Source organism: Bacillus safensis (assembly GCF_039619585.1).
Classification (GTDB): domain Bacteria; phylum Bacillota; class Bacilli; order Bacillales; family Bacillaceae; genus Bacillus; species Bacillus safensis.
In genome coordinates, this window is the sequence record NZ_CP154909.1 from 1206308 (window position 1) to 1261718 (window position 55411).

The 55411-nt window shown below is 41.4% G+C and carries 64 protein-coding genes, 6 riboswitches and 1 other annotated feature (2 of these 71 cut by a window edge); of the genes, 48 read left to right on the forward strand and 16 right to left on the reverse strand.

All coding sequences use genetic code 11. The features are described from left to right. The 5 genes from AAYR28_RS06100 to AAYR28_RS06120 all read left to right on the forward strand — a co-directional run. Positions 1 to 3, forward strand: partial view of a peptide ABC transporter substrate-binding protein gene (locus tag AAYR28_RS06100; protein ID WP_120207197.1) — the 3' end only. 1620 nt of this gene lie to the left of the window's left edge; only the last 3 of its 1623 coding nucleotides appear in the window; the start codon falls outside the window, past its left edge; it ends in the stop codon at positions 1 to 3. Between the two features lie 313 nt (positions 4 to 316). Then, positions 317 to 1258, forward strand: a complete 942-nt coding sequence (locus AAYR28_RS06105) for a S66 peptidase family protein (RefSeq protein WP_120207195.1) — start codon at positions 317 to 319, stop codon at positions 1256 to 1258. Then, entirely contained in the window at positions 1255 to 2334 is a 1080-nt protein-coding gene (locus AAYR28_RS06110; protein WP_120207193.1) for a mandelate racemase/muconate lactonizing enzyme family protein, read from the forward strand. Before AAYR28_RS06105 ends, AAYR28_RS06110 begins: the two co-directional genes overlap by 4 nt. Next, positions 2334 to 3251, forward strand: a complete 918-nt coding sequence (locus AAYR28_RS06115) for a C40 family peptidase (RefSeq protein WP_120207191.1) — start codon at positions 2334 to 2336, stop codon at positions 3249 to 3251. The genes AAYR28_RS06110 and AAYR28_RS06115 overlap by 1 nt, the downstream gene beginning before the upstream one ends. Then, the gene (locus tag AAYR28_RS06120) at positions 3241 to 4209 is read left to right on the forward strand and encodes an ABC transporter ATP-binding protein (RefSeq protein ID WP_041116397.1); all 969 of its coding nucleotides are present in this window, start codon (positions 3241 to 3243) and stop codon (positions 4207 to 4209) included. The genes AAYR28_RS06115 and AAYR28_RS06120 overlap by 11 nt, the downstream gene beginning before the upstream one ends. A 39-nt stretch (positions 4210 to 4248) precedes the next feature. Here AAYR28_RS06120 and AAYR28_RS06125 read toward each other — a convergent pair whose 3' ends face one another. Further along, on the reverse strand, positions 4249 to 5130 hold the full coding sequence (locus AAYR28_RS06125; RefSeq protein ID WP_061109735.1) for a dimethylarginine dimethylaminohydrolase family protein: 882 nt from the start codon (positions 5128 to 5130) through the stop codon (positions 4249 to 4251). A 179-nt stretch (positions 5131 to 5309) separates the two neighbouring features. Here AAYR28_RS06125 and AAYR28_RS06130 point away from each other — a divergent pair, with 179 nt between their 5' ends. The 5 genes from AAYR28_RS06130 to AAYR28_RS06150 all read left to right on the forward strand — a co-directional run bounded on the left by AAYR28_RS06130 (position 5310) and on the right by AAYR28_RS06150 (position 8192). Continuing rightward, the gene (locus tag AAYR28_RS06130; protein WP_008346212.1) at positions 5310 to 5831 is read left to right on the forward strand and encodes an acyl-CoA thioesterase; all 522 of its coding nucleotides are present in this window, start codon (positions 5310 to 5312) and stop codon (positions 5829 to 5831) included. Positions 5832 to 5945: 114 nt separating this feature from the next. Then, positions 5946 to 6272: a PadR family transcriptional regulator gene (locus AAYR28_RS06135; protein ID WP_061109736.1), complete on the forward strand. Its 327-nt coding sequence runs from the start codon at positions 5946 to 5948 to the stop codon at positions 6270 to 6272. Positions 6273 to 6276: 4 nt separating this feature from the next. Continuing rightward, complete coding sequence (locus AAYR28_RS06140) at positions 6277 to 7035, forward strand: HAAS domain-containing protein (RefSeq protein WP_061109737.1); 759 nt, start codon at positions 6277 to 6279, stop codon at positions 7033 to 7035. A 105-nt stretch (positions 7036 to 7140) separates the two neighbouring features. Further along, positions 7141 to 7629, forward strand: coding sequence for a small multi-drug export protein (locus tag AAYR28_RS06145; protein WP_025092307.1), 489 nt, complete (start codon positions 7141 to 7143; stop codon positions 7627 to 7629). Positions 7630 to 7646: 17 nt separating this feature from the next. Beyond that, a complete protein-coding gene (locus tag AAYR28_RS06150) occupies positions 7647 to 8192 on the forward strand; it encodes a GNAT family N-acetyltransferase (RefSeq protein WP_120207190.1) in 546 nt (181 codons plus the stop codon). A gap of 18 nt (positions 8193 to 8210) precedes the next feature. On the opposite strand, the gene AAYR28_RS06155 is transcribed toward AAYR28_RS06150, so the two are convergent. Together AAYR28_RS06155 and AAYR28_RS06160 are read right to left on the reverse strand one after the other, a co-directional pair. Then, complete coding sequence (locus tag AAYR28_RS06155; RefSeq protein WP_120207188.1) at positions 8211 to 9254, reverse strand: bifunctional transcriptional activator/DNA repair enzyme AdaA; 1044 nt, start codon at positions 9252 to 9254, stop codon at positions 8211 to 8213. Between the two features lie 219 nt (positions 9255 to 9473). Next, complete coding sequence (locus AAYR28_RS06160) at positions 9474 to 9608, reverse strand: YrzI family small protein (protein ID WP_080701185.1); 135 nt, start codon at positions 9606 to 9608, stop codon at positions 9474 to 9476. A gap of 222 nt (positions 9609 to 9830) precedes the next feature. After that, a riboswitch (guanidine-I (ykkC/yxkD leader) is annotated at positions 9831 to 9940 on the forward strand. A gap of 66 nt (positions 9941 to 10006) precedes the next feature. On the opposite strand from AAYR28_RS06160, the gene AAYR28_RS06165 reads away from it, so the two are divergent. Together AAYR28_RS06165 and AAYR28_RS06170 are read left to right on the forward strand one after the other, a co-directional pair. After that, a complete protein-coding gene (locus AAYR28_RS06165) occupies positions 10007 to 10336 on the forward strand; it encodes a DMT family transporter (RefSeq protein ID WP_041116412.1) in 330 nt (109 codons plus the stop codon). After that, positions 10333 to 10647 (forward strand): DMT family transporter, encoded by a 315-nt coding sequence (locus AAYR28_RS06170; RefSeq protein ID WP_024424636.1) that lies wholly within the window; start codon positions 10333 to 10335, stop codon positions 10645 to 10647. The genes AAYR28_RS06165 and AAYR28_RS06170 overlap by 4 nt, the downstream gene beginning before the upstream one ends. Positions 10648 to 10783: 136 nt before the next feature. On the opposite strand, the gene AAYR28_RS06175 is transcribed toward AAYR28_RS06170, so the two are convergent. Then, positions 10784 to 10969, reverse strand: a complete 186-nt coding sequence (locus AAYR28_RS06175; protein ID WP_024424637.1) for a hypothetical protein — start codon at positions 10967 to 10969, stop codon at positions 10784 to 10786. A 161-nt stretch (positions 10970 to 11130) separates the two neighbouring features. Here AAYR28_RS06175 and purU point away from each other — a divergent pair, with 161 nt between their 5' ends. The 6 genes from purU (at position 11131) to AAYR28_RS06205 (ending at position 16696) form a co-directional block, all read left to right on the forward strand. Further along, complete coding sequence (gene purU, locus AAYR28_RS06180) at positions 11131 to 12033, forward strand: formyltetrahydrofolate deformylase (protein WP_120207186.1); 903 nt, start codon at positions 11131 to 11133, stop codon at positions 12031 to 12033. Between the two features lie 43 nt (positions 12034 to 12076). Further along, positions 12077 to 12295: a binding site (T-box leader), on the forward strand. Positions 12296 to 12350: 55 nt separating this feature from the next. Then, complete coding sequence (gene proB, locus AAYR28_RS06185) at positions 12351 to 13448, forward strand: glutamate 5-kinase (protein ID WP_120207184.1); 1098 nt, start codon at positions 12351 to 12353, stop codon at positions 13446 to 13448. 12 nt (positions 13449 to 13460) lie between these two features. After that, the gene (locus AAYR28_RS06190; protein ID WP_034281506.1) at positions 13461 to 14708 is read left to right on the forward strand and encodes a glutamate-5-semialdehyde dehydrogenase; all 1248 of its coding nucleotides are present in this window, start codon (positions 13461 to 13463) and stop codon (positions 14706 to 14708) included. Positions 14709 to 14832: 124 nt separating this feature from the next. Further along, a complete protein-coding gene (locus AAYR28_RS06195; RefSeq protein ID WP_034281507.1) occupies positions 14833 to 15969 on the forward strand; it encodes a Rap family tetratricopeptide repeat protein in 1137 nt (378 codons plus the stop codon). Next, entirely contained in the window at positions 15959 to 16093 is a 135-nt protein-coding gene (locus AAYR28_RS06200) for a hypothetical protein (RefSeq protein ID WP_024424642.1), read from the forward strand. The genes AAYR28_RS06195 and AAYR28_RS06200 overlap by 11 nt, the downstream gene beginning before the upstream one ends. Positions 16094 to 16267: 174 nt before the next feature. Next, entirely contained in the window at positions 16268 to 16696 is a 429-nt protein-coding gene (locus AAYR28_RS06205) for an organic hydroperoxide resistance protein (protein ID WP_041116420.1), read from the forward strand. Positions 16697 to 16729: 33 nt separating this feature from the next. Here the strand turns inward: AAYR28_RS06205 and AAYR28_RS06210 are convergent, their stop codons facing one another. Continuing rightward, positions 16730 to 17176, reverse strand: a complete 447-nt coding sequence (locus AAYR28_RS06210; RefSeq protein WP_024424644.1) for a MarR family winged helix-turn-helix transcriptional regulator — start codon at positions 17174 to 17176, stop codon at positions 16730 to 16732. Between the two features lie 161 nt (positions 17177 to 17337). Here AAYR28_RS06210 and AAYR28_RS06215 point away from each other — a divergent pair, with 161 nt between their 5' ends. Then, positions 17338 to 17754, forward strand: coding sequence for an organic hydroperoxide resistance protein (locus AAYR28_RS06215; RefSeq protein WP_046310733.1), 417 nt, complete (start codon positions 17338 to 17340; stop codon positions 17752 to 17754). A 58-nt stretch (positions 17755 to 17812) separates the two neighbouring features. Here AAYR28_RS06215 and AAYR28_RS06220 read toward each other — a convergent pair whose 3' ends face one another. The 3 genes from AAYR28_RS06220 to AAYR28_RS06230 form a co-directional block, all read right to left on the reverse strand. After that, positions 17813 to 18283 carry a nucleoside deaminase gene (locus AAYR28_RS06220; protein ID WP_034281510.1) on the reverse strand — a complete coding sequence of 157 codons (471 nt, stop codon included), beginning with the start codon at positions 18281 to 18283 and terminating at the stop codon, positions 17813 to 17815. 139 nt (positions 18284 to 18422) lie between these two features. Continuing rightward, on the reverse strand, positions 18423 to 20711 hold the full coding sequence (gene metE, locus AAYR28_RS06225; RefSeq protein ID WP_120207181.1) for a 5-methyltetrahydropteroyltriglutamate--homocysteine S-methyltransferase: 2289 nt from the start codon (positions 20709 to 20711) through the stop codon (positions 18423 to 18425). 150 nt (positions 20712 to 20861) lie between these two features. After that, a riboswitch (cobalamin riboswitch) is annotated at positions 20862 to 21053 on the reverse strand. 112 nt (positions 21054 to 21165) lie between these two features. Next, positions 21166 to 22125, reverse strand: coding sequence for a S8 family peptidase (locus AAYR28_RS06230; RefSeq protein ID WP_120207179.1), 960 nt, complete (start codon positions 22123 to 22125; stop codon positions 21166 to 21168). Between the two features lie 752 nt (positions 22126 to 22877). On the opposite strand from AAYR28_RS06230, the gene AAYR28_RS06235 reads away from it, so the two are divergent. The 8 genes from AAYR28_RS06235 to AAYR28_RS06270 all read left to right on the forward strand — a co-directional run bounded on the left by AAYR28_RS06235 (position 22878) and on the right by AAYR28_RS06270 (position 29693). Then, positions 22878 to 23081, forward strand: a complete 204-nt coding sequence (locus AAYR28_RS06235; RefSeq protein WP_039178022.1) for a helix-turn-helix transcriptional regulator — start codon at positions 22878 to 22880, stop codon at positions 23079 to 23081. A 212-nt stretch (positions 23082 to 23293) separates the two neighbouring features. Then, positions 23294 to 23980, forward strand: a complete 687-nt coding sequence (locus AAYR28_RS06240; RefSeq protein WP_034281512.1) for a response regulator transcription factor — start codon at positions 23294 to 23296, stop codon at positions 23978 to 23980. A 3-nt stretch (positions 23981 to 23983) separates the two neighbouring features. Further along, on the forward strand, positions 23984 to 25333 hold the full coding sequence (locus AAYR28_RS06245; protein ID WP_345808950.1) for an ATP-binding protein: 1350 nt from the start codon (positions 23984 to 23986) through the stop codon (positions 25331 to 25333). A gap of 66 nt (positions 25334 to 25399) precedes the next feature. After that, entirely contained in the window at positions 25400 to 26089 is a 690-nt protein-coding gene (locus tag AAYR28_RS06250; protein WP_034281514.1) for a PepSY domain-containing protein, read from the forward strand. A gap of 93 nt (positions 26090 to 26182) precedes the next feature. Then, positions 26183 to 26701, forward strand: coding sequence for a PepSY domain-containing protein (locus AAYR28_RS06255; RefSeq protein ID WP_061109744.1), 519 nt, complete (start codon positions 26183 to 26185; stop codon positions 26699 to 26701). A gap of 281 nt (positions 26702 to 26982) precedes the next feature. Next, positions 26983 to 27123: a hypothetical protein gene (locus tag AAYR28_RS06260; RefSeq protein WP_003212346.1), complete on the forward strand. Its 141-nt coding sequence runs from the start codon at positions 26983 to 26985 to the stop codon at positions 27121 to 27123. Positions 27124 to 27255: 132 nt separating this feature from the next. Next, positions 27256 to 27420, forward strand: a riboswitch (M-box (ykoK) riboswitch). Between the two features lie 207 nt (positions 27421 to 27627). Then, positions 27628 to 28986, forward strand: a complete 1359-nt coding sequence (gene mgtE, locus AAYR28_RS06265) for a magnesium transporter (RefSeq protein WP_024424654.1) — start codon at positions 27628 to 27630, stop codon at positions 28984 to 28986. Between the two features lie 308 nt (positions 28987 to 29294). Beyond that, a complete protein-coding gene (locus AAYR28_RS06270; protein WP_345808951.1) occupies positions 29295 to 29693 on the forward strand; it encodes a hypothetical protein in 399 nt (132 codons plus the stop codon). A gap of 34 nt (positions 29694 to 29727) precedes the next feature. Here AAYR28_RS06270 and AAYR28_RS06275 read toward each other — a convergent pair whose 3' ends face one another. Next, positions 29728 to 30057 carry a MerR family transcriptional regulator gene (locus AAYR28_RS06275; protein ID WP_024424656.1) on the reverse strand — a complete coding sequence of 110 codons (330 nt, stop codon included), beginning with the start codon at positions 30055 to 30057 and terminating at the stop codon, positions 29728 to 29730. A gap of 192 nt (positions 30058 to 30249) precedes the next feature. Between AAYR28_RS06275 and AAYR28_RS06280 the strand changes: the two genes are divergently transcribed. From AAYR28_RS06280 to AAYR28_RS06290, 3 genes are all read left to right on the forward strand, one after another. Next, positions 30250 to 30405 carry a hypothetical protein gene (locus tag AAYR28_RS06280; RefSeq protein ID WP_345808984.1) on the forward strand — a complete coding sequence of 52 codons (156 nt, stop codon included), beginning with the start codon at positions 30250 to 30252 and terminating at the stop codon, positions 30403 to 30405. 37 nt (positions 30406 to 30442) lie between these two features. Continuing rightward, a complete protein-coding gene (locus AAYR28_RS06285; RefSeq protein WP_034281517.1) occupies positions 30443 to 30607 on the forward strand; it encodes a stress protein in 165 nt (54 codons plus the stop codon). 357 nt (positions 30608 to 30964) lie between these two features. Then, positions 30965 to 31429: a MarR family winged helix-turn-helix transcriptional regulator gene (locus AAYR28_RS06290; protein WP_087975546.1), complete on the forward strand. Its 465-nt coding sequence runs from the start codon at positions 30965 to 30967 to the stop codon at positions 31427 to 31429. A gap of 234 nt (positions 31430 to 31663) precedes the next feature. Here the strand turns inward: AAYR28_RS06290 and AAYR28_RS06295 are convergent, their stop codons facing one another. Beyond that, positions 31664 to 34084 carry a bifunctional diguanylate cyclase/phosphodiesterase gene (locus AAYR28_RS06295; RefSeq protein WP_345808952.1) on the reverse strand — a complete coding sequence of 807 codons (2421 nt, stop codon included), beginning with the start codon at positions 34082 to 34084 and terminating at the stop codon, positions 31664 to 31666. Positions 34085 to 34330: 246 nt separating this feature from the next. Here AAYR28_RS06295 and AAYR28_RS06300 point away from each other — a divergent pair, with 246 nt between their 5' ends. The 4 genes from AAYR28_RS06300 (at position 34331) to AAYR28_RS06315 (ending at position 38162) form a co-directional block, all read left to right on the forward strand. Beyond that, positions 34331 to 34945, forward strand: coding sequence for a DedA family protein (locus tag AAYR28_RS06300; RefSeq protein ID WP_034281519.1), 615 nt, complete (start codon positions 34331 to 34333; stop codon positions 34943 to 34945). Between the two features lie 77 nt (positions 34946 to 35022). Continuing rightward, positions 35023 to 35193, forward strand: a riboswitch (yybP-ykoY riboswitch). A gap of 31 nt (positions 35194 to 35224) precedes the next feature. Further along, positions 35225 to 36016: a TerC family protein gene (locus tag AAYR28_RS06305; protein ID WP_041116428.1), complete on the forward strand. Its 792-nt coding sequence runs from the start codon at positions 35225 to 35227 to the stop codon at positions 36014 to 36016. A gap of 215 nt (positions 36017 to 36231) precedes the next feature. After that, positions 36232 to 36987 (forward strand): RNA polymerase sigma factor SigI, encoded by a 756-nt coding sequence (gene sigI / locus AAYR28_RS06310; RefSeq protein WP_345808953.1) that lies wholly within the window; start codon positions 36232 to 36234, stop codon positions 36985 to 36987. Then, positions 36984 to 38162 (forward strand): anti-sigma factor domain-containing protein, encoded by a 1179-nt coding sequence (locus AAYR28_RS06315; protein ID WP_046310746.1) that lies wholly within the window; start codon positions 36984 to 36986, stop codon positions 38160 to 38162. The genes sigI and AAYR28_RS06315 overlap by 4 nt, the downstream gene beginning before the upstream one ends. A 36-nt stretch (positions 38163 to 38198) precedes the next feature. Here AAYR28_RS06315 and AAYR28_RS06320 read toward each other — a convergent pair whose 3' ends face one another. Further along, entirely contained in the window at positions 38199 to 38396 is a 198-nt protein-coding gene (locus AAYR28_RS06320; RefSeq protein ID WP_034281522.1) for an alpha/beta-type small acid-soluble spore protein, read from the reverse strand. 123 nt (positions 38397 to 38519) lie between these two features. Continuing rightward, positions 38520 to 39236, reverse strand: a complete 717-nt coding sequence (locus AAYR28_RS06325; protein WP_345808954.1) for a DUF1836 domain-containing protein — start codon at positions 39234 to 39236, stop codon at positions 38520 to 38522. Between the two features lie 278 nt (positions 39237 to 39514). Between AAYR28_RS06325 and htpX the strand changes: the two genes are divergently transcribed. From htpX to AAYR28_RS06350, 5 genes are all read left to right on the forward strand, one after another. Then, positions 39515 to 40414 (forward strand): protease HtpX, encoded by a 900-nt coding sequence (gene htpX, locus AAYR28_RS06330; RefSeq protein ID WP_034281524.1) that lies wholly within the window; start codon positions 39515 to 39517, stop codon positions 40412 to 40414. A 144-nt stretch (positions 40415 to 40558) separates the two neighbouring features. Beyond that, positions 40559 to 41905 (forward strand): TrkH family potassium uptake protein, encoded by a 1347-nt coding sequence (locus AAYR28_RS06335; protein WP_080701186.1) that lies wholly within the window; start codon positions 40559 to 40561, stop codon positions 41903 to 41905. Between the two features lie 294 nt (positions 41906 to 42199). Further along, positions 42200 to 42718 carry a DUF421 domain-containing protein gene (locus AAYR28_RS06340; RefSeq protein ID WP_034281527.1) on the forward strand — a complete coding sequence of 173 codons (519 nt, stop codon included), beginning with the start codon at positions 42200 to 42202 and terminating at the stop codon, positions 42716 to 42718. Positions 42719 to 42724: 6 nt separating this feature from the next. Then, on the forward strand, positions 42725 to 42889 hold the full coding sequence (locus AAYR28_RS06345; protein WP_087975542.1) for a hypothetical protein: 165 nt from the start codon (positions 42725 to 42727) through the stop codon (positions 42887 to 42889). After that, the gene (locus AAYR28_RS06350; protein ID WP_170825835.1) at positions 42882 to 43055 is read left to right on the forward strand and encodes a hypothetical protein; all 174 of its coding nucleotides are present in this window, start codon (positions 42882 to 42884) and stop codon (positions 43053 to 43055) included. The genes AAYR28_RS06345 and AAYR28_RS06350 overlap by 8 nt, the downstream gene beginning before the upstream one ends. Before the next feature lie 28 nt (positions 43056 to 43083). Here AAYR28_RS06350 and AAYR28_RS06355 read toward each other — a convergent pair whose 3' ends face one another. Further along, the gene (locus AAYR28_RS06355; protein ID WP_041116436.1) at positions 43084 to 44103 is read right to left on the reverse strand and encodes an acyltransferase family protein; all 1020 of its coding nucleotides are present in this window, start codon (positions 44101 to 44103) and stop codon (positions 43084 to 43086) included. A gap of 293 nt (positions 44104 to 44396) precedes the next feature. Here AAYR28_RS06355 and AAYR28_RS06360 point away from each other — a divergent pair, with 293 nt between their 5' ends. From AAYR28_RS06360 to AAYR28_RS06370, 3 genes are all read left to right on the forward strand, one after another. Beyond that, entirely contained in the window at positions 44397 to 46607 is a 2211-nt protein-coding gene (locus AAYR28_RS06360; protein WP_034623371.1) for a PAS domain-containing sensor histidine kinase, read from the forward strand. Between the two features lies 1 nt (position 46608). Beyond that, positions 46609 to 47100, forward strand: coding sequence for a methylated-DNA--[protein]-cysteine S-methyltransferase (locus tag AAYR28_RS06365; protein ID WP_024426828.1), 492 nt, complete (start codon positions 46609 to 46611; stop codon positions 47098 to 47100). 89 nt (positions 47101 to 47189) lie between these two features. Next, on the forward strand, positions 47190 to 47327 hold the full coding sequence (locus AAYR28_RS06370; RefSeq protein ID WP_162860203.1) for a hypothetical protein: 138 nt from the start codon (positions 47190 to 47192) through the stop codon (positions 47325 to 47327). Between the two features lie 24 nt (positions 47328 to 47351). Here the strand turns inward: AAYR28_RS06370 and mtnA are convergent, their stop codons facing one another. Then, the gene (gene mtnA / locus AAYR28_RS06375) at positions 47352 to 48413 is read right to left on the reverse strand and encodes an S-methyl-5-thioribose-1-phosphate isomerase (protein WP_098677351.1); all 1062 of its coding nucleotides are present in this window, start codon (positions 48411 to 48413) and stop codon (positions 47352 to 47354) included. A gap of 6 nt (positions 48414 to 48419) precedes the next feature. After that, a complete protein-coding gene (gene mtnK, locus AAYR28_RS06380; RefSeq protein ID WP_098677367.1) occupies positions 48420 to 49613 on the reverse strand; it encodes an S-methyl-5-thioribose kinase in 1194 nt (397 codons plus the stop codon). Between the two features lie 80 nt (positions 49614 to 49693). Beyond that, positions 49694 to 49851: riboswitch (SAM riboswitch) on the reverse strand. Positions 49852 to 50015: 164 nt separating this feature from the next. Here mtnK and AAYR28_RS06385 point away from each other — a divergent pair. The 6 genes from AAYR28_RS06385 to AAYR28_RS06410 all read left to right on the forward strand — a co-directional run bounded on the left by AAYR28_RS06385 (position 50016) and on the right by AAYR28_RS06410 (position 55065). Beyond that, the gene (locus AAYR28_RS06385; RefSeq protein WP_345808955.1) at positions 50016 to 51206 is read left to right on the forward strand and encodes a pyridoxal phosphate-dependent aminotransferase; all 1191 of its coding nucleotides are present in this window, start codon (positions 50016 to 50018) and stop codon (positions 51204 to 51206) included. 44 nt (positions 51207 to 51250) lie between these two features. Then, positions 51251 to 51352, forward strand: a riboswitch (SAM riboswitch). 105 nt (positions 51353 to 51457) lie between these two features. Further along, positions 51458 to 52678 carry a 2,3-diketo-5-methylthiopentyl-1-phosphate enolase gene (gene mtnW, locus AAYR28_RS06390; RefSeq protein ID WP_034281533.1) on the forward strand — a complete coding sequence of 407 codons (1221 nt, stop codon included), beginning with the start codon at positions 51458 to 51460 and terminating at the stop codon, positions 52676 to 52678. Then, the gene (locus AAYR28_RS06395; protein ID WP_034281534.1) at positions 52678 to 53373 is read left to right on the forward strand and encodes a 2-hydroxy-3-keto-5-methylthiopentenyl-1-phosphate phosphatase; all 696 of its coding nucleotides are present in this window, start codon (positions 52678 to 52680) and stop codon (positions 53371 to 53373) included. The genes mtnW and AAYR28_RS06395 overlap by 1 nt, the downstream gene beginning before the upstream one ends. Then, positions 53337 to 53975, forward strand: a complete 639-nt coding sequence (locus tag AAYR28_RS06400) for a methylthioribulose 1-phosphate dehydratase (protein ID WP_034281536.1) — start codon at positions 53337 to 53339, stop codon at positions 53973 to 53975. The genes AAYR28_RS06395 and AAYR28_RS06400 overlap by 37 nt, the downstream gene beginning before the upstream one ends. A 16-nt stretch (positions 53976 to 53991) precedes the next feature. Continuing rightward, positions 53992 to 54522 carry a 1,2-dihydroxy-3-keto-5-methylthiopentene dioxygenase gene (locus tag AAYR28_RS06405; RefSeq protein ID WP_034281537.1) on the forward strand — a complete coding sequence of 177 codons (531 nt, stop codon included), beginning with the start codon at positions 53992 to 53994 and terminating at the stop codon, positions 54520 to 54522. 300 nt (positions 54523 to 54822) lie between these two features. Next, entirely contained in the window at positions 54823 to 55065 is a 243-nt protein-coding gene (locus AAYR28_RS06410; protein ID WP_024424676.1) for an aspartyl-phosphate phosphatase Spo0E family protein, read from the forward strand. Positions 55066 to 55111: 46 nt separating this feature from the next. Here AAYR28_RS06410 and AAYR28_RS06415 read toward each other — a convergent pair whose 3' ends face one another. Next, positions 55112 to 55411 carry the final stretch of an ATP-binding protein gene (locus tag AAYR28_RS06415; RefSeq protein WP_034281538.1) on the reverse strand. It continues 1206 nt past the right edge of the window, so only the last 300 of its 1506 coding nucleotides appear in the window; its start codon lies beyond the right edge, outside the window; its stop codon occupies positions 55112 to 55114.

Sequence of the window (55411 nt, forward strand, 5' to 3'; positions counted from 1 at the left end):
TAATTGAAGGGAATGAGGAACACGGACGCTTTGAACAAAAGCGTCTCAGCGCGGACAAACCCTCGCATTCTTTGTCAGTCCTGCGCTTCGGTGCTCACGAATGTCAAATTCGCTCCGCTCCGATGCTCGTCCTTCCTAGGGCTGCAAAGGTTTTCAGGTCACGCTGAATAGAAGACAAAGGGCTAAAATCAAGATCATTTTAGCCCTTTGTCAACAATATGGGACGCTTTGAACAAAGCGTCTGTTCCTTTATTTGTTCATGTTATGGAGAAAATGCCCATAGATTGTAAGAAATAAAGAGAAAGAGGGGATTGGCATGAACCAGCTGCCAGCGGCGCTTCAAACAGGGGATACGGTGGGGATTATCGCACCAGCAAGCCCGCCTGATGAATTGAAATTAGTAAAAGGGATTGCCTTTTTAGAGAGCCTTGGGCTGAAGGTGAAAAAAGGGAAGTATCTCTATTCCCGGTACGGGTATTTAGCAGGGCGTGATCATGAAAGAGTGGAAGATCTTCATGGCATGTTTCAAGATCCAGAAGTCAAAGCAGTTATTTGTGCCTGCGGAGGGTACGGAACCGGAAGACTTGCGGAAGCCATTGATTATGACCTCATTCGCCGGAATCCAAAAATCTTTTGGGGTTATAGTGACATTACGTTTTTACATACGGCCATCCAGCAGCAGACTGGTCTTGTGACCTTTCATGGTCCAATGCTTTCCTCTGATGTGGGACTTGAAGAGGTCCATCCGTATACGAAGGATACCTTTTTGCAGCTGTTCACGCCGAAGGCCTTTACGTATACGCATCACTTGTCACCTCTTCATACTTTCTACCCCGGCACCGCTTCAGGTGACATCATAGGAGGGAATCTTGCTCTCATCGTGACAACACTTGGTACACCTTTTGAAATTGATACGAAGGGAAAGCTGTTGTTCATTGAAGATATTGACGAAGAGCCCTATAAAATCGATCGCATGATGCAGCACCTCACCTCTGCTGGAAAATTGAATGATGCGGCTGGATTCATCATTGGCGATTTTCATCAATGTGAACCAAAAAAGAAAGACCAGTCCTTAACCTTGGAACAGCTGTGGGAAACCTATATTGTGCCGCAAAAGAAACCCGCACTCGGCGGCTTTCGGATCGGTCATTCATCACCGAACTTTGCCTTTCCGATGGGCGTGCAGGCTGCACTAGATGCCGCAGGGAAAAAACTGCACATTTCTCCAGGCGTTGCAGCGAAAGAGGCGATCAAATGAAAATTGTCGATGTTCGTACATGCAGAACAAGTGTACCGCTAAAAAAGCCTTTCAAAACTGCTTTAAGAACGGTGTATGACGCAGCATCTCTGATCGTTATCATCACATATGATCAAGGTGATGTCAGCTACGGAGAGGCAGTTCCCACATCGGTGATTACAGGAGAAACGCTGGAAAGCATCGACTATGCCATCTGTGAAGTGATCAAACCCATTTTGCTCGGGGCTTCCTTGGCAGAGTATGAACAAATCTTTTCTGCTATGAACCGCGTGCTCGCAAGCAACACAAGCGCAAAGGCTGCAATCGATATGGCCATTTATGATGGCTTAGCAAAGCAGGCAGGACTTCCGCTTTATCAATACCTTGGCGGATATCGTCATCAGCTCGAAACCGACTATACGGTCAGTGTAAACCGGCCGCTTGAGATGGCAGAAGATGCGAAGCAATACGCAGCTGAAGGTTTTCAGACGTTAAAGATCAAAGTAGGAAAAGATGATATACACACTGATATACAGCGGATCAAGCGGATTCGAGAAAAAGTCGGGCCAGACATTCAGATCAGGCTCGACGCCAATCAGGGCTGGACATGGAAGGAAGCGATCACAGCTATTCGAAAAATGGAAGCGCTGAATATTGAATTAGTAGAACAGCCAGTGCCGAAAGAAGATATCGAAGGCCTGCGTCGTGTGACGGAAGCAACTGAAACATTGATTATGGCAGACGAAAGCATTTTCAGTTTTCATGATGCGATCAAGGTGCTTGAAATGAGAAGCTGTGATCTGATCAATTTAAAATTAATGAAAACAGGCGGCATAAAAGAAGCATTAAAAATCAATGCCCTTGCCGAAGCATACGGTGTTCAGTGCATGGTTGGCAGCATGATTGAGTCAAAGCTTGGCATTACAGCAGCGGCACATTTCGCCGCAAGCCAGCCGAATATCACCCGCTGCGATTTTGATGCCCCGCTTATGCTGAAAGAGGACATGATAGACGGAGGAATCGTGTACAAAGGAAAAGATATATTTTTACCGCTGCATCATGGGTTAGGCATTCAAGGGGTGAAAGGAGTCTCATGATGATATACGAATCAAAGGTTCCAGTCGCTAACGTATGGACAGCGCCGCAGTCTCCCCGAGAAATCGATCGAAAGGTACTTCAGGACTCCATCAACATCAAAGAATGGATTGACCAGCAAACATATGAAGAAAAGCTGGCTTTATGTGAAGAAAATTTGATTCAATCTCAAGTACTGCTAGGCGGACGAGTGATTGGATTAGAAGAGACAGGTGGCTGGATGAAAGTCGTCATACCACAGCAGGCCAGCCGGAAACATCCGCAAGGCTATCCAGGCTATATGCCTGCTGAACAATTAAAACAAGTAACAGAGGGAAGTGCGTCAGCTGCATCTCTTATCGTTTGTCAGAAAAAAGCCACACTCTATCAAAACGGGGAACCTGATATGGAGATTAGCTTTTTAACAGAGCTGGCAGCCGCCAAAGAAACAGATGATCAATTTCATGTTGTCACCCCATTAGGAATAAGAGAAATCAACAAAGCGGATGTACGCCCAGTATCGCAAGCTTTCTCTAGGACCGGCAAAGATGTCGTAGACGCAGGAAAACAATTTATTGGCCTTTCTTATTTATGGGGAGGCATGAGCAGCTTTGGCTATGATTGTTCAGGCTTTGCTTACAGCATGTACAAAGCGTGCGGATATCTTTTGCCGAGAGACGCAAGTGACCAAGCAGTTCAAGGAACGCCGGTTACATCAAGCCATTTAGAACAAGGCGACTTGCTGTTTTTTGCAAATGAAAACGGAAAGGGAGCGGTTCGTCATGTAGGGATCTACGCTGGGGATGGGATGATGCTTCATTCGCCTAAAACCGGCAGACAAATTGAGCTTCTTTCCCTTTCTGGCACTTCATATGAAAAGGAATGGGCAGGTGCAAGGCGGTATTTACCAAGTGAGAGGAGGAGCGAACATGACAGTTGAACCACTTTTACAAGTAAACAACCTCAAAAAACATTTTCATCTATCGAAAGGGAGAACCTTAAAAGCGCTGGATGGTGTCTCTTTTCAGCTGAAACAAGGTGAAACCTTTGGTCTCGTTGGTGAGTCTGGCTGCGGCAAATCCACACTTGGAAAAGTGCTCATGCGTCTTTATGAACCAACAGATGGTGAAGCCTTATATGAAGGGAAAAGTCTTCACCACCTTTCTAAAAAAGAATCATTTGATTTCAACCGGCAAATGCAAATGGTCTTTCAAGATCCGTATTCCTCGTTAAATCCAAGACTGTCAGTAAAAGATATTATGCTGGAGCCAATGGAGATTCATCAGCTTTATGGCAGTCAAAAGAAAAGGATTGCCCGCGTGAAAGAACTGCTTGAAGCGGTAGGATTAAGCTATGATTTTGCTACCCGCTATCCGCACGAATTTAGCGGGGGACAGAGGCAGAGAATCGGCATTGCAAGAGCACTTGCCTTAGCGCCAAAATTTATTGTGGCAGATGAGCCGATTTCTGCACTAGACGTCTCTGTCCAAGCGCAGGTCGTGAACCTGCTGAAAAAACTGCAAAAAGAGGAAGGATTAACTTTTCTTTTTATTGCACATGACTTGTCCATGGTGAAATATATTAGTGACCGGATCGGTGTCATGTATTTAGGTCATCTCGTCGAATTGACGACGAGTGATGCATTATATCAAACACCGCTTCACCCATATACACAAGCCTTGCTGTCTGCCATCCCGATTCCAGATCCTGACGTAGAGGACAAGCGCAAAAGGTTTATTTTAAAAGGAGAAATTCCAAGTCCAGTGAACCCGCCAAGCGGCTGTGTATTTCGAACACGATGTCCTGCCGCGATGGATGTGTGTGCTGAAAAAAAGCCGACATTACAAGCGGTGGAAGAAGGACATGAAGTCGCCTGTCATTTATACAATAGAAAATAGGACAAGCCCGATAAAAAGCCAGCAAGTAGACAAACTGTTCTACATGCTGGCTTTTTTAGTGGATGAACGCCGAATAGGCAATGTACAGCATCTGAAAGAGCCGCCAGATTTAATAATTTCCGAAAAGTCCACTTTAATAACGGTGTACCCGTGAGCGGTTAATAAAGCATTTGTTTCTTGGTTGCTGGGCAAGCTGATCACTTTTTTCTGCCCAATGGATAAAACATTTGGTCCAAGTGTGAATTGCTCTTGTTCGCTGATTTCAATCAAATCATAATACGTTTTGAGCAGCTGGAGATCCTTTTGCTTGAACGCTTCAGGATAAATGATTATCTCGTCATGAGACAGAGTATTCATCACACAATCAAGATGCAAAATGTGAGGAGGAAGGTGAATCGGAATGATGTCATGATCCGGCAGTTCCTTTTTTAGCTGGTAGATAGCGGCTGAACTAGTTCTTTTGCTCGTGCCAACAAACACACGCTTCTGATCCACAAGCACATCGCCGCCTTCAATCGTTCCGTCTGTCAAAGTGACAGCTGACCACCCTTTTGCGTGTGCCCATTCTTTTAGGTATTGTTCTTCCCCTTGCCGAACCGGAGCGGCCATACTTGAAACAAACAGTGTCTGTCCAATCGTAAACCCAATATCCCGAGTGAAGACTTGCTCAGGGAAGCGTTCATTCGCCGGGAGCAGGATAGGCCGTACTTGATGATCTTTAAGGGTTTGGATCAATTGCTTATGCTGAGCGACTGCTTTCATTTGAGAAATATTTTCTTTCGCAAAATGTTTCTGGGTTTCGTTAATAATTTGTTTGATTTCCATATAAATAGGACTGCATAAAAGAACTTCTTCTAAATCGTCGTATTCACTCATGCATTGCGGCATTTTGTATAATTGCTCTGCTCTCATAGAATCCATCAAATGGCCTCCTTGTTCATTCATAGTTCTATTATTCCTTCTTCTAGCCATGGTTGAAACATTTCCGAAAGAAAATCTCTCACATAAGACTAAAGCAAAAAGTTTAGACAAACCTAAAAGAATAGTGTTTAATAAAAGTCGTTCCGCATCCACGAAAACAGCAAGAAGGAGCTATGATGATGAGTGAAGAAAATTTCAAATACTGCAAGGAATCGAAAGTTGTTAAAACCAGCAGGGTATTCCCTCTCGATACGAATAACCACCAAACGTTATTTGGCGGGAAATTAATGAGTTATATAGATGACATTGCCTCCATCTCGGCAGCAAGACACAGCCGCAGTGAAACGGTCACAGCTTCAATGGATTCTGTTGACTTTTTAGAGCCGATTGGACAAAAGGAGTCAGTATGCTTGGAATCCTATGTCACATGGGTGGGCACGTCTTCTATGGAAGTGTTCGTCAAAGTCATTAAAGAAAACTTGATGTCTGGAGAGCGCAGACTCGCAGCGACTTCATTTCTGACATTTGTCTCATTAGATGAAAACGGAAAGCCTAAACGAGTCCCGCAGGTGATGCCGGAAACAGAGGAAGAAATCATGCTTCATCAAACAGCGAAGCAGCGGGCAGAGGAAAGAAAAAGCCGCCGAAAGCATAGTAAGGCGCTTGCTGACGCACTTGGGACAGATAAGCCTTGGGCGTAAAAATCACCCTTTAAGCGGTGATTTTTTTCTGTGCCAGTATCTTGCATGGCAAGATAGTGTATGATAAGATAAAGCTATCTTGTGATGCAAGGTACTGGAATCGGAGGAACAATCATGACAACATCCACACAAATGCTAAAAGGAATTTTAGAAGGCTGTCTGCTGTCGATTATTTCTGAGGGCGAAATTTATGGGTATGAAATGACGAAGAAGCTCGCGCATTATGGGTTTGATCAAATTAGTGAAGGCAGTATCTATCCGATTTTGCTGCGTATGCAAAAGGAACAGCTGGTGACCACCGTCACAAAAGCGTCAGCGAGCGGTCCGAAAAGGAAATACTATACGCTCACACAAGCGGGAGAACAAGCGCTCACAGAGTTTATTGAGCGCTGGAATGAGCTTTCAAAAAATGTAAACCGCTTATTACAAAAAGGGAAGTGAGATTATGGTATCAAAAGAAACAAGACACATTCTACTAGAGCTGCAACTTTATCTCATATCAAAGGGAAAAAATCAGGATGAAATCGATGAGCTGATGGATGAACTGACAGCACATGCGGTTGAGGCTGAAAAAGACGGCAAAACAGGTGAGGATGTGTTCGGCGGAGATCCGCGGAGCTATGCTGATGAATTGGCAAAAGAGCTGTCAGGAAACCATAAAGACTGGGTGCCATTCGTCAGTGCTTTCTTAATTGGATCGCTTTTTTATATGATCTTATCAGATGCAATCAGCCAAAACTTATCCTATTCTTGGTTTGCTTTAATTGGATATCCGCTCGTATTAGTGGCCAATGTCATCATGATCATTGTGATGTTTAGAGCGTCTGCCTTTCAAACAAGCAGCCGGGTATTTCTTTACTTTTGGATGTTAGGAATCTTTCAGCTGACAGCGATGGTGACAATCAAACTATTGGATCAAAAGATCGGCACACCACTACTTGTCCTTACTTCTGGCCAGAGGTGGGGCGTCATTCTGCTCATGCTGCTATGCATCGTAGTATTCAATGCAATCTTAAAGGCGAATGTCGTTTCATTGATTCCGATTATCTTTTTCGGACCGCAGCTCATCTTCGAATGGATTGGCTGGACGTCACCAAGTGTGATTTTGCTGCAAAGTCTGCTATCTATTGTGATTTTAATAGGGCTTATGCTCATTGTCCTGCGCCGGGCAAATAAGAAAAATGAAAATACGAATGTAAACTGAGCACATCTCATACGATGTGTTTTTCTTTTTCTAAAAAAATGTAGAAATGGAATTGTATTTTTCATTACAATGGGGAGAGGACAAAAATGAAAAGGGGTTCTGTTTTTGGATATCGTATGGGGATATGTACTCGTCTTTGTATTGGCTGCTTTGCCTTTTTTTGAAGTGATTGGTGTCGTTCCATTCGCAATCTTAAGTGGGCTGCACCCTGTGACAACGGCTGTAATTGGATTCATCGGCAACTTTCTCACAGTTTTGCTTCTCATTGTGTTTGTGGACCGGTTTAAAGCATGGTGGTTAAAGAGAAAAGAAGAGAAAGGTGATGAGAAAGGAGAGAAAAAGCAGCTGCGGGCAAGAAAAATTTGGGAACGATACGGTCTGCCTGGATTAGCGCTCATTGGTCCTTTTATCATCGGCAGTCATTTAGCGGCCTTGATGTGCATGAGCTTTGGAACGAAAAGAAAGCAAGTCGCGGTGTGGATGACCGTCAGTTTAATGATGTGGACAGCGCTGGCTGCAAGTTTAACCGGTGCGGGCTTCCATTACTTTGCCCCAGATTCAAATGGATTGTTCGGAGATATTTTTAGCAAGTAAAAAAGGGGGGATCATCAATGACAGTTCAATCAAGAACAGTACTAGAAACAGAGCGCCTGAAACTGAGAACGATGAATGAACATGATGCGTCATTTTTATATGACGAGCTGTTCCAAGATGAAGAAGTGATGAAGTATTATCCTTCTTTGAAGGATGAACAGCAGACAAAAGAGTGGATTGCATGGAATCAAAAAAATGACCGCATGTACCACACCTCGCTATGGATCATTGAAGATAAAGAAACAAATGAACGTCTTGGACAAAGCGGAATTGTTCTGCAAAATATCGAAGGACAAACGGAGCTTGAGATCGGATATATGCTAAAGAAAGCGGCGTGGGGGAATGGCTATGCTGCTGAGGCTGCAAAAGGCTGCCTTACCTATGGATTTGAAGAAATGAAGGTCAGACGGATGGTCAGCCTAATTCGTCCTGAGAATGAAGCTTCGGTGAAGGTCGCTTTAAAAATGGGCATGAAAAAAGAAAAAACCATTTCAAAATGGGACCAAATCATTGATGTATACAGCATCACCCGTAACGGAGATAACGGCTCGCTTACCGAATAAGCAGAGCCGTTTTTTCTTTTATCCACGCTGTTCTAACTGAAGCAAATATTTCTTCCGTTCAATTCCCCCGCCGTAGCCTCCAAGCTCACCACTTGTTTGAATCACGCGGTGGCAGGGAATGATAATCGCCAATTGATTCGCACCATTTGCATTACCAACGGCACGAACCAAATGCGGATCGCCCAGTTTCGCGGCTAGATCACGATAGGATCTCGTTTCGCCTGCTGGAATGAGTGAAAGCTGCTCCCACACCTTCATTTGAAAAGGGGTGCCATGTAAGGAAAGCGGTACAGTAAACTTGGTCAGCTTTTTCTCAAAATATAAGGCCAATTCCTTTGCTAATTGCTGATGGACGTTTGTTTCTCCAACTAAAATGCGGGCATGATGCTTCTTTCTTAATGTTTCAATTTCTTTTTCGAGTCCCCGCCTGTCCATAAACTCCAGTAAATACACATGTGTGGCATCTGTCACACTCATCATCCGCCCGATCGGTGTGGAAATAAAATTAGCATAAAGAATGTGAATCTGCGCTTTTTTAGGGGGATTTCCCATGATTTTCGTAAATGCATCATTGAAGGCGCTTGAAGATTCATAGCCGAAAGTGACCTGCTGATCGATTACTTTTTTTCCGTTCAAAATTTCTTTAAAGGCAAGTCCCATTCGGCGTGATCTTGCATATTGAACAAAGGTCATGCCGTAAATATCTTTAAATTTTCTTCGAGCTGTGGCAGAGTGAATCCCTAATTGGCGGAAGTCCTCTTCCTTCCAGCGTTTCTCAGGATTTTTTTCTACTGCTGAAACGAGTGTTTTGACTTCTTCAGGAATGCTGTTCGGGTATGTTAATGGTGTGCAGCGCTTGCAAGGGCGATACCCTGCCAGCAGTGCTTCCTCCGCTGTAAAGAAAAACTCACAGTTTTCAAATTTTGGTTTTCTGGCCGTACATGTGGCATGACAGAAGATGCCGGTTGTCTTAATACAGGCAAAGAATGTGCCGTCATATTGCGGATTCTTGTCAACAAGTGCTTGATAAAATTCATGTTTTTGTTCATCGGTCATCATCATATGAATCCACCTCTTGATTTTTTATAAAATGTTTTTCAGCATTATTTGGAGTACAACGGATGATCTGTAAATGCATCATCCTAAAGTTGAACGTTCATCACATCAATCTGATTTTATTATATCAGCGGTGTGATCGTTGCTGTACCCGGAATAGATCCTTCTCCCTCGTATAACAATCAAGCATCATTCTCCTTCTTTTCTCATTTTTCACTTCCTGTTTTAGTTCATATATTTTAGCTGCTTCTGTTTCATTTCTTCATAAAATGCTTCAACTTCTTGTTCGTAAAGTACGGTCTCCATGTCCTTGTATTTACGCTTGATCGTCAATGTCATAAAAAATAAATGAATTATCATATACGCTCGTTTCCCTTCAGTTCGCAGCATGTGAAACAGCCCGCAGATCTTCTTTATCAGTTGACCTGTTTCTAACCCTTAGTATACGGCGGTCCCATAAAATTTCTTTCGAAAAATGAACAAGTATATTTGCGTGTGGCAAGCAAAGCGGTAGACCGGTATTTCGGGGTGTGATACAATTTTGACACACAGAATCTGCTTTAAGTCAGATCTGCTTATTAAGAATTGGTTTTCTAGGGTTCCGTGCGGGTGGCGCAGTCTGGACCGAGAGAAAACACATAAGGTCTACACAATAGACCGTATGTACACGGAGGGATAAAAGCCCGGGAGATTTGATCAAACGATCGATTTCCGGGCTTTTTTTGTTGGTTGGAATCGTTCAGAAAGGAAGGGATTAGATGAAATGGGGAAATGTCTTTATTGCGGCGATCTTTGAAGTCGGCTGGGTGATGGGGTTGAAATATGCTGACTCTTTATTGGAGTGGGCCGCAACCATCGTTTGTATTGTCGTCAGCTTTTATTTACTCCTGAAAGCCACGACTGTACTGCCAGTTGGCACACTTTACGCCGTTTTCACCGGACTTGGGACAGCAGGTACTGTCATAGTAGGTATGGTAATGGGTGAGCCGGTACAGCTAGTGAAATTACTTTTAATCATGGTGCTTTTAAGCGGTGTATTAGGACTTAAACTAACCACAGGTGAAAAGAAAGGGGAGACTGAATCATGAGCTGGCTTTTACTCATTGGTGCAGGCATTTTAGAAATGCTTTGTGTCACCATGATGAATCAATTCCAGAAAGACCGGCATGTCAAATGGATTTTATTCATTGCAGCTGGATTTTCGCTGTCCTTTCTCATGCTCTCTCTTGCGATGAATACAATTCCGATGGGAACGGCATACGCCATTTGGACTGGCATTGGAGCTGCTGGAGGAGCCATTGTCGGCATGCTGTTTTACGGTGAGTCTAAGGACGCAAAACGTATTTTCTTTATCGCACTGATTTTATCTGCGGCGGTCGGGTTAAAAATCATTGAATAAGAAAAGGCTGGCATCTGTCTGCCAGCCTCTCGATGTAGACAAACCCTCGCATTCTTTGTCAGGGCTGCAAAGGTTTTCTATCACGCGTTAAAAGTAGAAAAAGGGCTCAAATAAAAATCATTTGAGCCCTTTTTTGTTACATCGAATGATGATTGGAATCGTTTTCATTTTTGCGGTAAAGCTGACTCACTAGAAGAAAACAGACACCAAATGTGAGTAAAGGAATGAGTCTCTCACCGGCCATAAAAAGATAAATACCTGTGATCAGACATACGATGCCGAGCCAAAAGCTCACTTTACCAAACAAAGTCATGCTTTTCATCTCCATCACTCCTTTTGTGATAAAAGGTCTACTCATATTATATCACGCTAGGTGCGAAATTGAATGAATATTCAATAAAAAATAGACTCTTCATTGCTTTTTCTCTTTCCAGTCCAGTATAATATTTCATTAGAATGAAAACGTAAATGAGGTCATGATACATGAGAACATTGATTACAGAGAAACTTGAATTACACAGACAAAAGCACGAGCAAAAAGGCAGATTACTTGTCAGCTGCCCGGATCAGCCTGGTATTGTATCAGCTGTTTCTTCCTTTTTATTTGAGCACGGAGCGAACATCATTGAATCCAGCCAATACACAACCGATCATGAAAGCGGCCGGTTCTTTTTAAGAATTGAATTTGATTGGAAAGACATCTCGGCGAATATGGATCAATTGAAAAATAGCTTTGAGCCAATCGCAGCATCATTTCAAATGACGTGGAGCATGTCGCGTGCAAGTGAGCTGAAAAAGCTGGCAATCTTTGTCTCAAAAGAGCTTCATTGTCTGCATGAGCTTCTATGGGAATGGCAAAGCGGAAATTTAATGGCTGAAATCGCAGTTGTGATCAGCAATCATGAAACGGCAAAAGATACAGTAGAATCGCTTGGAATTCCATTCCATTTTGTAAAGGCGAATAAAGATATCCGCAAAGAAGCTGAAAAAGAGCAGCTCGCCTTATTAGAAAAGTACGACATTGATGCGGTTGTGCTTGCCAGATACATGCAAATTTTAACGCCTGGATTCATTGAAGAGCATCCGAACAAAATCATTAATATTCATCATTCCTTCCTGCCAGCATTTATTGGTGCAAACCCCTACAAGCGGGCATATGAGCGGGGAGTCAAATTAATTGGTGCGACTTCTCATTATGTCACCAATGATTTAGATGAAGGACCGATCATTGAACAGGATATTGAGCGTGTAGATCACCGGGATGATGCGGAAGCCCTGAAAAATATTGGCCGGACAATTGAGCGCAGTGTGCTTGCACGTGCTGTCAAATGGCACCTTGAAGATCGCATTATTGTTCATGAGAATAAAACGATTGTCTTTAATTGACCGCTTGACTTTTCTTTAGCAATTGGTGATAATATAAAAAAATTAACGAGCGTTGAAAAGGAATAGTAAGCAGGAACTGGTGCGTAAAGAGAGCAAATGATGTGCTGAAACATTTGCCGCAGACAGCTGCTGAACCTGCCCTTTGAGCCTTAGAGGAAAAATCTAAGCGCGTGCCTGGCGTTACAGGAGTTGAGTGGAATAAGCAGATCGCATGCTTATTCAATGAAGGTGGTACCACGGAAAATCCCTTTTCGTCCTTTACATAAGGAGAAAAAGGGATTTTTTTGTGCCTAAAGGTATAGCGGAGGGAATCAAGGATGAAAAAGCAAAGGATCGTCATAAAAATTGGCAGCAGTTCATTAACAGAGCAAAAAGGAGCCATTGATGAACAAAAGATGCGGGATCATGTAAGAGCCATCGCAAAGCTCAAAGAAGCAGGTCATGAAATCATTTTAATTTCGTCAGGAGCCGTTGCAGCAGGATTTGGCAGCTTAGGCTATCCATCAAGACCTGTGACCTTAAAGGGGAAACAGGCAGCTGCCGCCGTTGGTCAGGGCTTGTTAATGCAGAAATATACAGAGCTTTTTTCACAGTTTCACATGACACCTGCTCAAATGCTTTTAACACGTAATGACTTTTCAGATCGAACAAGATATCGAAATGCTTACGCAACGATGATGGAGCTGCTGGAAAGAAAGATTTTGCCGATCATAAATGAAAATGATTCAGTCTCCATCGAGGAGCTTACCTTTGGGGATAATGACATGCTGTCAGCTCTTGTCAGTGGATTAATCCATGCAGACCAATTGATTATATTAACAGACATCAATGGCATTTATGATGCAAATCCAAATGAGCATCCTGAGGCGAAGCGGTTTGATGTCCTGACCCACATTTCAGAAGAATTGTTTTCATATGCAAAGAGCACCGGTTCAAAGGTTGGAACAGGCGGAATGAAATCGAAGCTGTCTGCTGCACAAACGGCACTTTCACTTGGCGTGAAAGTCTTCATTGGCACAGGCACTGGGGAAGACAAACTGCTTCGCATTCTTGCGGGGCAAGGCGATGGAACGTATATCGGTGAACAGGATTTATCAGCCGTGAACAACCGTCGTCAATGGATTCAATTCCACTCACCGGTCTCTGGAAAGATCGTGATTGATGCAGGAGCAGAAGCGGCGATTTTGCATAATGGCAGAAGCCTTCTTCTGGCAGGAGTCATTGATGTCGCTGGTGACTTTTCTAAAGGAGAAGTCGTAGAAGTCGTCGGTCCAAACGGATTAGTTGGTAAGGGACAAACCTTGTACGCCTCCGATGAGCTTCTCGGCATTAAAGGAATGCGAAGTGACGAGCTTTCAAAAGAGAAGCCTGAGGTCATACACCGAGATCACTGGGTACAGCATGTACAAAACTGAGGAGGGAATACGATGAATGAAGTTCTTGAAAAAGCAAAAAAAGCAAGTGCAGCCAAAGATCAGCTGCTTCTAAAAACGACGGAACAAAAAAATGCTGCCCTGCACGCCATCGCGAGTGCACTAAAAGCATCTTCAGCTTATTTAATAGAGGAGAACCTAAAGGATGTTCAGGCTGCTGAGGAAAAGCAGTTCACGCCATCTGTCATTGACCGGATCACACTCACGGAAGAGAGAATTGAAGCCATTGCAGACGCGACCCTTCAACTCATTCAGCTAAAAGACCCAATTGGTGAAACGTTAGAAACCATTCAAAAAGAAAACGGCCTGCTCATCGAAAAGGTCCGTGTACCGCTTGGAACGGTTGGAATGATTTATGAAGCAAGACCAAACGTGACAGTCGATGCTGCGACCCTTTGCTTGAAAACTGGAAATGCTGTGATTCTGCGCGGAAGCTCATCTGCTATTCATAGTAATAAGGCAATTGTAAAGGTGATTCATGAAGCGCTTCATACGACGGATATTCCAGTAGACAGTGTGCAATTGATTGAAGATACTGGCCGTGAAACGGCGAAAACGCTGTTCACCTTAAATGAATACCTGGATGTCCTCATTCCGCGCGGCGGGAAGAATTTAATTGATCTTGTCGTGAGAGAGTCAACTGTGCCGGTGCTTGAGACAGGTGCAGGAAATTGTCATATCTATATTGATGAAACAGCAAAAAACGAAATGGCTGAGCGGATTGTGCTGAATGCCAAAACCCAGAGACCATCTGTTTGTAATGCGATCGAGAGCATTGTCATTCATGAAACATGGGCAAAAACATACGGTGCTTCGTTATTTGAAGCCCTTCAATCAAATGGGGTAGAAATACGCGGTGATGAAGCCGTTTGCGCGCTTGCTCCTAGTGCTGCATTAGCGACAGCAGAGGACTATGCAACGGAGTTTTTAGCACCGATCGTCAGTATTAAAATTGTAGAAAACATAGAACAAGCGATTCAGCATATTCAAACATATAGCTCTAAGCACTCTGAAGCGATCATTACGGAAAGCGATGAGCATGCAGCCCTTTTCTTAACAGCTGTCGATGCTGCCGCTGTTTATCATAATGCCTCTACTCGTTTCACAGATGGCTTTGAGTTTGGCTATGGAGCGGAAATAGGAATTAGTACACAAAAACTTCATGCAAGAGGGCCAATGGGTCTGCCAGCCTTAACGTCTGAAAAATTTGTCATTCGTGGTCAAGGACAAATAAGAGAATAACGAATTTAAAAGAGAGTCTTGTGACAACAGGCTCTCTTTTTCCTTTCATTTTTGTATTTCTCCGGTCAAGTATGATAAAATATGGTAATGTTTTATATTTTGAGAAGATTGGAGAAGGCAACGTATGGCGAAAATCATTCCCTCTTCGGATATTGGAGTGAAAATCAACAAGTGGTATGAATTAATCCGCAGATTTGATTCAGAACAAGCAGAACAGTTAAAACAGGAAATTCGCACCTCTCTTGATTCAATGGAAGAAGATCAGAATTTGCTTCTCTATTTTTCTTTAATGGAATTTAGGCATGAGGTCATGCTCGATTATTTAAAGCCATTAAAGGAAGGAAAGCTTCGCGCCAACTTTTCCGAGCTTTCGAAAGAAATAGATGAGCATCAAACGCATGTTACAGGCATGCTTGAATACTACTATCATTTTTTTAGAGGCATGTATGAATTCGGGCGGAGGGAGTATATTGCTGCCATATCGTCTTATCAAAAGGCAGAGCACAAGCTTTCTTTTGTATCAGATGATATTGAACGTGCGGAATTTCATTTTAAAATGTCAGAAATATATTATCACATGAAACAAACACATATCTCGATGCACCATGCTAAACTAGCGCTGGATGTTTATGTTCAGCATGAACTGTATGCGCTTCGCACAATTCAGTGTGAATTTATTGTGGCAGGTAACTACGATGATATGAGAAGGCATGAAAAAGCATTACCACATCTCGAAAGAGCACTTGCGAGATCAAGAGAGTTTCAGAATGTGCGTTTTATTGCCTCCTCTTTGTTTAATATGGGCAACAGTTATTACCGAATGGGAGACTTGACCCGCGCACTCGAATTAATGAAAGAATCCATCTCGTTATTTGATCAAAATCAATCCGATCATCTTCGTCGATCTATAGACCCTCTTTATACAGCCGCTCAGATATTATACAAACAAGGAAAACACGAAGAAGCATTACACTACAGAGAAGAATGTATGAAGCGAGCAGAAGCTCTTCAAGATGACATTCATCTTCAGAAAACCATATTTCTAGAAGCATTGTATTTAAGACAAGATGCTGAGCATATCAAACGAATTTTCCATTTTTTAGAGTCTGTCTATGCATATCCAGATATAGAGGAGCTGGCATTAGATACCGCAAAGTATTATAATGAAATGGGGGATTATGAAAAATCTTCCATGTTCTATGGGGAAGCGGAACATGCTCGAATCTATATTCAGAGAGGGGATTGTTTATATGAATTTTAAAAAATGGGCAGTCGTCTGTACAAGCATCACCATTATGGCATTGTGGCTGGCAGCAGCAAATGCCGACCCAGATAACAGAAACCATACGCTGGAACAACCGAATCCGCAGCATGACACGATCTAAAGCCCTTGTTAAAGGGCTTTTTTTACTGCCTAAACACCATTCTGCGGGACATGCTCATAAAAAGGAAACGAGGAGGAAAACTTAAAAAAGAGTATTTATTGATTGACTCTACAATTTAAATTGTGTACAATTCAATTGTAGGAAATATTATTGGAGAGAAAGAGGGTTATATTCATGTCAGACGTTTTATTTACAGCAACGGTATCAGCTGTCGGAGGAAGAGAAGGTAAGGTTGTTTCAACAGATGGTGTACTTGAGCATGATGTAGCAATGCCTGGAACACCAAGAGCAAAAAAAATTGAAAAAGCAACAAATCCAGAGCAATTATTCGCAGCAGGCTACTCTGCATGTTTTGATTCAGCCCTTCAAATGGTAGCAAGACAAGAGCGTATCCGTTTTGAAAGTGAAGTAACAGCACATGTCAGCTTATTAAAAGACAGTTCAGATGGCGGCTTCAAACTAGGTGTTCAATTAGAAGTAAAGGGAACTGGAATTGAGCAGTCAGCATTAGAAGAACTTGTTCATAAAGCGCACGGCGTATGCCCATATTCAAAAGCAACTCAAGGAAACATCGAAGTAGAACTAGTAGCTGTCGCACAATAATAGATATCAATAAAAGGCTGAGGGAACATTCCCTCAGCCTTTTGATTGTGTTAAATTTTGCAAAAGCTCATGTAAAGAGGCACGCAGTGTTTTTAGCTCTTCTTCCGATCTTCCTGTCCCAGTCAGCATGTGAGACGGAATCGCAGTGGCCTTTTCTTTTAGCTGCTCTCCATATTCCGTTAAACGAATTTGCACAGACCGCTCATCCTCTTTCGAACGTTCTCGGATAATGAGTCCGTTTTGCTCCATTCGTTTCAGCATGGGCGTGAGTGTACCGGAGTCTAAATAGAGAAGCTCTCCCATCGTTTTCACATTTAATGTTCCATGCTCCCACAATAAAAGCAGTGCTAAATATTGCGGATACGTAATGTTTAATTCTTCTAATAACGGTTTATACTGCTTCGTCATCTCTCGTGAACTTGCATATAACAAGAAACAAAGCTGATTTTCCAGCTTCATATGTTCAAATTCATTTGTCATGTCAGTCACCAACTATTTTTTGTCATACTTATCATTGTATAAGATTTTCTTCCTTTTTAAAATAAATACAGACGAAAAATGAAAAATTCTTCAATGTGCCATCAATGTTTGAGAATTGAATAGAACGTGAAAAGGATGAATAGATGAAGGAGGAGATGAAGATGAAACCATTATTCACAGCAAAAGTAAAGGCGCAGCATGGAAGAGCTGGACATGTTCGTTCAGAGGATGGTGTGCTCGATCATAACATTGTCATGCCTAACGCTAAGAAAGATGGAGAGACTGGTACAAACCCAGAGCAATTATTTGCAGCAGGCTATGCAGCTTGTTTCGGAGGAGCACTTGAGCAGGTAGCCAAGAAGCAAGGGATAGAAATAGAATCGGAAGTAGAAGGACATGTCAGTCTTTTAAAAGATGAAAGTGACGGCGGCTTTAAGCTTGGCGTAAAGCTAATTGTATCTGCGAAAGGTCATGATCATGACAAAGTGAAAGAGCTTGTCCATGCTGCACATGAATTCTGTCCATATTCAAAAGCAACAAGAGGGAACATTGAAGTAGAGCTTGAAGTGACTGAATAAAAAAGTTTTCTATCACGCTGAAAAGAGAAACACCTGCTGATGAGCAGGTGTTTCTTTTTTAATATTCTTTCTTTTGTTCATATGCTTCCCATGCTTCAAATGGCGCAAGGGTTTTTTGAGGTGTCAGCTTGTAAAATGGTATATTTCTTGATTCGTATTCTTTGTTGATTTCTTCATAAATAAATGAGTCATCAAAACCAGAATCCGCTGCATCCTGATGCCCAGCGGCAAAATACACAGCTTTTGGTCTAGCCCAGTAAATAGCGCCAAGGCACATCGGACAAGGCTCGCAGCTTGTGTATAGAGTGCAGTCTTCTAATTGGTATGTATTCAGCGTCTGGCACGCCTTTCGAATGGCTGTGACTTCAGCATGTGCGGTTGGATCATTTGCTGTTGTCACGTTGTTGCTGCCCTCTGCAATAATCTGACCATCCTTGACAATGACTGCTCCAAAAGGGCCGCCAGTACCACTATTGACTCCTTCTACTGCAAGATCAATTGCTCGTTGTAAAAAATCTTCGTGATTCATTGTCTTCCTCCCTTTGTTCGACTGACTTCTCTAGTATAAACGAATCATGCTAGAAAAGAAATCATCATAGCAGGAGATCGAACAGGCCAATTTGCGCATAAAAAACCCCTGCCGCGTTCAGCAGGGGAGAGACATTCAATTATGCATGCTGCGCCAGCTTTTTGCGAGCGACTTCAGCAGCTGTGACCATGTTTTTCAAAGCAGCAATGGTTTCAGGCTCTTGTCTAGTTTTTAGACCACAATCCGGATTCACCCAGAAGCGATCTGTCGGACAAACGTTCAGCGCATCATCAATGATTTCGCTCATTTCTTCAACAGATGGAACGCGGGGGCTATGGATGTCATAAACGCCTAGTCCAAGTCCTTTCAAATACGGGTGTTTTTCTAAGTAATCGAGGAATCCGCCATGACTGCGTGAATGTTCAATTGTAATCACGTCAGCATCCAAGTCTTCGATTGTATCGACAATATCCTCGAAGTTACTGTAGCACATATGTGTATGAATTTGTGTTTCATTTTGAACGGATGATGTAGATAAACGGAATGACTCTGCTGCCCAGTTTAAATATTCTGCCCAATCACTTTCTTTGAGCGGAAGTCCTTCTCTTAGCGCAGGCTCATCCACTTGGATCACTTGAATACCAGCTGCTTCTAAAGCTTCTACCTCTTTACGCAAAGCGAAAGCAATTTGGAAAGCAATGTCTTTGCGAGAGATATCCGTTCTTGGGAAAGACCAGTTTAAGATGGTAACAGGTCCTGTCAGCATGCCCTTGACTTTTTTCTCTGTTAAACTTTGTGCGTATACCGTCTCTTTCACTGTCATTGGCTCTGTAAACTCTACATCTCCATAAATGATTGGCGGCTTCACGCAGCGTGATCCATAGGATTGTACCCAAGCAAATTTTGTAAAGGCAAATCCGGCTAGCTTCTCACCGAAGTATTCAACCATGTCTGTACGTTCAAATTCCCCATGTACGAGCACATCCAGACCAATTTCTTCTTGAATATCAATCCATCGTTTTGTTTCTTTCTTAATAAACTCATCATATTCTGCATCTGTCCACTCATTTTTGCGCCACTTTTGACGAGCACTGCGCACTTCGGCAGACTGCGGGAAACTGCCAATTGTTGTTGTTGGAAGAAGCGGAAGCTCAAGTGATTCGTTTTGGATACGTAGGCGTTCTTCAAAGGCAGCTGGACGTTTAAAATCTTTCGATGAAAGATTGTTGCGTTCCGCTGTTAGATCCGCATTTGTTCCTTTTGCGAACTCTTTTAAGGTAAGAAGTGCTTGTGCTGCTTCGTTAATATCAGCATCAATGGCAGCTGCTCCTTTTGTTAAACCTTCTTTTAGTAATGTCAATTCAGCCAGCTTTTCAGTGGCATAAGACAGTCCGTTTAATAGTTTTTCTTCAAGCTGTTCGCTTGGGTGTTTGGCAACTGGCACATGCAGCAAGCTGCTTGATGGCTGCAGCCACACTTCTTTCGGCTGAACGTCAGCAATGACTTCAGAAATAAAGGATAATCTTTCGCCAAGGTCTGATCTCCAAATATTTCTTCCATCAATGACGCCTGCTGCTAAAATTTTATCATTCGGGAAGCCGTGCTTTTTCACTTGATCAAGGTTGCGCCCTTGATCATGGACAAAATCAAGACCAATTGCTTCAACAGGATATGTGACAAGCTCTTCATACGCATCTACTGAATCAAAGTATGTTTGAAGAAGAATGTTCAAGCCAGGTACGGCTTCTTTGATCGTTTGATAAATTTCTTTTACGGATTTTACGTCTTCACTGGAAGCTGTGACAAGTGCAGGTTCATCAATTTGAACCCATTTGACGCCTGCTTCTTTAAGTTCTTTTAAAAGCTGAGTATAAAGCGGCACTAGACGCTGCTGGATTTCTTTCACTTCATTTGCTTCATAACCTTTAGAAAGTGAGACAAATGTATATAGACCAAGTACAACCGGTTTTGTTTCAACACCAAACGCCTTTTTCACCTTTTCGTAAGCTTCAAGCGGTTTGTTGTGTGTGAGTTTAAATTCTGTGCTTTTTTCGTATTCTGGAACGATGTAGTGATAGTTTGTATTAAACCATTTTGTCATTTCACTTGAGACGGCATCTTTTGTTCCTCTTGCCATCGCGAAGTATGTATCTAGCGGGTCTTTTAAGCTGCGGAAGCGCTCTGGAATCCAATTGAACATAACAGCGGTATCCAGCACGTGATCATAGAAGGTAAAGTCTCCAGAAGGAACAACATCAATTTGTTGATCGATTTGTGTTTTAATGGCAGTTAAAAATTGTTCATCCAGTGTGCTTAAGAGGGTTTCGCGGTCTGTTTGACCTTTCCAGTAAGACTCAAGTGCTTTTTTCCATTCTCTGTTTAAACCAATGCGCGGAAAGCCTAGATTACTTGTTTTAACAATTGTCAATTCCAATTCCTCCTCTAAATATAAAAAGACATTTACGCTCATGATCATGATTGATGAGGTAAATGTCTGGTTTAAAAGACAAAATGTGTGTGCGAAATAAGGCGTGAGTATCACTGACGCTTTTCCGACATCTCCTATCAACCGTAGGGGGTTTGATGTGATAGAGCGGCTGGTATCCTGGCTGGTGAATCTGCAAGCTTTTCATCCTTCCCATCCTAATGACAGTGGATTCCTGAGAAAAGCTCTCCTCACTCACAGTGGCGGGACCGCGCCGGATTTTCACCGGTCTTCCCAATTAAAATTCGACGTGTAATCGAATTACCGACTCTCAAACTATGAATTTATTGTGTTCGATTATATAACGTTCACTTCATTTCGTCAAAGTAAATTTTGAATAATTTTAATTAAAAAAATCCTGAGAAAATTCTATCTTTTCTCAGGACCTCTATTTAAGCTATAGAGATAAAAGATCTGCTTCTAATGTTTTTTCTAAAAGGACATCAGGCGCAGTTAAATATAAAAATCCATTCCCTACAAGGGCTTTCGACTGTTTTAATGGAAGGGTTCTTCTGACAAGCTGAGCATAAACCTCAGGCTCTGTCAGCTTGCGCTGGAACGCTTCTTCTTCGGCGTTTTTAATAATGGCTAGTGCACCGCTTACGTGAGGGGCAGCCATTGAAGTCCCTGTGAGCCTGCCATATTTATGGTTAGGGAGAGTGGATAAAATGTCTTCTCCTGGAGCGACGAGGTCAATTTCTTTATTGGCGTTAGAAAATTCAGAGGATTCTCTAGCAAGGGAAACAGAACCGACGGCAATGACTTCATTGTATGCTGCTGGGTAGGAGAACTCTTCCGTACGCTCGTCCCCGTCCCCTTCATTTCCTGCTGCGCACACAACAAGCACACCGCTTTTTACCGCATTTTGAATGGCTTCCTGCAGGGCAGGCTCATTGCTTGGACCACCGAGAGACATAGAGATAATATCCACCTTCTGCTCTGTGGCATAGTTGATGCCATCAATGATCCACTCATATTTTCCGCTGCCATTTTCACCGCCAAGAACTTTTACGATGAGCAGCTTGGCTTCAGGGGCAACCCCTAAAATTCCGCCATTTTGATCGGTTGCGGCAATCGTTCCAGCTACATGGGTACCATGTCCATTGTAGTCGTTTACATTTTCAGCATCTCCATCGTCATCATCGGTAAAGTTCTTCCTTCCGATAATCTGATCTTTTAAGTCGGGATGCTCTGTGTCACAGCCTGTATCAAGGACAGCAATGGTTATGCCTTTTCCTTTGAAGCCACTTGACCAAAGTTCGGGTGCTTTAATCTCCTGAATACTTTCCGGCGTCTCTTTCGCTTCCATCACATTGGCTTTTACTTCATACGGAATTAAGCGAATTTCACCTTTCATAAGAAAGCCCTCCTTATTTTGTTTTCAAAGTAGATTCAGGCTGCATAATGTTATTGTATAAAAGAAACTTTTGATCGGAAAGGGTCAATTGTAATAATTTTTCAAATAATCAATCTATTATCAAAAGTGCAGTTCTCCTCACATATTGACGAAAGAGCTCACCTTTTGAAGAAAACTCTTGATATCATATGAAAAAGAAGGAAATGCTGCATAGTGAGGTTGCACCTGTACAGATGAAAATGGGTGAATAGAACTAAAATAGGCAGATTGAAAAAGAATCAATAGATGAAAGAAGAGAAGAAAATAGATAAACCATGAGAGCAGATTATTGCTTTTCAATGATAATTTTATAAAGAATAAGAAATGTAAAAAGTATTTGACATTTAGGAGACTAATGCTATGATTATAAATGTAAAGAGTATTTGACATTTTATTTGGAAGGGGACTAAAGATTGGATTACGTAAAGGTTGTCTATTCAGTTATAATATTATTGATCGGATTGTTCATTTTGATTACTTCGATGATTCAAAAGGGTGATGAACGAAAGAGATTTATTTACTCGAAAGCTCAATCTTATGCGTTTATTGTGGTTTTCGGTATGCTTTTATTAGAAGTCGCACAGAATATCTTTCTAACGATTCAAGGGAACTCAAATCAGGGCATTGGGATTTCACCTATCGCGTTCCTGTCTGTGGTTTCAATAATATATGTATTCACATTCCTCATTTACAGAAAAAAATATGGTGATTAAATGCAGAATCATATTAGAGAGCTAAGAAAATCTAATAAATTGTCTCAAGAAGAATTAGCTAAACTTTGTAAGGTGTCGAGACAAACCATTAACGCGATCGAAAATGATAAATATGACCCCACTTTGCAGTTAGCTTTTGACATAGCTTTTGTTTTAGGAACTTCAGTAGATCAGCTCTTTGTCAGCAGACCTATAAAAAAGTAATCAACAGGCCTCAAGATGAGGTCTTTTTTGAGTGGTTAGCCGTTTTATGTTCCTTTCAATTGATGTGCGGTTACTGTGTTAAAAAACATCTTCATTCAATATATTTCTTCTTTTATGAAAAAATAGATGTGAAGATTGTGACTGTTCCAAATGAGAAAGGCAACATATAATAATGGAAAGACAAGCTTGCCTTTCAGATAGGAGAGATAGAGATGAACAAAGGGAAGATACTCGTAGTCGAAGATGAAAAGAAAATCGCTAGGGTGCTGTCACTTGAACTTGAATATGAAGGATATGAGGTGACAGTCAAAGAGACAGGAATGGACGGCCTTCAGGCTCTTGAAGAAGACAGCTTCGATTTGGTGCTGCTTGACGTCATGCTTCCAGAGTTAAGCGGTCTTGAAGTGCTGAGAAGGGTTCGAAAGACAAATACAGCGACACCTATTATTTTGATTACAGCAAGGGGGAGTGTCCCTGATAAGGTAAGCGGGCTCGATCTTGGGGCGAATGATTATATAACAAAACCTTTTGACATAGAAGAATTATTAGCACGAATTCGCGCGCAGCTAAGACTGAATATACATGCACAAGAAGAAAAGGAGACAGAGCTGAGCATAGCAGATTTAACGGTCAACGAGAAAACAAGAGAAATACAAAGGGCTGGGCAAATGCTTGAACTCACACCGAGAGAATATGACCTGCTTGTCCACTTACTGAACCATCAGCAGCAAGTGCTCACAAGAGATCAGCTTTTAACAGCGGTTTGGGGTTTTGATTATTTTGGTGATACAAATGTGGTAGATGTCTATATCCGTTATTTAAGGAAAAAAATCGATTACCCATTCGAAAAACAGCTGATTCACACAGTGAGAGGTGTGGGTTATGTGATGAAAGGATAAAGAATGAGATTAAAAAATAAGATTCAGCTTTATACGTCGTTGTCTTTGTTTTTAATGGTGCTCTTGTTTCATACAGCCATTTATTTTATTTTTTCGATGACCTTGACGCAAAAAGATATGTCCCGCTTGTCTGAGGTGGCTGAAAATATTGCCATTGCTTTAAAAAAATCAGAGGAAGAGGGTCTTCCGTCCTCGGAGCTGCTGAAGGCGTACCTGCCTCAAAATGGTATGATCCGAGTCGTGACAGAAACGGGAGAGTCAAAACTGACTGTCACAAAGGAATCAACGTTTAGCTCACTGCCTTTTACATACGAATCTGGCCAGACAGCAGAAATCAAAGAATACAATAAGCATATGATTGCGTTCGCTGCTATTCCGGTCATTTGGACAAATGGTGAGATTATGTCGCTTCAAGTATATGAAGAAATCGAAAATACGGAAGAGAACTTAGCGTTATTAAAAATGATTTTAATCGCTACCGGCGTTTTGTTTATTGTGCTTTCCTATTTTGCAGGCCACGTGTTAACAAAGCAAATTGTCCGGCCGATTAGCAGAATGACGAATACCATGAAGGCAAGTATGAAAGAGAAGGCGTTTAAACGAATTGAATTAACAGGCGATTCAAAGGATGAACTATATCAAATGGGACAAACCTTTAATGAAATGTCCGAGATTCTCGAGAAGCATTATGAAAAAGAACAGCAATTTTTGCATGATGCCTCCCATGAATTGAAGACACCGATTACCGTCATTATGAGCTACAGCAATTTACTCAAACGCTGGGGGCAAACACGTCCAGAGGTTGTAGAAGAATCCTCCCAAGCGATTCATGATGAAGCGAAAAAAATGAAAAGACTGACAGATCAATTATTGACATTGGCGAAAAACGGCCAGCCGTTATACTTGGATATGAAGCCGGTTGATCTTGGTCATTTGTGCAAGCAGCTTTGTCATACACTTGAAGTGGCTACCAATCGAACGATTCAATCTCATGTGCAGACAGATCAGCCGCTGATCGCAGAAGGAGACGAAGAGAAAATCAAACAGCTTTTGACCATCTTAATTGATAATGCGGTCAAATATAGCAGAGAGCCAGTTGATGTGACCTGCGGATGGGCAGAAGACAAGCCATTTATTTCAGTGATTGATCAAGGAATTGGCATAAAAGAAGAGGATCTGCCGAAAATCTTTGACCGCTTTTTCCGTGTGGATGAAGCGAGAAACAGTGAGACGGGCGGAACCGGAATCGGTCTTTCAATTGCGAAGCAAATTGCAGAAGAACATGAGGCCGAGCTGAAGGTAGACAGCCGTATCGGCGAAGGGACAGCCATGACCATTCTTTTTCAGAAATAAATGGGTCTTTTCTCATCAATTTCTCATTTCCTCCTTATAAAATAGGAAATAGGAAGGAGGCGCTGCATGTCTAGAAAAACGAAAATGGTGCTTGCGCTCGCAGGATGTCTTGTGATTCTTGCGGCCTTTGCAATGCTCATGATCCAAACCATTGATCAAAAAATATTAAGTGAAGCAGAAATGAAAAAAATGATCGCAAAAGACTACAATGGAAACATTACACATATTGATTTAATCAATCATAAACAGGACTATACAATGACGCTGGAAAATGCAAACGGCATCTATCAAATCATTGCATCTTCTGCAAGCGGTCAAATGAAAGAAATTAGACAGTTAAAAAGCTATCAAAAGCCAAATGAAAAAAATGCTGAGCTCCAGGCAGAAGAGGCGGCTGTTAAAAAGGTGAGCGGAACTGTCATTCAAAAAAAAGAGACGTCAGATCGTTTCATTTTTACCATCCAATCAAAAAAAGAATTATATCAAGTCGAGGTCGACAAACAGTCATTTAAGGTGCTTGAAGCAGAAAAGAAAAAACCAACCTCTAAAGAAAAGAAGCTTACGAAAATCACTGTCGAGGAAGCCATCCAAATTGCCGTCAAAGAAGTTGGCGGAACAGTGGATGATGCTGATCTTGAAACATTCAGCGGTATGCTCGTATTTGAGGTGGAGCTGGATTTGCCTGACGGCAGAGAGGCGGAGGTGCTTGTGAACGCCTATACAGGGGATATTGAGGGCATTACGTACGAAAACTAATCCTTTTCTCATGATATTCTCATGTTTCTTTCCTTCCTTTATCATCTTGTTTTCTTAAGATAGAGAAGAAATCAAATAGAGGAGGAAATGAACATGATGAAAAAAGTACTAGTAGCTACAGCATTAACGGGAACTCTTGTCGCAGGTGGTTTCACACTTCAAGCGCAAAATACAAATCAAACAGCAAACGCCGAGCAAGTCGTGCAAAAGAAATCGTCATTTGTTTCAAAGAAACAAGCTGAAAAAGCAGCCTTAAAAGTGGTGAAAGGCTATGTGGATGATGTGGATCTTGAGCGTAAAAAAGGAAAATGGGTGTATGAAGTCGAGATCAAAAAAGGCGGCTTTGAATATAAAGTATATGTCGATGCCAAAACTGGAAAAGCGCTGAATGATCCAGTCAAAGAAAAGAAACAGAACGTGAAGATCACGAAAAAACAGGCTGAAAAAATGGCTCTTGCAAAAGTAAAAGGCACAATCACTGATTCTGATCTAGATAAAGAAAATGGTGTGTACATTTACGAAATTGAAATCACAACACCAAGCGGCGAGGAAGTTGATTTTGAGATTTCCGCTAAAACAGGCAAAATCCTGAAGCAAGAATGGGATGATTAAGCTATGACCAAACCTTACACTTTCATGTGTAAGGTTTTCATCGTGTAGACAAACCCTCGCATTCGGTGTCAGGTCTGCGCTCCGGTGCTCACGAATGTCGAATTCCCTCCGCTCCGGTGCTCGCCCTTCCTAGACTGCAAAGGTTTTCTATCACGCTGAAAAGAAGACAAAGGGTTAAAATAAAGATCATTTTAGCCCTTTGTCAACAATCTGCAAACCTTACACTTTCATGTGTAAGGTTTTTTCATTGGGACAAACTACGGGAAAGGAGGCGAGAGAATATGAAGAAAAAAGAAGAAGAGCAAACAATGGATCACGCGGAATACGTTCCGCATCCTGATGGAGAAGGATATGCTTTGTTTTTGCATGATTCCTTTCATCTCCTCTCCCAAGAGGATATGAATCAGCCGGAAGAGGAATAAAAAAACGTGAAAGGGCGATAGCTGAGCTGTCTATCGCTCTTTTTTTGAAAAGTAAGCGAATACATAAGGATACTTGGCATCTTGCTTATTGACATCATTCCGCTTTTTCTGTAATCTCAGTGTGTTAACAATATGAGACTTCGTTAGGTGAGGCTCCTGTATGGAGATACGCTGCTGCCCAAAAATGTCCAAAGACGCCAATGGGTCAACAGAAATCATCGACATAAGGTGATTTTTAATGCAGCTGGATTTTATCCTATGCCATACAGTGCTAAAGCTCTACGATTGAAGGAGCAAGTGTTTATTTTGTCATGCTTACAAAGCGCCTTCATTCGGTTGAAGGTGCTTTTTTATGAGAAAAGGAGGTGTGGGGATGGATCATCCCGATTCGAGACACATAGAGAGTATGTCAAAAGATCAGATTGACGCATCAGACAGAGGAGATCCTGACCCCGCACATTCTAAGGGATTCGGGTATCTCCTGACTTTGGGGAGGTAACAGCGATGATACAGAACATTACGTACGATGAACTCATTTTAAGAATCATTATTTTATTAAGAGATGGCAAACGCAAAGAATTTAAAAACATTATGGAAGAACTTCAGCCATATGATATGGCCTATTTATTTAAAGAACTTCCAGAAAAACACCGCGGCCGTTTCCTCAGCTTTTTAACAATCGATGATGTGACGGAAATGATGGGTGAGCTTGAGCGCGAATACCAAGAAATTGTGCTTGAAAAAGTAGGAAAAGACAAAGCCACCTTCGTCACAAACAAAATGGATAACGATGACCTAGCCAACTTGTTTGATGAAATGGATGATGAGCTGAAAGATCAGCTTTTATCAAACATGGAGGCAGAGGAATCAAAGGCCGTCCAGCTTCTCATGAATTATCCTGCTGAGACAGCAGGCCGGATCATGACCAACCGGTACGTATGGATTCCTCAGCACTATACGGTTCAGGACGCAGTTGTAAAGCTGAAAAGCTTTGCTGAAATTGCAGAATCGATCAACTATTTATATGTCATTAATGATCAAAAACAGCTTGTAGGGGTTCTGTCGTACCGGGATCTCATTTTAGGTGAACCAGATGAAAAAGTGCAGGATCTTATGTTTACAAGAGTCATTGCCGTTGGAGCTTTTCAAGATCAGGAAGAAATCGCAAAGCTGATTGAACGGTATGATTTTCTTGCCATTCCTGTTGTAGAAGAGAACAATGTCCTGGTCGGAATCGTCACAGTCGATGATATCATTGATGTCGTCATTCAAGAGGCAGGAGAAGACTATGAGAAGTTCGCTGCCTCTGGTAAAGATATTACGTTCGACACGCCCGCTTTTGTTGCAGCATACCGGCGTCTCCCGTGGCTCATTTTGCTCTTATTCATTGGGCTGATTTCAGGCAGTATTTTAAATTACTTTGAAGATACCCTTCAGCAAGTCGTCGCCTTAGCCTTCTTCATGCCGATGATTGCCGGAATGACAGGGAATACAGGCACACAGTCGCTTGCGGTCGTCATTAGAGGACTTTCAAAAGAAGAATTAACGAAAAAAACCATTATGCGCCTGATTTTTAGAGAGCTCCGAACAAGTATTTACATTGGGATTGTCTGTTCCATTATTATTACAGTCGTCGCAATGGTGTGGCAGGGTAATATGATTTTAGGATTTGTTGTTGGTTCGTCACTGCTTGCCACACTGATTATTGGAACGATGGCAGGTACGATCGTGCCTATTATTTTACACAGATTAAACGTGGACCCTGCGATTGCATCTGGGCCGCTGATTACAACATTGAACGATATTTTATCACTGCTCATCTATTTTGGTATTGCGACAGCTTTCCTTCATACACTTATGTAGCAAGAAGACTGTAAAACATGACGTTTTACAGTCTCAGCGCGCCGACAAACCCTTGCATTCGTTGTCAGTTCTTGCGTGCCGGTGCTCACGAATGTTCAATTCGCTCCGCTCCGGTACTCGTCCTTCCTAGACTTCAAAGGTTTTCAGATCGCGCTGAAAGGTAGACAAAGGACTAAAATAAACATCATTTTAGCCCCTTGTCCACAATCTAAGACTGTAAAACATGACGTTTTACAGTCTTTTTTTGTATAAAGATTGCATATAGCGCTTCCATCCTTTACATTTTAAGGAGAAGGTGGGAGAGAAACATGAAGAAATTCTTATTCATTTTGATGTGTATGCTTTTGCTGAGTGCATGTCAAAGGGAGGACGAGGGGAAAGACCGGAGGCTAGTGGCTGCAGAGCATATGCTTGAAGCCATCACTGAAGGAAATAAAAGAAAAATGGAAGACATCTACGTCGAAGGTGCGGTTCCGAGCCCGAATGACATTCTGGAACTGAAAAAAGAATGGGGCATAGACACGCTTTCTTATGAGGATTTTCAATTGGAAGAAGCCAGCATTCATGTGTTCCACGCGAATTATGAAGATGCAAAAACCGGGAAGAAAAAGGCACTTGCCCTGCGGGTGAAAGAAGATCCTGAAAGAGGCGGCGTGCTGATTGACTTTGTAGGGGTTGTAGAAGGTACTGAAGCTTCCTCTAAATAAAAAGAATCGTTCAAAAGAGCGATTCTTTTTTTGTTTAACGATTTTTATACCGAAAGTGTGCGTTAATCTGGCCTTCCAGCATTTTTTTCTTAAATTGTCCGCTTTTTAGCGCTTGCTCTTTTTTCTTCATGTCTTTTAAAATTTCAGCTGTCTGCACACCGTCTTCCCGTTTATTGGCGATGTCCATCAAACGTTCAACATCTGCAAAAGAATATTTCCGTGTGCCTCTTGTTGAGCGCTGGGGGTAAATGAGTTTACGTTCCTCATAATATCGGATTTGCCTGACGGAAAGCCCTGTTAGCTCACTGACAATCCCGATTGAAATGACTTTTTTATCTTTATAAGATACATCTTCCTGCGTCATATACTCACCCCTGCAAGTTTTTTCTTCATATTATATAGAACGAGAAGGAAAAAAACCTATCGTTTGTTAGAAAATATAACACAAAAACGAAAAAAATGAAAAAACCATGGAAGGAAAGATAACAGGGAGTGTGCAATACATCTTACGGCGGCATATAATCATGGTGAGTTGACATAGGAGGAGGAGCATATGATGAAGCAAGCACAGATCATTCGTATGGCAAAAGAAATCATCGCATTAGATGTGAAGAGGGATGAATTGCTTGAGCAATTCATGCAGGCTGCAGGTCAGAATGCACATGCGCTTCTAAGAGCCATGCAAAATGATTTGTATAAGAAGTCTTCATAAGCACTCGATCCAAATCACTTGATAGGAGGGATAATCGGTGCGGCGTATATTAAAAGAAGCTTTAGCAAAGGAAAGACATTATTATACGAAGCAGCTATGTTCATTAGGGGTTTACAGCCCTGATGCGGCCAAGGACATGACGATTAGTGACTTAAAAAAAGAGTATCATTTCTTTTTCAACAAAACAGAGCGCTATTTGTAAAAATCCCTTGAAATGTGCGTATGTCACATAAAGGGTTCTTTTTTTGTGTTTAATATTATAGCAATATTGAATTTTGTAGAAATTTGGCGAATGAAGTGTAAGAAACCATAGATTCTTTACAGATTTTGTTAAAGTGTGTCGCATCTTGATGGTTTGCTGAAAAAGCTTTTTTTCGAGATGATTGTGAAAAATAAGAAGGATTTTAAAAGTTTATATCGAAACCTTATACATAACACGAATGGAGTCACTTATGTGGTTGAAAGGGTTTTCAAAAATGTACTTCTATTTTTTACGAAAGGCTCCAACTGCACCGCAAGACAGCCTTGAAGTTAAAAAAATATTATAAGAGGTAGATATGTGATGAGACTATCGTTTAATGAAGAAGAAGTAGAACGCTCAATGACGCTTTACAAGGTTTTTGCAAGAGCATTTAAAAGCGTTTCAGAACACAGTATTAGAGACAGCAAAGAGCATGGGTTTAATCCAACTGAATTTGCCGTTCTTGAATTACTGTACACAAGAGGTGCTCAAAAGCTTCAGCAAATCGGCTCAAGACTCCTGCTTGTCAGCGGGAATGTGACGTACGTAATTGACAAATTAGAACGAAATGGTTTCATTGAAAGAGAACAGGACCCCAAGGATAAACGGTCGGTTTATGCCCATTTAACGGAAAAAGGGCGAAGCTATCTTGACAAGATTTATCCGATCCACTCTCTTCGGATTGCGCGTGCATTCTCTGGTCTGACGCGTGAAGAGCAAGAGCAATTGATTAGTCTATTGAAAAAAGCAGGTATTCACAGTCAGCATTTATTATTTAGATAAAACGAAAAGGTGCCATCATTGGCACCTTTTAAATTGTTGACAAAGGGCTAAAGTGATCTTTATTTTAGCCCTTTGTCTTCTTCTCAGCTCAGCGTGACAGAAAACCTTTGAAGTCTAGGAAGGACGAGTACCGGAGCGGAGCGAATTGAGCATTCGTAAGCACCGGCACGCAGGACTGACACCGAATGCGAGGGTTTGTCTGCGCGCTGGAAGGTGCCATCATTGGCACCTTTTTTATGTGTCAAGCAGCGCCGGATAGGCGATGAATTTTTCAATATCGCTTGCTGGCAGCGGCTTGGCATAATAAAACCCCTGCAGGTCGTCACAGCCCTGGGCAGATAATAGCTGAGCCTGTGCAAACGTTTCAACACCTTCTGCTATCACTTCGAGAGATAATTGATGTCCCATCGCTATAATAGCCCCTGTAATCTGTTCAGACTTTGAATCACTTAAAATATCCTCTATAAAGGATTTATCAATTTTCATTCGATGAATCGGTAAATCCTTTAAATAGCTTAATGAGCTGTGGCCTGTACCGAAATCATCAATACTAATGCGGACGCCAAGCTGTTTCAGCGACGTTAACACCTGTTTTGATTGCTTGATATTGTCCATTGTCATACTTTCTGTGACTTCAAGCTCCAAGAGTGACGGTTTCAGGTCGTATTTTTTCAGTGTGAGCTTGATCAAATCAATTAAGTCTTCAGAATTGAATTGTTTCGCAGATAAATTGACAGCCACAGGAATCTTCAGCCCATCGTCATACCACATTTTTGCCTGCTTGCCAGCCGTATCAATGACCCATCTGCCAATATCAATGATCAGACCTGATTCCTCTGCCAGCTCAATAAAAGCCTCAGGTGACTTTAAGGAACCATCTGGTGCCTTCATTCTCAAAAGGGCTTCAACCCCAGTCATCTTTCTTGTTTTGGCACTGACTTGCGGCTGGTAGTGAAGGACAAATTGCTCTCTTTGAATGGCATCCCTCAGCTCCAGCTCCCGGTTTAACCTGTCCTCACTCAATCTTTCCATGGATTCGGTAAAGAATTCATAACGGCTTTGCTTATGTTTTTTGGATAAATACATGGCCATATCGGCTTTTCTCATCAGTTCCATCCCGTTTTTTCCATTTTGCGGAGAGATAGCGATTCCAATGCTGATCGATGTAATGAGCTGATGGTTCTGGATGAAAAAAGGACGTTCAAATTGATGGATGATATTTTTAGAAAATTGTTCGATTTTATGTGTATCATGATCCATGTGGGGAAAGATCATTAAAAATTCATCACCGCCAAGTCTTGCGATAAAGCCATTGTCCGGTAAACATTGCGTTAGTCTGTTTGCGGCAGCTTTCAGCAGTAAATCTCCTATGTTATGCCCTAGTGCATCATTAATAATTTTAAAACGATTTAAGTCCAGAAACAGAACCGCTGTTGATGTTTTTGACTTTTCTTGAGCGGAGAGAACATCATTTAAATGATTGATGCCGTGGCGGCGGTTAGGAAGCTCTGTTAGTGCATCATAATGTGCCATCACATGAATTTCTTTTTCTGCAATCCGCTGCTGTGTTAAATCTTTTAAAACAAGATAAATGCTGTCGAGTGAATTGTTCACATGAACAGGTATGTAAGTGACATGATAATAATAAAAACGATCTGCTGTTTTCAGTTCTGCTTCGCGTGTGATGGCCTTTTTTGACTGAGAAATAAATTCTTCCCACAACTCAGTCGGCATCACATATTGGCTGACATCATCACCAATCTTAGAATTGCACAACTCTAAGATTTGTTTACCAGAGTCATTTGCAGAAAGAACCTTTTGATCGACAGATAACACGATAATGCCGTCTATATTATGTTTGATGAGCGATTGAAACCGCTGTTCATTTTCTTTCAGCTGATCTGACTGCGTCATGATCCGGTGATCAATATAGGCACCAAAGATCATCAGCGTTTGAACAATAAGTGTCATCAATCCGATGAAAATCGACAGACTGAATGGCGACATTTCAAGATAGCCGCCTGCAGCAGCCTGTCCATTTGAATGATAAAACATGGTAGAGGCAGCCATACCAGTATAATGCATGCCTGCTATAGCACCGCCCATCAACATTGAACCAAGGCTCTTTAAAAGATAATTCTTCCGTTTACTTTTCATGTGCTCAACACGAAAGAAGAGCTTCAATGAAAAGTAGGAGGCAATGGCAGCGATGAAAAATGAAAGAAAAAAGAGGACTGGATCATAGCTGATTGAGACATTGGCCATTGATTCCATTCCAAGATAATGCATGCTGCAAATAGCTGTACCCATGGTGATTGAACTAATGAACAGCCGTCTTCTAGAGACCTGCTTTTGAATGCATATTGAAAAAGCAATCAAGGATCCGATAAATGAGGCCAAAATCGATAAAATCAGTAAGGACGTATCATATGTAATGCCAACACGCATTTGAAATGCCATCATGCCAATAAAATGCATCGACCATATCCCCATTCCCATGATCATTGCACCAATGAGCAGCCATACCTTTTTCTTTGCACCGCTTGACTGTGCTACCCTGCTGGCTATATGAAGAGCTGAGTAGGAGGCGACAGCGGCGACAGCAATTGACAGAAAGACAAGCCATCCATTGTAGCTTCCTGTTAAATGGGTCATGTAAGAAAACCTCCTGTATCTTAAAACAGACATATACTTAATATATCGGATCGAATGGCTTCTGTGTTCACCTTTCCTTCACTTAAATACAACAATCAACGTTTTTTTCATCCTTCTTTTATAGTAAAATCAAATTTAATGTAAAAAAACGATGAAAAGTGAATCGTTTCTTCGGTTTTATTCGTTTAATATATGGTGTGATTCTAAAAGAGATAGAATCAGTCAAATGATTATGTGTGAAAGGGATTGATAAACATCGAAGATTTTATTATTTCATTAGCTGATGCCTTTAAGAACTTGTCATACTTTGGCATCTTCCTCGCATTATGCATTGAATTTGTACCTGCTGAAGTGGTTTTGCCTCTTGCGGGTTACTGGGTCTCAGAAGGGGACATGGCCTTTATCGGTGTTGTGGCGGCCGGCTCCATTGGCGGCGTGGCTGGCCCGTTGACCTTGTACTGGTTAGGACGTTACGGCGGCAGACCCTTTTTAAATAAATATGGAAAGTACTTTTTTATAAAACCTGAGTCACTTGATAAATCGGATGCTTTCTTTGAAAAGCATGGCGGATTGGTCGCATTCAGCGGCCGGTTTATACCAGGAGTCAGAACACTGATCTCCATCCCGTGCGGTATTGCTAAGATGAATGTGTGGGTCTTTTGCCTGTATACGTTTTTGGCGATTACACCAATTACGTTTGTATATGTGTATCTTGGGTTTATGCTTGGAGAGAACTGGAAAGAGGTTGGCGCTATGTTAGATCCTTATCTTCTACCAATTGGGATCGGTGTTGTGTTATTGTTTGTTCTGTACCTATTTATAAAACGAAGAAAAAGAAAAACAGAAACGCCAACTGCCTAATCAATGGATCAGAGCAAAAGTCATCTGTTGACAATTCAGTGTCTATTGATTAAGATATAAGTAATCTAAATATTCTAAATCCCGCCAAAGGGGAGTAGCGTCCGGTTTTTACCGGAAACAAAGTCGTCATTACATGGACTGATGTTCATCGGCTTTGTTGGCATGATTCTACATATCACATGTCTAGCAAGACCTTTGCCATTACAGGCAAAGGTCTTTTTTGCATTCATAAGCCTTTGTCTGTTGTGGGACAATAGATAAAAACAAGGAGGAATGATGATGGATGCAGCCATTATTTTAGAGTACGGGTGGGTTCTGCTCGTACTGATTGGATTAGAAGGGATTTTAGCAGCTGATAACGCGCTGGTCATGGCCGTGATGGTCAAACACCTTCCAGAAAAACAAAGAAAAAAGGCACTGTTTTACGGACTTGCAGGAGCATTTATTATGCGATTTGGTTCTCTGTTTCTTATTTCGTTTTTAGTGGATGTGTGGCAAGTTCAAGCCATTGGTGCCATTTATCTTCTTTATATTTCCATTCACCATATTTTAAAATCGCACGTATTTAAGAAAAAGGAAACAGATACAAACATGAAACAAAGCGGCTTCTGGGCAACAGTCGTGAAAGTAGAGCTTGCCGACATTGCTTTTGCTGTAGATTCCATTTTAGCGGCAGTCGCTTTAGCTGTGACACTGCCAAAAACAAGTCTTCCGCAAATCGGCGGACTCGATGGCGGTCAATTTATTGTTATTCTTTTAGGCGGTATCATTGGTCTTGTTATTATGCGATTTGCAGCAACGGTCTTTGTGAAACTGCTCAAAACAAGACCGAGCCTAGAAACAGCAGCATTTGTCATTGTCGGATGGGTGGGTGTGAAGCTCACGCTTTATACACTGTCACATCCAGCCATCGGGGTCGTATCGTCTCATTTTATCCATTCAGCATTATGGAAAGTCATTTTCTGGACAGTGCTTCTCGCAATTGCAGCATTTGGCTGGTTTTTATCAAGTCCATCAAGAAAAGGCGGGCAGGAAAACGAGGAGAAACAAGAGGCACGCCTGGGAGAGTAGGTTTTTTGAAAGAAATATCATTTCATTTTCATAACACGTATATTACAAATAAGGGGGAGATACCCCCTTATTTCTTTGCTTTTAGACGAAACATTGTAAAGTAGATGGTGACATACATGTCATAATTGAGTAACAGGAAATGAATTCCTCATTTCTTCCTTTGCGCTTCCCTCATAAATTAGCTATCATAAATGAGTAATATAGGGAGAACTGAGGTGAAACCATTGCTTAGCCTTTTGTTTAAAAAAGGAAAGAAAAAGCAAACATTAGAGCAGTCGGCTATCAGTATTCAACAAGGTGATATCGAACTGCAAAATGCATTAATAGAGCAATACAAACCATTTGTCGCTAAGACGGTTTCATCCGTTTGTAAACGATATATAGATGAAAAAGATGATGAATTCAGCATAGGCTTAATAGCCTTTAATGAAGCGATAGAAAAATACTCTGCCGAAAAAGGAAACTCACTGCTTGCTTTCGCAGAATTAATTATTAAAAGAAAAGTGATTGACTATATTCGAAAAGAAGCAAGAAATGCGCCAACGGTTCAAATGGACCTGCAAGAAAGTGAGAATGGCGAATACTCTCAAAGCATGATTGAAGCAGAGCTCTCTGCAAATGAATATAGGCGTTTAATTGAACAAGAACATAGAAGAGAAGAGATTGAACATTTTAAAGAACGATTGAAAGATTACGGTCTCACGTTTCAAGAGCTGCTTGAGCATTCACCAAAGCATGCAGATGCCAGGCAAAATGCCATTAAAGTAGCCCATACACTCGTTGAACACGATGAGCTGAGAACCATTTTATTTCAGAAAAAACAATTGCCTGTCAAACAGCTGGAAAAGCTAGTGGAAGTCAGCCGCAAAACGATTGAGAGAAATAGAAAATATATCATTGCGATGGCGATCATTATGACAGGTGATTATGTGTATTTGAAAGATTACCTTAAAGGGGTGCTTAATTCATGAGAAGAGGCATTATAGTAGAGAAAAACAAAAAATATGTCACGCTGCTGACCCCTGATGGACAATTTCTGCGGACAAAATATGAAGAGCAAAACTATGAAATCGGCCAAGAAGTGACTTTTCCGAATGAATCACGTCTCGAAAGAAAAAGAGCCGGTTTTTTTGACCTGCTTCGTTTACGTCCGTTAAATGCAGGAATCCTATCAATAGCAGCGATTATTGTCGTAATTTTTACTATGATGCCATCTTTCTCAAGTCAAAAAGCATATGCGTATATGACAATTGACATTAATCCAAGCTTTGAGCTGAAGCTTGATCACAATTATCAAGTGATCGGTGTCACACCGCTGAATAAAGATGCAAAGCAAGTACTGGCGAGTATGAAGGATTTAGAGAAAAACGATATGACCAAAGTCGTGCAGGAAATTATAGATGACTGTGACAAAAAAGGATATGTGAACAATTCTAAAAGTATTTATATTTCAACCGTTTATGAAAACAAGCAGGACAATACATATAAAACAAACGTAAAAAGCAAAATTAACACCATTTCTGGTGAATATCAAAAACGCAATTATAAGCTGGAAACTGTGGAAAGTGACCTGGAAACAAGAGAAAAAGCTCAAAAGGCAGGCATTTCAACAGGAACATATATTAGAAATCAAGAAATGCAAAATAAAGAACATGAAGACATCAAAAAGGATGAAGACGCAGCAGAGAACGATGCTGTGAAGGAAGAAGATCCTAAGAAACATGAAGAAGAACAAGCAGATAAAGACAATCAAGAAGACGTAAAGACAGACGATAGCGAAGAGATGCAGCCAGATCAAGAGGCTCCTGAAGCTGAGCACAAAGAGCAGAAGGAGGCAGAGAGGGAAGAGCAAGGATCTGTTCAAAAGCCTCAAAAACCTGATAATGAAAGCAAAGACAGCAACATAAAGGAAGAAAAGGATCATTCTTTCGATAAAGAGCAAAAAAAAAATCACTCAACTGATCCTGATGAAAGAAGACACTGGAACGGTACATCACGTGGTGATGCAGAAAAACACGCAAAAAAAAACGGCAGGGATCAGAACCATCCATCCGCTGAACAAAAAAGAGAACATGCAAAGCAAAAAGGGAAAGGTGCACCGTTTCCTTATCGCGAGAACCGGCATGAGCACACATATCAACAATAAAAAAACGCCAGAATAGCTCCGGCGTATTTCACCATGTCATGATTTAGATTGATTACCCATTTGTGATTGAGCCTGTTGAACGAGTCTTTTTGTGATTTCACCGCCAACAGAACCGTTTGCACGTGAAACTGTATCTGAACCGAGAGTGACGCCAAATTCTTGAGCGATCTCGTATTTAAATTGATCTAAAGCTTGTTCTACTCCAGGAACAAGAAGTTGATTTCGATTTGCCATGTTCGTATTCCTCCTTTCACCTCATGTTTGTTGCGCCTTCTTATTTTGAAAAAAAAGCCGTACAATTATGCTGGCAATTGCTGTACAAAAAACCGAGATGATGAAGGTCACCTCGGTTCTTATTTATCCCTTATTCAGCTGCAGCGTATTATACATCATTTCTTGAGCTGTACTTTGCAAATGAGAAGTAAAGACAGAGAAGACGGTAGAACTGATAATCCCTTTAATCAAATTCCATTGGCTCTTCGTCAATTCTGTAAACTCGTCATGAAGCTTGTCTGTCCGCTCCTCGGTTATTTCTCGTAAATTTGTTTCCTTTAATGGAAATTGTGTATGGTGATAAATAAAATCAAGGACGTGCGCATATGCTTCATAAAAACGGATTGGACTAATAATATCATCTGTTCGATCTGTGATGGTGTTAAATAAGGCAGATAAGATCATACGTATGGTATCGAAGTCAAAAACTGATTTTAAATCCCTGACAATTAATAAAATAACGACCTGATCAATAGAGTACTTCTTGCCAAGCTCTGGATGGCCAATCATATCTTTAATATCACGTTTGATCCAATTTTGGATCGCCGTCGATTTAAGAGAAGTCAGCTCACACAAGTTGCCAAGCTCAACAATTTCATTTGTAGAAAGACCATGCTCTGATTTTTGCTTCCGCCGTTCAAGCTTCTCAAAAAAAGACGGGATCTTTAATTCATCATAGTCATGATCCTTGCCATTTTTTACAGATAGTTTCAAAAGCTGAAGCGGAGTCAGATCTCCCTCTCCTTTTAGAGAATACAGAAGTCTTGTCATGTCAATTCTCGTTAATTTAAAAGTAACCATGTTCCACCTCATTTGTACGTCAAAACGTGATTATTGATCTAATTCAACATCATAGTCTCTTTTTGATGAAAATGCAAAATAAACTCAAAATCAGACCTGTGCGTCACAATTTGTTCACTTTTCTGCTGGGGCAAATGTCGTAAATATTGATGTGACGGGGCTTTAGCCGTTATGATAAACAAAGAAAGTGATTCCTTTTTCCTTGCAATTTGAGACGTTTATTTTTATAATTTTATTAATAAGTTCATTTGAACTTAATATGACAGCGGAGGTTATGTATGGGTAAGAGAATATTTCTGTTTATATTAACGAACATTCTTGTTATCACTACGATTGGTATTGTACTGTCGGTTATTAGTGCAGCAACTGGTGTTGGTTCTTATATAGGAGCAGACGGAAGACTTGATATCCTTTATCTTCTTGTATTCAGTGCAGTTGTTGGTTTTGTTGGCTCGTTTATGTCACTTGCAATGTCTCGCTGGATGGCAAAAATGATGATGGGTGTACGCGTGTTAAATCCAGAAAAGGATTCATTAACATATGATGAGCAGCAGCTAGTTGACCGCGTGCACAGACTATCAAGAGCAGCAGGCCTTTCTAAAATGCCTGAGGTTGGTATTTATCAATCATCTGAAGTAAATGCTTTTGCAACAGGTCCTTCTAAGAGAAGATCACTTGTTGCGGTATCAACTGGATTGCTTCAGGAAATGGATGATGCAGCAGTTGAAGGTGTAATCGCCCACGAAGTCGCTCACGTTGCAAATGGTGACATGGTGACCATGACGCTGCTTCAAGGAATCGTCAACACGTTTGTTGTGTTCCTTTCAAGAATTGCGGCATGGATCGCTAGCCGTTTTGTTTCACGCGAAGAGCTTGTGCCGATTGTTCATTTTATCGCTGTGATTGTTTTCCAAATCATTTTCTCTATCCTAGGAAGCCTTGTCGTGTTTGCATATTCTAGACACCGTGAATTCCATGCAGACCGCGGCGGAGCCGACCTTGCAGGTAAAGATAAAATGATTCATGCGCTTCGTTCACTTGAGGCGTACACGTCAAGAATCAAAGATGATGATCAAACAGCAGTCGCTACACTTAAAATCAGCGGTAAACGAAAAGCTTCTCTTTTCTCAACACACCCTGATTTAAACGAAAGAATCAGAAGACTAGAAGCAAAATAAGAAAGAGGAAAAAGACATTCTTTAACAGGATGTCTTTTCTTTTTGATGAAAAAGAAAATAAAGCATAAAATAGCTTTAAAATCGTGTCTCTTTTCATTAAAATGATAAAGGTATTCGAAAAGATAGATAAAAGAAGGAATGACAATGAATCCTATAAAAAAGCTAATTGACCGGCTGTCAGCTTTTCAGTTGATTGCCCTTTATTATTTTCTTGCTGTGACCGTGTCGTTTATTCTTCTCAGCCTGCCAGTGGCTCATCAAGAGGGAGTCAAATGGACATTCATTGATGCCTTGTTTACAGCGGTGAGTGCTGTAAGTGTTACAGGACTGACTGTTGTCGACACCTCACAAACATTTAGTGTGGCAGGGATGTGGATCCTTGCATTTGTTCTGCAAATCGGAGGCATCGGTATTATGACGCTCGGTACCTTCGTATGGCTAGTTATGCGAAAAAGAATTGGAATTAAAGAAAGAAAGCTTATCATGGCAGATCAAAACCAAAGCAATTTATCTGGAATTGTGAAACTAATGAAGCAGGTCTTATATTTAATTTTGCTGATTGAGTTTGTCGGCGGGCTGATTTTAAGCATGTATTTTCTCAAGTATTACGATGTGCAAGGCGCTTTCTTACATGGCTTCTTCTCAAGTATTAGTGCGACAACCAATGGGGGCTTCGATATTACAGGGAGTTCTCTTATTCCTTACAAAGATGATTATTTCGTCCAGTTTATTACGATGCTGCTGATCATCTTTGGAGCGATTGGTTTTCCTGTGCTCGTGGAAGTGAAGGATTATTTGTTCAATCAGGACCGAAAGCACGCATCATTCTCATTGTTTACAAAAATCACAACGCTCACGTTCGGCGGCCTTGTCGTTGTTGGAGCGATTGGAATATATGCACTTGAAGCCGGGTTTAGCTTTGTAGGGAAAAGCTGGCACGAAATCTTGTTCTATTCTTTGTTTCAATCGACTGCAACAAGAAGCGGGGGGCTGACAACGTTAGATATTACGCAGCTGACGGAACCGACGCTTTTATTTTTATGTATGCTCATGTTTATCGGGGCTTCCCCAAGCTCTGTGGGGGGCGGCATTCGGACAACTACGTTTGCTCTTAATTTACTTGCCTTGTTTCATTTTGCTAGGGGAAATAAATCCATCAAAATCTTCAAGAGAGAGCTTCATCAAGCGGATATTAATAAATCTCTTATGGTAACCATGATGGCCTTTATTTTGGTCTTTGGTGCTACGTTCCTGTTATCCTTAACAGAGCATAATACACTTCTTGAAAATTTATTTGAAGTCTGCTCTGCTTTCGGAACAACGGGGCTGTCGCTTGGGATCACCTCAGATCTCACTGTGTTTGGTAAATGTATCATCATGGTTGTCATGTTTATTGGCCGGATCGGTATTCCAAGCTTTTTATATTTAATAGGCCGAAGAGAAAGCGAAGCAAATTATCATTATCCGAAAGAGCGCGTCATTATTGGCTAAACAGCATTCAAATTGAATGCTGTCAGCGTGTAAACAAACCCTCGCATTCGCCCGCAGTTCTGCGGTCCGGTACTCACGAATGTCAAATTCGCTCCGTGCCGGTGCTCGTCCTTCCTAGACTTAAAAGGTTTTCTATCACGCTGAAATGAAAACAAAGGGCCAAAATGATCTTCATTTTGGCCCTTTGTCAACATCTTACGGCATTCAATTCGAATGCTGTTTTTTTATTTCCATTATCTAACTGGCTAAATCACATGGGATGTTCGCAATCTATAGGTAAGAGGTGAACGAGACGTGCTGGATGTGTTATGGAAAGCAATTGTCATGCTGCTAGTTGGTACCTTGCTGCTGAGAATAGCAGGGCCTAAATCGATTAGTCAATTAACTGTACAACAAACAGTCATCATGATTTCAATCGGATCGATTATTATCCAACCCTTTATTGAGCATAATTTACTTGAAACCATTTATGCAGCTACCATCTTTATTGTGGCACTTGTCATTATGGAAAAGCTGTCGATTCAATCGGATTTTTTTGAAAAATTGCTTTCAGGAAAATCGGTCGTTATTCTACAGGATGGCGAAATGCTTGATCATAAGCTGAAGAAAACAAGGCTCACAAGGGATCAATTTAAAATGCGCTTAAAGCAGCAAGGCATCACTGACATCAGCAGTCTCAAAAGAGCCACGCTAGAAGCCAATGGGCAAATTGGCTATGAGTTAAAACCTGAGGAAAAGCCAGTGACGGTCAAGCAAATGAAAGAACTCCTTGACCAATTAAGAGAAGAACTAAACCTGTCAAAAAAGGACTGAATTCAGATGAAAAGAAAAGCAGCGAAAAATGAAGCATTAACAAATAATATGACGCCGACAGAAAGTATGGCACATGATCAAGGACAAACTCAATTTGACGAACAATCAAGAGATCGTCAGGCAAACCGAAATTCTCATAAAGGGAAACAAGGGGGAGCATCTCGTGACTAAGAAGCATATGAAGAGCAAAGAGATGAAGGACCATAAAAAGCCAATGGACCCAGATATTTTAGAAGAGGAATTTGGCAGTGAGCTTGGAGATATTAACAGCAGCAAATGGATTGATACATTGGTGAAGCCAAAGAAAGACGATGCATGTCAGCAGAATAAGAAATAGAAAAAAACGATCCATGAAGGATCGTTTTTTATTTGATATAACTCCCTTGCCTGCCGGTGATCGTTCGCATGAGATTGGTCATTTTGAGCTCGATCACTGGCTGTGCAACGGTTTTGACAAAAGTGCTAGACAGGGTAAAGGTTAACAGAATGGTCAGCAGCAATAAAATGAGTACACTTGCTGCATTTAGCGCCCAGTCATCAAACCAAGTGGTTCTTAGCAGCTTAATCACAAAGCCGTGTAATAAATAAACATATAACGTTCTTGTTCCCCATTTTGTAAAGAAGAAACGGCGTGTTGGAACTAATGCAAAGAAGCTGAAAGTAGCGCCAAATGCAAGCAAATACCATGCCATTCGTTTCATCGCCGCAATCATTCCTTCATCCCCAAGAGAAGCATACGACTTTGAGCCAAATAAGAAGGAATAATCAAATTCATAGAAGTAGCAAAACAGAAACACAGCCATTAATACAAAAAGTGCTGCAAGCTTTCCTTTGCTTGTACGGATGAATTCAAAATGCTGCTTTTTTAAATAGAATCCAGCTAAAAACATAGGCAAAAAGACAAACGTACGTGATAAGCTGAGTGTATCGCTGATGCTGTCCACATAACCGACAAGTAATGCAATCGATAAACTGACAATCATCGCCCAGTGGAACGGCAGTTTTGAAAAAGGAATAAGCAGCAAGTTCCAAAAGAATAAACTAATTAAAAACCATAAGGACCATTGCGGATCAATTGGATTTAAATTGGCCATGCTTTGATCCTGTAATAGATAATAGTAAACCGAATAGATCACCTGAAAGATTAAATATGGGATGATCAGCTTAACGGCGACTTTTTTCATAAAGCCTGGTTTTCTAAACCCTTTTGCAAAAAAGCCAGAAACTAAAATAAAGGCGGGCATGTGAAAGGTATAAATAAACTTGTATAAATAGAGCATCCAGTCATTATCATGAATGAATGATCGTAACAAATGACCAAAAACAACTAGAAAAATCAGAAGGAATTTCGCATTATCAAAATAACTATCTCGTGAAGATGCCATAACATCACCTTTCCTGCTCGTTTTCGAACATAAATGTTCTAAGTGCACTGTTCCCTTATTTGCCTCATTCTAAAATACATTTTGGCTTAATTCGCTATTTGATGTGAAATTGTAGAACGGTTGTAAAAGAAGCGTAAGAAAAGTGAATCGTTATACAATCCTGTCATCCAAATGAAATAAATGAGACAGTCTTCGTGTAAAAAGTTATCTTTTTTTATGAGTCGAATGAAGGAACAATGAAAATATTGTAGAAATATTGTAGAGGAATGAGGCTGGAAAAGGAGTGTAAGAGAATGACTGAAACGCTCGATGGCAATAGGTTAACCCCTGCGGGAGATATCAGAAAATTAGAAAAAGAGAACGAATATTTGCGAACTGAGTTGATGCAGCAAAAAATGCTGTTAAATAAGACGCTCGATGCCATTTTTATATTTGATCAGCACCTCAACATCATCCAAGCCAACGAAGCAACATGCAGGCTTGTCCAGACACCGAAAGAAGACCTCCTCAATAAATCCGTTCTAGATTTCCTATACGGCATCCCGAAAGATAAAGTTGAATGCTCACTCGATCTATTTTTTCGAAAAGGTACGTTAAAAAGAGAAATCTCCATTCAGCTGGAAAATGGCGAAACAAAATACATTGAATTTGTCGCAGAGCACGACACCATGAATCAGCAATATATAGTGGTTATGCGAGATATTTCATCAAAGAAAATATTAGAACGAGAACGCTCCATGAATGAGCAGCTGTTCAAAGATTTGTTTGACCGAGCGATTGATGGGATGGTCATTTTTGATCAGGATGGCTGCATGATTGATGCGAATCATTCTTTTTGTCAGAGCTTTGAGCTGCAAAAGACTGATTTAACCGATCGCTATTTACATGAATTTGTCGAAGAAGAAAATCTTCCCGCCTTGCAGCACCTTTTGACGTCACTTAAAGAAACAGGAAAAGCAAAAGGAGAGCTTCCTGTTACTCTACAATCTGGCCAGCACAAATTATTTGAACTCACCATTACATCAAATGTGATGAGTGGTTTTTATATGTCCATCATGCGGGATATTACAGAAAAAAGGCTGATGGAAGAGAAGCTGTTAAAAAGTGAAGAACGCTTTAGAGAAATTTTCGAAAATGCAATGGATGCCATCATCATATGGGCGGACGATGGAGAGATTGTGAGAGCCAATGAATCAGCCTGCCGAATTTTTGAATTACCAATGCACTCGCTGATTGGCAAAAAACTTACCGACTTTCTCGTCAAATCTGATAAGAGATATAGACCAACAAGAAGACGCTATATCCGGAATCATGAAATAAGGGAAGAGCTATTGTTCAAAATGGCAAATGGACAGTATAAAGAGCTTGAGTTTACATCAAAGCATGCGGTATTAGAAGGACAGCACTTAACCATTTTACGTAATGTAAGTGATCGAAAAAGAATGGAGCAGGAGCTGCGCGAAAGTGAGCTTAAATTCCGCAAAGTATTTAATGGATCAATGGACGGCATTGTTCTTTTTGATAATCAATATCGAATCATTGAAGTCAATCCATCTGCCAGCGAGCTGCTTCAATTGAAGGACGATCATTTAACAGAAATGAATCTTTTCCACATCCTTGCCCCTTATCAAATAGAAAATTTGGCTCAGCCCGCCGAGGCGATGTCATTAGATGAAATGGATAATGAGGTTCCGTTTGTACTGAATCATCCAGATCAGCGTATCCTGGAATTCTCTTTTAAACGCAACATTATCCATAATATGAATTTGGCGATCTTTAGAGATGTGACAGAGCGGAAGGAATTAGAAGAGCGGGTGAGAAAATCAGATACCCTTCATGTGGTCGGAGAGCTTGCCGCTGGAATTGCTCATGAAATTAGAAACCCGATGACAGCCTTAAAAGGCTTCATTCAGCTGTTAAAAGGAAATATAGAAGGGGAGTATTCGCTCTATTTCAATGTCATCACATCAGAGCTGAAAAGAATTGAATCCATCATCACCGAATTTTTGATTTTAGCGAAACCGCAAGCCATTGTATATGAAGAAAAAAATGTGGTGCAGATTGTGAAAGACACGATGGATCTTCTGCACGCACAGGCGAATCTTGGCAATGTTCAAATGCATCTCAATGTGCTGGATGAGATTCCGCTCATTTATTGTGAACAAAACCAATTAAAGCAGGTCTTTATTAACATTTTAAAAAATGCAATTGAAGTCATGCCGCGCAAAGGAAATGTCTATGTGAGCATTCAGCGGAAGGGCGAGGAGCATATTGTCATTTCACTGCGTGATGAAGGCTGCGGAATGGCAGAGGATAAGCTAAAGCGTCTAGGTGAGCCTTTTTATACAACGAAAGAAAGAGGAACTGGACTTGGCTTAATGGTTAGTTATAAAATTATTGAAGAGCATCAAGGAACTATTGAGGTAGAAAGTGAGGAAGGCGTAGGAACCGTCTTCCATCTCACGCTGCCACTTAGGCAGCAGAAACAAGAAGGAGAGCAGTAACGTGTATTATACCGTCTATCACGCACCCATCGGGGAATTATACATACTAGAAAAGGATGGTGCCATCATCGAGGTGATGTTTGATGATGAACCGTTTTTAGCAAAAAAGCAGGCAGCGAATCTAAAGCAAGCAGATACGCCTGTCTTACAAGAAGCGAAAAAACAGCTAGATGAATATTTCAAGGGTGAGCGTCAAATATTCGATCTCCCGCTTAACCAAACAGGTTCTCCGTTCCAAGAGCAGGTGTGGGGAGCATTGTCGGCCATACCATATGGTGAATCAAAAAGCTATGCAGACATTGCAGAAGCGATTGGCAATCCAAAGGCTGTAAGAGCCATCGGACAAGCTAACAGACGAAATGCATTACCTATTTTTATCCCGTGTCACAGGGTGATTGGAAAAGACCGGTCTCTGACGGGCTATGCAGGATCGAAGACAGACATGAAAGCGGTCCTCCTTGAATTAGAAGGCATCCCATTTGTTCAAAAATAAATCGATTGACCTGTTCCAAATGTTTGTCAAGCGACATATCCTTTTATTAAGCTAAAAAAGTTGGTTGAGGGAAAAAGGAGGGCGCTGGCATGTTTTGGGGCAAAAAAGGCAAAATGTATGCCGTTACGTCACTATGTGTCAAAATGAACGTTTTGACAGAAGAACAAAAAAAAGAAATCTTAACAAAAACGAATCAAGAAACAAAAAAGCGCGGTGCTCTTAAATGACAAGAACACGGCGCTTTTTTGCGATTATTGAGAGATGCTTTCGGCGAAAAGAGCATCAATCTCTTCTGCATAGTTCGATGTGATAATTCCCTTTTCTGTAATGATGCCTGAAATAAGATGATGAGGAGTGACATCAAAGGCGGGATTGAATACCTGAACATCAGGCGGTGCAATGGGGACGCCGTTTAATTCCTTTACTTCCAGCGGGTCGCGCTCTTCAATTGGAATATCTGACCCGTCGCGGGTGGATACATCAAAGGTTGAAAGCGGTGCTGCTACAAAAAACGGAATGTTAAAATGCTTGGCTAGAACAGCAAGACCTAACGTTCCAATCTTATTCGCTGTATCTCCATTACGGGCGATACGGTCAGCTCCAACAATGACAGCAGAAATTTGCTTTTCCTTCATCGTATGGGCTGCCATGTTATCTGTAATGAGCGTCACATCCACGCCGCCTTGCATGAGCTCCCATGTTGTCAGACGAGCGCCTTGAAGAACAGGGCGTGTTTCACATGCATAAATGTGAAGATCAAGATTTTTCTTTTTGGCTAAATAAAAGGGAGCAAGGGCTGTTCCGTACCGGCTCGTTGCGATGGAGCCTGCATTACAAATGGTCATGATACGGTCACCTGATTTAAAGAGCTGAAGTGCATTTTGACCGATTTGTCTGCATGTTTCTTCATCTTCAATTTGAATTTGAATGGCTTCATGGACAAGGTCGGTTTTGGCTGCATTCACTGATGCTGCACGCTGAATGCGCTGAAGCAGCCGGTCTAATGCCCAGGCGAGGTTCACAGCGGTTGGACGAGCACTGTATAAATATTCTTTGATTCGAATGACTTCTTGTTTAAACACATCCATTTCTTCTGTCTCAATGGCTTGCGCACTAAGCGCCAGCCCAAAAGCTGCTGTAATGCCAATCGCAGGCGCTCCGCGTACTTTTAATGACACAATCGCATCATACACATCTTCTTTTGTATATAAATGCTCAAATACGGTTGCGGCCGGTAATTTTTGCTGATTTAAAATGTGAATACGGTTTTCTTCCCATTCGACAGAACGGGGGACTTCAAATTCTTTTGACAAAACCCGTCACTCCTTTACAGATGGCTGGAATAATGCGACGAGATCAGACGCTGTTTCCACTGTATGATATTGTTTGATAAATGTTTTTCCAAGTGTCAGTGCTGCTTTTTTCTGCTGAATCCGTCTAGTTGGTGATGGAATCGCATCAAGATCAGCGGCATGAGCAAGACCGATTGTTCGGCGGACAAGCTCACAGCCGGCAAAGCCTGTCGCTTCTTTTAAAATCCGGTCAAAGGTTGTTTCTAAAAAGCTGTCCGATACACTAAACGCTTCAATGCTGTCCTCTTTCCAAGCTTTTGTGAACACTTCTTTGAAGGTTGCCCATACATTGACGACATGGTCAAAAAGGTGCTGCTGCTCGTGTTCATTCTCGCGAGATAAAGCATTCAGGAACAGATTGGCGATAAAGTGGCCGATATCGAATCCAAAGGGACCGTAAAACGCGAATTCTGGATCAATGATTTTCGTTTCAGTCTCATTTGCAAAAATACTGCCTGTATGAAGATCACCATGAACCAGCGTTTCAGCTGATGTTAGGAAGATACGCTTCAATTCTGCTGCTTTGGCCTGCACTTCAAGATCTTTCCAAAGCGCTTCTGCTGATTCTCTTAATTCTTCTTCGAAGTCATTTGTTTCACTATCAAAGAAAGGGTCTGTGAAGACGAGTTTTTCTGTAATATCACACAGGTCAGGGTTCGTAAATTGCTTCACAAATTGTTTTTTGATTTTAGGATTTGTAGCAAAGTCAGATGTGTAAAAAAGTGTTTTTCCTAAAAATTCTCCAACATGATCAGATAAATGCGGATATTGTTTTCCGGCAATTAGCCCTTTTCTGACGATTTCTAAGTGAGAGAGATCCTCCATGGCTGTCACTGCAAGAGCTGTATCTGAATAATAGACTGCTGGTACGAGATGCGGCGCATATTCTGACTGCTTGATCAGGGCGGCACTTTCAATTCTTGCCCGGTCTAATGTAAGCGGCCAGCTCTCCCCAACCACCTTTGCATAAGGCAGGGCCTGCTTGATGATCAATCCTTTTTCTTGTTTGTGATCATAAATATGAAAGACGTAATTTAAATTCCCGTCACCAATTTCAGTACATGTCAAATGACTGCTTTCTTGGATCAAACCAAGTCTAATTGCGAGTGCAACTGCCGAGCTTTCTGTTAGTTCTTCATATGATGCCGTAAGTGTAACCAATTGCTTCCCCTCCAAATCATATAAAAAAGCCTCTTTCTCCTGAGAGAAAGAGGCTTGATGGTGTGTATGCTCAAAGCCTCTCTTATCTCTCAGCACATACGTCTGATGGAATTAGCACCGTGCCCTATAAGACAATTGTCTTGGCGCGTTACTTGCTGCGCCCCACTTCACAGTGGTATTAACGGTCGGTTGCTGTTGGGGTCAAAAGGCCAAATCCCTCGCCCAACTCTCGATAAGAGAAATCAATATGTAATTGTTTCGTGTCTGTTTGCATTTCTTAATTCAAGATATTATCAGAGCGTTGCTTTACATGTCAATCTTTTTTCAAAATTGCTTTACAATTCATAAAACAATCCATTACAGTGATTGTATTGTCACGTAACTTGAATAGAAGGTGAAGAAATGGAATTCCAGCAATCAGATGTGTTGAAACAATTACCGAAACAATTTTTTGCGTCCCTTGTCCAAAAGGTGCAGAAAAAAGTGCAGGAAGGGGCAGATATCATTAATTTGGGGCAGGGAAATCCTGATCAGCCAACTCCTCCGCACATTGTAAAAGCCATGCAGAAAGCGGTAGCAAACCCTGAAAATCATCAATACTCCTCATTCCGTGGAACAGCGAAATTAAAAAAGGCTGCTGCCGCTTTTTATGAAAGAGAATATGGCGTCACACTTGATCCAAAGACGGAAATTGCGATTTTATTTGGCGGGAAAGCAGGGCTTGTTGAGCTGCCGCAATGCCTGCTGAATCCGGGTGATACGCTTCTTGTCCCTGATCCTGGCTATCCTGATTATTGGTCAGGCGCTGTGCTTGCTGGAGCGCATATGGTAACCATGCCACTTCTTGAAAAAAATGATTTTTTACCTGACTACGATTTGCTGCCTGAGGATGATAAGAAAAAGGCAAAATTAATGTACTTAAATTACCCCAACAATCCGACGGGGGCTACGGCAAGCCGTTCATTTTTTGAAGAAACCGTTACATTTGCGAAAGATCACGAGCTATGTGTAGTCCATGATTTTGCATATGGCGGCATTGGATTTGATGGAGAAAAGCCGCTCAGCTTTCTGCAAGTAGAGGGAGCGAAAGAGACGGGAATAGAAATTTACACATTATCTAAAACGTACAATATGGCAGGGTGGAGAGTAGGATTTGCAGCCGGAAATTCATCTGCTATTGAAGCAATTGAGCTTTATCAGGATCATCTGTTTGTCTCGCTGTTTAAAGCCACTCAAGATGCAGCAGCGGAAGCGCTATTAAGCGATCAAACGTGCGTGCAGGTGCAAAATGATGGATATGAGAAAAGGCGGAATGTGTGGATGGCTGCCTGCAAAGAAATTGGCTGGGAAGTCAGTGCACCAAAGGGTTCATTTTTTGCTTGGTTAAAGGTGCCGGAAGGATATACATCTGAAGCCTTTTCTGACTTATTATTAGAGAAGGCACATGTTGTTGTTGCGCCAGGCAATGGCTTTGGTGCTCACGGTGAAGGGTACGTGAGAGTAGGGCTTCTAACAAGTGAGGAGCGATTACAAGAAGCCGCTCAGCGCATCGCTGCTTTGAAGCTGTTTGAAAAAAAGCCATTGACAACATAAAAAAATGGTGCGATAATTCAGGCAATATTTAAGAAAATTGAATATTCTTATCAAGAGTAGGCAGAGGGACTAGCCCAATGAAGCCCGGCAACCGACTTCCATGAAGCACGGTGCTAATTCTTGCAGCAAGCGCTGAGAGATAAGATTCTTCGGATGAATGACACGAAACAACCTCTTTAAGGCGCTCATGAAGCACTTGAAGAGGTTTTTTTATTGAACATATGCATGACGCAATCGAAAGGGGATTCCTAGTGAGTGAATTACTGGCAACATACGTATTAACACATCGAGAGGATGAACAAATAAATCGAAAAGCGGAGCAGATCGCGCTTGGTTTAACAGTTGGATCATGGACGGATTTGCCGCAGCTCAAAAAGGAGCAGCTTCAAAAGCATAAAGGCCGAGTTGAAAAAGTATTAGAAAAGGCTGTTCCAGCCGAAAATGGCCTTTATCAATCAGAGGTGACCATTGCTTATCCTGAGGCAAACTTTTCAGCTGATTTACCAGCTGTTTTTACGACGATTTTTGGAAAGCTTTCACTAGACGGAAAAGTGAAGCTAGTCGATATCCAATTTTCTGAAGAATTTAAAAAAAGCCTGCCAGGACCTGTATTTGGAATTGATGGCATACGAAAAAAGGTAAATGTGTTTGATCGTCCATTATTGATGAGTATTTTTAAAGGCGTTATCGGCCGTGATATGCAGGATTTAAAAGAGCAGCTCCGCTTACAGGCATTAGGCGGGGTTGACTTCATCAAAGACGATGAAATTTTATTCGAAAGTCCATTAGCCCCTTTTGAAGAGCGAATCAAAGAAGGAAAAGCGATTTTAAAAGAAACCTATGAAGAAACAGGACACCGCACACTGTATGCTGTCAATTTAACGGGCAGAACCTTTGACCTGAAGGATCGAGCGAGAAAGGCCGCTGAACTTGGGGCAGATGCGCTCTTATTCAATGTCTTTGCATACGGCCTTGATGTCATGCAAAGCCTAGCTGAGGACCCAGACATTCCACTGCCGATTATGGCGCATCCCGCTGTGAGTGGTGCTTTGACATCCTCTCCTGAATATGGATTCTCGCATTCTCTTCTTTTAGGCAAATTAAATCGATATGCTGGCGCTGATTTGAGCCTCTTTCCCTCACCTTATGGGTCGGTTGCTCTTTCGAAAAAAGATGCCTTTGGAATCTATGAAGCTTGCGTAAAAGAGGATACGGTTCAAAAAACATTCCCTGTCCCGTCAGCAGGCATTCATCCAGGAATGGTACCAGTATTGATCAAAGATTTTGGAATTGATCATGTGATAAATGCAGGTGGAGGCATTCACGGACATCCGCGGGGAGCCATTGGAGGAGGGAAGGCATTTCGTTCGATCATTGATGCCGTGATACATGAAGAGTCCATCCAAGATAAGGCGGCTTCCTGCCAAGACTTAAAAGCCGCACTTGATCTTTGGGGAAGGGTAGCAGAATAATGAAAAAACCAATTGTATGCTGTGATTTTGATGGAACAATTACAAAAAATGATAATATCATCCGCATCATGAAACAGTTTGCACCAAGTGAATGGACGAAGCTGAAGGATGGTGTCCTGTCAAAGGAAATCACCATTCAAGAAGGCGTCGGGCAGATGTTTCAATTACTGAAAAGTGATCAGAAGGATGCCATTCAATCATTTATTTTAGAGGATACAGAGATTCGAGAAGGATTTAAGCAATTTGTCGATGAGGTAAAAAAATCAGATATTCCTTTCTATGTACTTAGCGGGGGGATGGACTTTTTTGTCTACCCCATCCTCGAAGGCATTGTCGATCGAGACGATATTTATTGCAACCATGCATCATTTGTGGAAGACCATATTCAGATTGAATGGCCGCATGCCTGCGATAAGCAATGTCAAAATGGCTGCGGATGCTGCAAGCCCTCAATCATTCGAAAGCTGACTCATGAGGATGACTTCATCATCATGATCGGAGATTCAGTGACTGATGTGGAGGCGGCGAAGCATGCGGATCTTACGTTTGCGCGCGACTACTTGCTCAATGAATGTCAAGAGCTCGGGCTCGTACACAAGGAATATGACACATTTATTGATCTACAAGCGCAATTTGTTCAAATAAAGGAAGTGAAGGAATGGCAGACGCAAAGAGCAAACGCTGGCAGGAGCTAGCAGACGTTAAACGTGAACTGGCTCAAAGAGATTGGTTTTTCGGAACAAGCGGTAATTTATCAATCAAGGTGTCGGATGATCCAATCACGTTTTTGGTGACGGCAAGCGGCAAAGATAAACGAAAAGAAACAAACGAAGATTTTGTGCTAGTAAATGCGGCAGGCCAGCCCCATGATCCGAACGAGCCGCTTAGACCATCAGCTGAAACACTGCTTCACACGTACGTATATGAACGGACGAAAGCAGGCTGCTGCCTCCATGTCCATACAATCGATAATAATGTGATGTCAGAGCTGTATGGGGATAAGGGAGAGATTCGTTTTAAAGGCAACGAAATCATCAAAGCGCTTGGTTATTGGGAAGAGGATGCAGAAGTGTCGATTCCGATTATTGAAAATCCAGCTCATATTCCGCAGCTTGCAGAGCAATTTGCCAAACATCTGACACTAGAGGCGTCATCTGGTGCTGTACTCATTCGCAATCATGGCATTACGGTCTGGGGAAAAACAGCCTTTGAAGCAAAACGAGTATTAGAAGCATATGAATTTTTATTTAGCTATCACTTAAAATTAGCGCTTTATCAACAGCAGCTTGTAAGATAAAAAGGAGGAAAAACACATGGCGACGATTTTGATTCATAATGAAGAGAACACATTACTTGAAAGCGAGCAAGAGGTAGCATCATATTTGGAAAACCAAGGGGTCATTTATGAGCATTGGGATATTGAAAAGCTGCCAAACCGTTTATCAGAAAAGTATGATTTAACCGATGAGGAAAAGGAAGAGATTTTGACTGTTTTCCAAAAGGAAATCCAAAGTATTTCTGAAAAAAGAGGGTACAAAGCGCAGGATGTCATTTCATTATCTGATGCCACGCCAAATCTTGATGAGCTGCTCCAAAACTTTAAACGTGAGCATCACCATACAGATGACGAAGTACGCTTTATTGTGAGCGGGCACGGAATCTTTGCTATTCAAGGCAAGGATGGCGTCTTTTTTGATGTGAGATTGAATCCAGGTGATTTAATTTCTGTTCCGCCAAACATTCGTCATTACTTTACACTTCAAGAGGATCGCAAAGTGGTCGCAGTTCGCATATTTGTCACAACTGAGGGCTGGGTGCCGATTTACGAGGAAGAAACGGTTTAATGATAGAGCTGATCATTCCGCATGAGGCGGAAGATCAGCTTTTTTTTAGGAAATTAGACATAAAATGAGAAAGAAAATAGTTGATTTTGATCTTCTGCATAGGATAAAATTCTGTTTAATCAATGTGTCAGTCCTGTCCAAATTTGAAGTTTACCCCCAAATTTGATTGGGTAAAAGGTCTTTAGGCTGTAAAAAATTAAATAAAATAAGCATATTTAATTTAATTTACAAATAAAGTATAATTTTGGTGTCGGATCATTTTGAACATAGACAGTCGAAATCATTGCGGGAGCTGAGATCATGAATATTTACGTAAGGAAAGAACAATTGCTGATGTCCATTGATGAGAAGAGAAAACAAATGGTAGAAGCTGCTCAAGTGGAAGGTTACACTGGTGAGAAGACAATTAAATATAGTCAAGAACTGGACAACCTGATGAATGAGTATCAGCATCTTCTTTTTCATGAGAAACAATCTGCCCCCTCCTTTCATGATCTTGTGTCTCAAATGAGTCTTTTATCTGTGAACCGCCCCTCTTATTGACATGAAAAACCGGTCTTGCATAAGCAAAACCGGCTGACATCTTCAGTTATGCTGAGTGAGCAGAAGGAAGCATGATCATGACAGTCGTTCCTTTATTCACTTCGCTATGAATATCAATTGTTCCGCCATACATCGAAATGATTCGTTTACACACGACAAGCCCAAGACCTGTGCCTTTTTCCTTCGATGTAATAAAGGGGAGGAAGATGTGCTTTAACATCTCTTCCGGTATGCCTTCACCTGTATCCTCTACTTTAATGATGACATGTTCTTTTTCAGCTTCGATCACAATCTTCAAATGACCGCCGTTTGGCATCGCTTCTAAAGAGTTCTTTGCTACATTTAA

Excerpts from the sequence above, each read along its gene's own strand:
- AAYR28_RS06120 (WP_041116397.1), top strand. The coding sequence starts at position 3,241 with ATGACAGTTGAACCACTTTTACAAGTAAACAACCTCAAAAAACATTTT.
- AAYR28_RS06130 (WP_008346212.1), top strand. The coding sequence starts at position 5,310 with ATGAGTGAAGAAAATTTCAAATACTGCAAGGAATCGAAAGTTGTTAAA.
- AAYR28_RS06220 (WP_034281510.1), bottom strand. The coding sequence starts at position 18,283 with ATGAATCACGAAGATTTTTTACAACGAGCAATTGATCTTGCAGTAGAA.
- AAYR28_RS06235 (WP_039178022.1), top strand. The coding sequence starts at position 22,878 with ATGCAGAATCATATTAGAGAGCTAAGAAAATCTAATAAATTGTCTCAA.
- AAYR28_RS06260 (WP_003212346.1), top strand. The coding sequence starts at position 26,983 with ATGAAGAAAAAAGAAGAAGAGCAAACAATGGATCACGCGGAATACGTT.
- htpX (WP_034281524.1), top strand. The coding sequence starts at position 39,515 with ATGGGTAAGAGAATATTTCTGTTTATATTAACGAACATTCTTGTTATC.
- AAYR28_RS06250 (WP_034281514.1), top strand. The coding sequence starts at position 25,400 with ATGTCTAGAAAAACGAAAATGGTGCTTGCGCTCGCAGGATGTCTTGTG.
- AAYR28_RS06255 (WP_061109744.1), top strand. The coding sequence starts at position 26,183 with ATGATGAAAAAAGTACTAGTAGCTACAGCATTAACGGGAACTCTTGTC.
- AAYR28_RS06115 (WP_120207191.1), top strand. The coding sequence starts at position 2,334 with ATGATATACGAATCAAAGGTTCCAGTCGCTAACGTATGGACAGCGCCG.
- AAYR28_RS06170 (WP_024424636.1), top strand. The coding sequence starts at position 10,333 with ATGAGCTGGCTTTTACTCATTGGTGCAGGCATTTTAGAAATGCTTTGT.
- AAYR28_RS06195 (WP_034281507.1), top strand. The coding sequence starts at position 14,833 with ATGGCGAAAATCATTCCCTCTTCGGATATTGGAGTGAAAATCAACAAG.
- AAYR28_RS06105 (WP_120207195.1), top strand. The coding sequence starts at position 317 with ATGAACCAGCTGCCAGCGGCGCTTCAAACAGGGGATACGGTGGGGATT.
- AAYR28_RS06370 (WP_162860203.1), top strand. The coding sequence starts at position 47,190 with ATGTTTTGGGGCAAAAAAGGCAAAATGTATGCCGTTACGTCACTATGT.
- AAYR28_RS06385 (WP_345808955.1), top strand. The coding sequence starts at position 50,016 with ATGGAATTCCAGCAATCAGATGTGTTGAAACAATTACCGAAACAATTT.
- AAYR28_RS06275 (WP_024424656.1), bottom strand. The coding sequence starts at position 30,057 with ATGACGCAGGAAGATGTATCTTATAAAGATAAAAAAGTCATTTCAATC.
- AAYR28_RS06110 (WP_120207193.1), top strand. The coding sequence starts at position 1,255 with ATGAAAATTGTCGATGTTCGTACATGCAGAACAAGTGTACCGCTAAAA.
- AAYR28_RS06325 (WP_345808954.1), bottom strand. The coding sequence starts at position 39,236 with ATGGTTACTTTTAAATTAACGAGAATTGACATGACAAGACTTCTGTAT.
- AAYR28_RS06240 (WP_034281512.1), top strand. The coding sequence starts at position 23,294 with ATGAACAAAGGGAAGATACTCGTAGTCGAAGATGAAAAGAAAATCGCT.
- AAYR28_RS06335 (WP_080701186.1), top strand. The coding sequence starts at position 40,559 with ATGAATCCTATAAAAAAGCTAATTGACCGGCTGTCAGCTTTTCAGTTG.
- AAYR28_RS06405 (WP_034281537.1), top strand. The coding sequence starts at position 53,992 with ATGGCGACGATTTTGATTCATAATGAAGAGAACACATTACTTGAAAGC.
- AAYR28_RS06410 (WP_024424676.1), top strand. The coding sequence starts at position 54,823 with ATGAATATTTACGTAAGGAAAGAACAATTGCTGATGTCCATTGATGAG.
- AAYR28_RS06140 (WP_061109737.1), top strand. The coding sequence starts at position 6,277 with ATGGTATCAAAAGAAACAAGACACATTCTACTAGAGCTGCAACTTTAT.
- AAYR28_RS06210 (WP_024424644.1), bottom strand. The coding sequence starts at position 17,176 with ATGACAAATGAATTTGAACATATGAAGCTGGAAAATCAGCTTTGTTTC.
- mgtE (WP_024424654.1), top strand. The coding sequence starts at position 27,628 with ATGATACAGAACATTACGTACGATGAACTCATTTTAAGAATCATTATT.
- AAYR28_RS06305 (WP_041116428.1), top strand. The coding sequence starts at position 35,225 with ATGGATGCAGCCATTATTTTAGAGTACGGGTGGGTTCTGCTCGTACTG.
- AAYR28_RS06245 (WP_345808950.1), top strand. The coding sequence starts at position 23,984 with ATGAGATTAAAAAATAAGATTCAGCTTTATACGTCGTTGTCTTTGTTT.
- AAYR28_RS06175 (WP_024424637.1), bottom strand. The coding sequence starts at position 10,969 with ATGAAAAGCATGACTTTGTTTGGTAAAGTGAGCTTTTGGCTCGGCATC.
- AAYR28_RS06190 (WP_034281506.1), top strand. The coding sequence starts at position 13,461 with ATGAATGAAGTTCTTGAAAAAGCAAAAAAAGCAAGTGCAGCCAAAGAT.
- AAYR28_RS06200 (WP_024424642.1), top strand. The coding sequence starts at position 15,959 with ATGAATTTTAAAAAATGGGCAGTCGTCTGTACAAGCATCACCATTATG.
- AAYR28_RS06135 (WP_061109736.1), top strand. The coding sequence starts at position 5,946 with ATGACAACATCCACACAAATGCTAAAAGGAATTTTAGAAGGCTGTCTG.
- AAYR28_RS06395 (WP_034281534.1), top strand. The coding sequence starts at position 52,678 with ATGAAAAAACCAATTGTATGCTGTGATTTTGATGGAACAATTACAAAA.
- AAYR28_RS06315 (WP_046310746.1), top strand. The coding sequence starts at position 36,984 with ATGAGAAGAGGCATTATAGTAGAGAAAAACAAAAAATATGTCACGCTG.
- AAYR28_RS06360 (WP_034623371.1), top strand. The coding sequence starts at position 44,397 with ATGACTGAAACGCTCGATGGCAATAGGTTAACCCCTGCGGGAGATATC.
- AAYR28_RS06160 (WP_080701185.1), bottom strand. The coding sequence starts at position 9,608 with ATGATAATTCATTTATTTTTTATGACATTGACGATCAAGCGTAAATAC.
- proB (WP_120207184.1), top strand. The coding sequence starts at position 12,351 with ATGAAAAAGCAAAGGATCGTCATAAAAATTGGCAGCAGTTCATTAACA.
- AAYR28_RS06295 (WP_345808952.1), bottom strand. The coding sequence starts at position 34,084 with ATGACCCATTTAACAGGAAGCTACAATGGATGGCTTGTCTTTCTGTCA.
- purU (WP_120207186.1), top strand. The coding sequence starts at position 11,131 with ATGAGAACATTGATTACAGAGAAACTTGAATTACACAGACAAAAGCAC.
- AAYR28_RS06125 (WP_061109735.1), bottom strand. The coding sequence starts at position 5,130 with ATGGATTCTATGAGAGCAGAGCAATTATACAAAATGCCGCAATGCATG.
- AAYR28_RS06280 (WP_345808984.1), top strand. The coding sequence starts at position 30,250 with ATGAAGCAAGCACAGATCATTCGTATGGCAAAAGAAATCATCGCATTA.
- AAYR28_RS06205 (WP_041116420.1), top strand. The coding sequence starts at position 16,268 with ATGTCAGACGTTTTATTTACAGCAACGGTATCAGCTGTCGGAGGAAGA.
- AAYR28_RS06355 (WP_041116436.1), bottom strand. The coding sequence starts at position 44,103 with ATGGCATCTTCACGAGATAGTTATTTTGATAATGCGAAATTCCTTCTG.
- AAYR28_RS06155 (WP_120207188.1), bottom strand. The coding sequence starts at position 9,254 with ATGATGATGACCGATGAACAAAAACATGAATTTTATCAAGCACTTGTT.
- AAYR28_RS06165 (WP_041116412.1), top strand. The coding sequence starts at position 10,007 with ATGAAATGGGGAAATGTCTTTATTGCGGCGATCTTTGAAGTCGGCTGG.
- AAYR28_RS06215 (WP_046310733.1), top strand. The coding sequence starts at position 17,338 with ATGAAACCATTATTCACAGCAAAAGTAAAGGCGCAGCATGGAAGAGCT.
- AAYR28_RS06270 (WP_345808951.1), top strand. The coding sequence starts at position 29,295 with ATGAAGAAATTCTTATTCATTTTGATGTGTATGCTTTTGCTGAGTGCA.
- AAYR28_RS06345 (WP_087975542.1), top strand. The coding sequence starts at position 42,725 with ATGAAAAGAAAAGCAGCGAAAAATGAAGCATTAACAAATAATATGACG.
- AAYR28_RS06400 (WP_034281536.1), top strand. The coding sequence starts at position 53,337 with ATGGCAGACGCAAAGAGCAAACGCTGGCAGGAGCTAGCAGACGTTAAA.
- AAYR28_RS06230 (WP_120207179.1), bottom strand. The coding sequence starts at position 22,125 with ATGAAAGGTGAAATTCGCTTAATTCCGTATGAAGTAAAAGCCAATGTG.
- AAYR28_RS06320 (WP_034281522.1), bottom strand. The coding sequence starts at position 38,396 with ATGGCAAATCGAAATCAACTTCTTGTTCCTGGAGTAGAACAAGCTTTA.
- AAYR28_RS06150 (WP_120207190.1), top strand. The coding sequence starts at position 7,647 with ATGACAGTTCAATCAAGAACAGTACTAGAAACAGAGCGCCTGAAACTG.